This is a genomic window from Arthrobacter gandavensis (assembly GCF_039528575.1).
In the GTDB taxonomy this organism is placed as follows: Bacteria; Actinomycetota; Actinomycetes; order Actinomycetales; family Micrococcaceae; genus Arthrobacter_B; species Arthrobacter_B citreus_B.
Window position 1 is genome coordinate 112,839 of record NZ_BAAALV010000005.1, and the last position, 57,671, is coordinate 170,509.

Annotated in this window: 44 protein-coding genes and 2 tRNA genes (2 of these 46 cut by a window edge); 20 read left to right on the forward strand and 26 right to left on the reverse strand. The window is 64.7% G+C overall.

Features of this window, described 5'->3' with window-relative positions:
- A protein-coding gene (locus ABFX29_RS12790; RefSeq protein WP_152228964.1) for a queuosine precursor transporter crosses the window boundary here: on the forward strand, positions 1–373 show its 3' portion. It extends 368 nt beyond the left edge of the window; 373 of the gene's 741 nt are visible here — the last part of the coding sequence; its start codon lies beyond the left edge, outside the window; its stop codon occupies positions 371–373.
- Here the strand turns inward: ABFX29_RS12790 and tgt are convergent.
- Complete coding sequence (gene tgt / locus ABFX29_RS12795; RefSeq protein WP_152228963.1) at positions 370–1,638, reverse strand: tRNA guanosine(34) transglycosylase Tgt; 1,269 nt, start codon at positions 1,636–1,638, stop codon at positions 370–372. The two genes, ABFX29_RS12790 and tgt, sit on opposite strands and share 4 nt — an antisense overlap.
- Before the next feature lie 205 nt (positions 1,639–1,843).
- On the opposite strand from tgt, the gene ABFX29_RS12800 reads away from it, so the two are divergent.
- Positions 1,844–2,884: an FUSC family protein gene (locus ABFX29_RS12800; RefSeq protein ID WP_246167652.1), complete on the forward strand. Its 1,041-nt coding sequence runs from the start codon at positions 1,844–1,846 to the stop codon at positions 2,882–2,884.
- Here ABFX29_RS12800 and ABFX29_RS12805 read toward each other — a convergent pair.
- Complete coding sequence (locus ABFX29_RS12805) at positions 2,881–3,753, reverse strand: DUF6707 family protein (protein ID WP_152228962.1); 873 nt, start codon at positions 3,751–3,753, stop codon at positions 2,881–2,883. The two genes, ABFX29_RS12800 and ABFX29_RS12805, sit on opposite strands and share 4 nt — an antisense overlap.
- A gap of 54 nt (positions 3,754–3,807) precedes the next feature.
- Complete coding sequence (locus ABFX29_RS12810; protein WP_055239793.1) at positions 3,808–4,347, reverse strand: NUDIX hydrolase family protein; 540 nt, start codon at positions 4,345–4,347, stop codon at positions 3,808–3,810.
- Between the two features lie 116 nt (positions 4,348–4,463).
- Between ABFX29_RS12810 and ABFX29_RS12815 the strand changes: the two genes are divergently transcribed.
- Together ABFX29_RS12815 and ABFX29_RS12820 are read left to right on the forward strand one after the other, a co-directional pair.
- Positions 4,464–5,057: a YdeI/OmpD-associated family protein gene (locus ABFX29_RS12815; RefSeq protein WP_152228961.1), complete on the forward strand. Its 594-nt coding sequence runs from the start codon at positions 4,464–4,466 to the stop codon at positions 5,055–5,057.
- 9 nt (positions 5,058–5,066) lie between these two features.
- Positions 5,067–5,945, forward strand: coding sequence for a class II glutamine amidotransferase (locus tag ABFX29_RS12820; protein WP_152228960.1), 879 nt, complete (start codon positions 5,067–5,069; stop codon positions 5,943–5,945).
- Between the two features lie 11 nt (positions 5,946–5,956).
- On the opposite strand, the gene ABFX29_RS12825 is transcribed toward ABFX29_RS12820, so the two are convergent.
- Entirely contained in the window at positions 5,957–7,075 is a 1,119-nt protein-coding gene (locus tag ABFX29_RS12825; protein WP_152228959.1) for a glycoside hydrolase family 76 protein, read from the reverse strand.
- Between the two features lie 156 nt (positions 7,076–7,231).
- On the opposite strand from ABFX29_RS12825, the gene ABFX29_RS12830 reads away from it, so the two are divergent.
- Together ABFX29_RS12830 and ABFX29_RS12835 are read left to right on the forward strand one after the other, a co-directional pair.
- Complete coding sequence (locus ABFX29_RS12830) at positions 7,232–8,008, forward strand: 3-hydroxyacyl-CoA dehydrogenase (RefSeq protein WP_152228958.1); 777 nt, start codon at positions 7,232–7,234, stop codon at positions 8,006–8,008.
- A gap of 9 nt (positions 8,009–8,017) precedes the next feature.
- Positions 8,018–9,202, forward strand: coding sequence for an acyl-CoA dehydrogenase family protein (locus ABFX29_RS12835; protein WP_152229049.1), 1,185 nt, complete (start codon positions 8,018–8,020; stop codon positions 9,200–9,202).
- Positions 9,203–9,592: 390 nt separating this feature from the next.
- Here the strand turns inward: ABFX29_RS12835 and ABFX29_RS12840 are convergent, their stop codons facing one another.
- Genes ABFX29_RS12840 through ABFX29_RS12855 form a run of 4 tightly spaced genes read right to left on the reverse strand, consistent with a single transcriptional unit; the run spans position 9,593 to position 15,034 of the window.
- Complete coding sequence (locus tag ABFX29_RS12840; protein WP_152228957.1) at positions 9,593–11,416, reverse strand: IucA/IucC family protein; 1,824 nt, start codon at positions 11,414–11,416, stop codon at positions 9,593–9,595.
- Positions 11,413–11,967, reverse strand: a complete 555-nt coding sequence (locus ABFX29_RS12845) for a GNAT family N-acetyltransferase (protein WP_152228956.1) — start codon at positions 11,965–11,967, stop codon at positions 11,413–11,415. Before ABFX29_RS12845 ends, ABFX29_RS12840 begins: the two co-directional genes overlap by 4 nt.
- Positions 11,964–13,451, reverse strand: a complete 1,488-nt coding sequence (locus ABFX29_RS12850; protein WP_152228955.1) for a lysine N(6)-hydroxylase/L-ornithine N(5)-oxygenase family protein — start codon at positions 13,449–13,451, stop codon at positions 11,964–11,966. The genes ABFX29_RS12845 and ABFX29_RS12850 overlap by 4 nt, the downstream gene beginning before the upstream one ends.
- The gene (locus tag ABFX29_RS12855; protein WP_246167650.1) at positions 13,448–15,034 is read right to left on the reverse strand and encodes a pyridoxal phosphate-dependent decarboxylase family protein; all 1,587 of its coding nucleotides are present in this window, start codon (positions 15,032–15,034) and stop codon (positions 13,448–13,450) included. Before ABFX29_RS12855 ends, ABFX29_RS12850 begins: the two co-directional genes overlap by 4 nt.
- Positions 15,035–15,266: 232 nt before the next feature.
- Here ABFX29_RS12855 and ABFX29_RS12860 point away from each other — a divergent pair, with 232 nt between their 5' ends.
- Together ABFX29_RS12860 and ABFX29_RS12865 are read left to right on the forward strand one after the other, a co-directional pair.
- Positions 15,267–15,713: a hypothetical protein gene (locus tag ABFX29_RS12860; RefSeq protein ID WP_152228954.1), complete on the forward strand. Its 447-nt coding sequence runs from the start codon at positions 15,267–15,269 to the stop codon at positions 15,711–15,713.
- A 49-nt stretch (positions 15,714–15,762) separates the two neighbouring features.
- Positions 15,763–16,068 (forward strand): hypothetical protein, encoded by a 306-nt coding sequence (locus tag ABFX29_RS12865; protein WP_152228953.1) that lies wholly within the window; start codon positions 15,763–15,765, stop codon positions 16,066–16,068.
- Here ABFX29_RS12865 and ABFX29_RS12870 read toward each other — a convergent pair.
- Both ABFX29_RS12870 and ABFX29_RS12875 read right to left on the reverse strand, forming a co-directional pair.
- A complete protein-coding gene (locus ABFX29_RS12870) occupies positions 16,010–17,488 on the reverse strand; it encodes a hypothetical protein (RefSeq protein WP_152228952.1) in 1,479 nt (492 codons plus the stop codon). The two genes, ABFX29_RS12865 and ABFX29_RS12870, sit on opposite strands and share 59 nt — an antisense overlap.
- Positions 17,489–17,591: 103 nt before the next feature.
- The gene (locus ABFX29_RS12875; protein ID WP_152229047.1) at positions 17,592–18,509 is read right to left on the reverse strand and encodes an RluA family pseudouridine synthase; all 918 of its coding nucleotides are present in this window, start codon (positions 18,507–18,509) and stop codon (positions 17,592–17,594) included.
- 207 nt (positions 18,510–18,716) lie between these two features.
- On the opposite strand from ABFX29_RS12875, the gene ABFX29_RS12880 reads away from it, so the two are divergent.
- Positions 18,717–19,310 (forward strand): hypothetical protein, encoded by a 594-nt coding sequence (locus ABFX29_RS12880; RefSeq protein ID WP_152228951.1) that lies wholly within the window; start codon positions 18,717–18,719, stop codon positions 19,308–19,310.
- 431 nt (positions 19,311–19,741) lie between these two features.
- Here the strand turns inward: ABFX29_RS12880 and ABFX29_RS16655 are convergent, their stop codons facing one another.
- From ABFX29_RS16655 to ABFX29_RS12890, 3 genes are all read right to left on the reverse strand, one after another.
- A complete protein-coding gene (locus tag ABFX29_RS16655; RefSeq protein WP_152228950.1) occupies positions 19,742–21,226 on the reverse strand; it encodes an HNH endonuclease signature motif containing protein in 1,485 nt (494 codons plus the stop codon).
- 561 nt (positions 21,227–21,787) lie between these two features.
- Positions 21,788–22,594, reverse strand: a complete 807-nt coding sequence (locus ABFX29_RS12885; RefSeq protein WP_152228949.1) for a DNA-formamidopyrimidine glycosylase family protein — start codon at positions 22,592–22,594, stop codon at positions 21,788–21,790.
- A 26-nt stretch (positions 22,595–22,620) separates the two neighbouring features.
- A complete protein-coding gene (locus ABFX29_RS12890; protein ID WP_152228948.1) occupies positions 22,621–27,471 on the reverse strand; it encodes an ATP-dependent helicase in 4,851 nt (1,616 codons plus the stop codon).
- Between the two features lie 196 nt (positions 27,472–27,667).
- Here ABFX29_RS12890 and ABFX29_RS12895 point away from each other — a divergent pair, with 196 nt between their 5' ends.
- On the forward strand, positions 27,668–28,165 hold the full coding sequence (locus tag ABFX29_RS12895; RefSeq protein WP_152228947.1) for a hypothetical protein: 498 nt from the start codon (positions 27,668–27,670) through the stop codon (positions 28,163–28,165).
- Between the two features lie 86 nt (positions 28,166–28,251).
- Here ABFX29_RS12895 and putP read toward each other — a convergent pair whose 3' ends face one another.
- The 3 genes from putP to rlmH form a co-directional block, all read right to left on the reverse strand.
- On the reverse strand, positions 28,252–29,754 hold the full coding sequence (gene putP, locus ABFX29_RS12900) for a sodium/proline symporter PutP (protein ID WP_152228946.1): 1,503 nt from the start codon (positions 29,752–29,754) through the stop codon (positions 28,252–28,254).
- 193 nt (positions 29,755–29,947) lie between these two features.
- A complete protein-coding gene (locus ABFX29_RS12905) occupies positions 29,948–30,592 on the reverse strand; it encodes a DUF4232 domain-containing protein (RefSeq protein ID WP_170287791.1) in 645 nt (214 codons plus the stop codon).
- A gap of 87 nt (positions 30,593–30,679) precedes the next feature.
- Positions 30,680–31,135 carry a 23S rRNA (pseudouridine(1915)-N(3))-methyltransferase RlmH gene (gene rlmH / locus ABFX29_RS12910; RefSeq protein ID WP_152228944.1) on the reverse strand — a complete coding sequence of 152 codons (456 nt, stop codon included), beginning with the start codon at positions 31,133–31,135 and terminating at the stop codon, positions 30,680–30,682.
- A gap of 116 nt (positions 31,136–31,251) precedes the next feature.
- Here rlmH and ABFX29_RS12915 point away from each other — a divergent pair, with 116 nt between their 5' ends.
- Complete coding sequence (locus ABFX29_RS12915) at positions 31,252–32,133, forward strand: patatin-like phospholipase family protein (protein WP_152228943.1); 882 nt, start codon at positions 31,252–31,254, stop codon at positions 32,131–32,133.
- Between the two features lie 14 nt (positions 32,134–32,147).
- Here ABFX29_RS12915 and ABFX29_RS12920 read toward each other — a convergent pair whose 3' ends face one another.
- The gene (locus ABFX29_RS12920) at positions 32,148–32,423 is read right to left on the reverse strand and encodes a hypothetical protein (RefSeq protein WP_152228942.1); all 276 of its coding nucleotides are present in this window, start codon (positions 32,421–32,423) and stop codon (positions 32,148–32,150) included.
- A complete protein-coding gene (locus tag ABFX29_RS12925) occupies positions 32,420–32,767 on the reverse strand; it encodes a DUF1905 domain-containing protein (protein ID WP_152228941.1) in 348 nt (115 codons plus the stop codon). The genes ABFX29_RS12920 and ABFX29_RS12925 overlap by 4 nt, the downstream gene beginning before the upstream one ends.
- A gap of 153 nt (positions 32,768–32,920) precedes the next feature.
- Between ABFX29_RS12925 and ABFX29_RS12930 the strand changes: the two genes are divergently transcribed.
- Positions 32,921–33,937 carry a DUF808 domain-containing protein gene (locus ABFX29_RS12930; RefSeq protein ID WP_152228940.1) on the forward strand — a complete coding sequence of 339 codons (1,017 nt, stop codon included), beginning with the start codon at positions 32,921–32,923 and terminating at the stop codon, positions 33,935–33,937.
- 58 nt (positions 33,938–33,995) lie between these two features.
- Here ABFX29_RS12930 and ABFX29_RS12935 read toward each other — a convergent pair.
- From ABFX29_RS12935 to tadA, 3 genes are all read right to left on the reverse strand, one after another.
- A tRNA-Ser gene (locus ABFX29_RS12935) sits at positions 33,996–34,085 on the reverse strand.
- Positions 34,086–34,170: 85 nt separating this feature from the next.
- Positions 34,171–34,659, reverse strand: coding sequence for a pyridoxamine 5'-phosphate oxidase family protein (locus ABFX29_RS12940; protein ID WP_152228939.1), 489 nt, complete (start codon positions 34,657–34,659; stop codon positions 34,171–34,173).
- A gap of 49 nt (positions 34,660–34,708) precedes the next feature.
- The gene (tadA, locus tag ABFX29_RS12945) at positions 34,709–35,203 is read right to left on the reverse strand and encodes a tRNA adenosine(34) deaminase TadA (RefSeq protein ID WP_152228928.1); all 495 of its coding nucleotides are present in this window, start codon (positions 35,201–35,203) and stop codon (positions 34,709–34,711) included.
- Between the two features lie 79 nt (positions 35,204–35,282).
- Between tadA and upp the strand changes: the two genes are divergently transcribed.
- The 3 genes from upp (at position 35,283) to ABFX29_RS12960 (ending at position 37,967) form a co-directional block, all read left to right on the forward strand.
- Complete coding sequence (upp, locus tag ABFX29_RS12950; RefSeq protein ID WP_091608242.1) at positions 35,283–35,918, forward strand: uracil phosphoribosyltransferase; 636 nt, start codon at positions 35,283–35,285, stop codon at positions 35,916–35,918.
- Between the two features lie 511 nt (positions 35,919–36,429).
- Positions 36,430–37,284, forward strand: coding sequence for a winged helix-turn-helix domain-containing protein (locus ABFX29_RS12955; RefSeq protein WP_152228927.1), 855 nt, complete (start codon positions 36,430–36,432; stop codon positions 37,282–37,284).
- Between the two features lie 155 nt (positions 37,285–37,439).
- Complete coding sequence (locus tag ABFX29_RS12960; protein WP_152228926.1) at positions 37,440–37,967, forward strand: SixA phosphatase family protein; 528 nt, start codon at positions 37,440–37,442, stop codon at positions 37,965–37,967.
- Here the strand turns inward: ABFX29_RS12960 and ABFX29_RS12965 are convergent, their stop codons facing one another.
- Together ABFX29_RS12965 and ABFX29_RS12970 are read right to left on the reverse strand one after the other, a co-directional pair.
- Entirely contained in the window at positions 37,968–39,392 is a 1,425-nt protein-coding gene (locus tag ABFX29_RS12965; RefSeq protein ID WP_152228925.1) for a dihydrolipoyl dehydrogenase family protein, read from the reverse strand.
- Between the two features lie 120 nt (positions 39,393–39,512).
- Positions 39,513–39,588, reverse strand: a tRNA-Arg gene (locus ABFX29_RS12970).
- 304 nt (positions 39,589–39,892) lie between these two features.
- Here ABFX29_RS12970 and ABFX29_RS12975 point away from each other — a divergent pair.
- Positions 39,893–41,788 carry a phosphoenolpyruvate carboxykinase (GTP) gene (locus ABFX29_RS12975; protein ID WP_152228924.1) on the forward strand — a complete coding sequence of 632 codons (1,896 nt, stop codon included), beginning with the start codon at positions 39,893–39,895 and terminating at the stop codon, positions 41,786–41,788.
- A gap of 63 nt (positions 41,789–41,851) precedes the next feature.
- Here ABFX29_RS12975 and ABFX29_RS12980 read toward each other — a convergent pair whose 3' ends face one another.
- Entirely contained in the window at positions 41,852–42,322 is a 471-nt protein-coding gene (locus ABFX29_RS12980; protein ID WP_152228923.1) for a hypothetical protein, read from the reverse strand.
- Positions 42,323–42,326: 4 nt separating this feature from the next.
- Complete coding sequence (locus ABFX29_RS12985) at positions 42,327–43,733, reverse strand: phosphomannomutase/phosphoglucomutase (RefSeq protein WP_152228922.1); 1,407 nt, start codon at positions 43,731–43,733, stop codon at positions 42,327–42,329.
- Between the two features lie 120 nt (positions 43,734–43,853).
- Between ABFX29_RS12985 and ABFX29_RS12990 the strand changes: the two genes are divergently transcribed.
- A complete protein-coding gene (locus tag ABFX29_RS12990) occupies positions 43,854–46,019 on the forward strand; it encodes a RecQ family ATP-dependent DNA helicase (protein WP_152228921.1) in 2,166 nt (721 codons plus the stop codon).
- Between the two features lie 696 nt (positions 46,020–46,715).
- Positions 46,716–47,093, forward strand: a complete 378-nt coding sequence (locus ABFX29_RS12995) for an HU family DNA-binding protein (RefSeq protein ID WP_170287789.1) — start codon at positions 46,716–46,718, stop codon at positions 47,091–47,093.
- Between the two features lie 105 nt (positions 47,094–47,198).
- Here ABFX29_RS12995 and ABFX29_RS13000 read toward each other — a convergent pair whose 3' ends face one another.
- Positions 47,199–47,573, reverse strand: coding sequence for a hypothetical protein (locus ABFX29_RS13000; RefSeq protein WP_152228919.1), 375 nt, complete (start codon positions 47,571–47,573; stop codon positions 47,199–47,201).
- A gap of 227 nt (positions 47,574–47,800) precedes the next feature.
- Here ABFX29_RS13000 and ABFX29_RS13005 point away from each other — a divergent pair, with 227 nt between their 5' ends.
- Both ABFX29_RS13005 and ABFX29_RS13010 read left to right on the forward strand, forming a co-directional pair.
- On the forward strand, positions 47,801–50,404 hold the full coding sequence (locus ABFX29_RS13005; protein ID WP_170287788.1) for a helix-turn-helix transcriptional regulator: 2,604 nt from the start codon (positions 47,801–47,803) through the stop codon (positions 50,402–50,404).
- A gap of 270 nt (positions 50,405–50,674) precedes the next feature.
- Positions 50,675–57,671 carry the 5' portion of an SdrD B-like domain-containing protein gene (locus ABFX29_RS13010; RefSeq protein ID WP_152228917.1) on the forward strand. The gene runs 8,216 nt beyond the window's last position, so 6,997 of the gene's 15,213 nt are visible here — the first part of the coding sequence; its start codon is at positions 50,675–50,677; the stop codon falls past the right edge of the window.

Sequence of the window (57,671 nt, forward strand, 5' to 3'; positions counted from 1 at the left end):
GGCCGCCCTGGAGGCGGCGCTGGGCCCGGTCTGGCAGATCGTCGCGGCGTCGCTGCTGGGCTTCCTGGCCGGGCAGCTGCTCAACGCCATGGTGCTCACCCGGATGAAGGCACGTTTCAACGAACGTGCGCTGGTGGGCAGGCTGATGGCCTCCACCGGAGTCGGCGAGTTCGCGGACACCCTGATCTTCTGTGCCGTTGCCGCGCCGGTCATCGGGATTGCCGATGCGGGGCAGTTCGTGAACTACGTGATCTTTGGCTTTGTCTACAAGACCGCCATTGAGTTCCTGTTTGTCCCGGTGACCTCAGCGGTGATCAAGGCAATCAAGAAGCGCGAGCCGACCTACAGGGCGCGGGAGAACGCCCAGGCCTAGCTGTAGTACTTCCCCAGGACCTCGTCCTTGAACTCGAAGAAGGTGCCGTCCTCGAGGGCCAGACGGGCGTCGTCGACCAGTTTCACGGTGAAACGCTCATTGTGGATTGAGATCAGCGTGTGGCTGACCATCTCATTGGCCTTGAACAGGTGCTGGATGTAGGCACGCGAGTAATTGGCGCAGGCGTAGCAGTCGCAGCCGTCCACCAGCGGGCCGAAGTCGCGCTTGAACTTGGCGTTGGAGAGGTTCTTGCGGCCGTACGGGGTGTAGAACGCCGAGTTGCGTGCCACCCGGGTGGGGGAGACGCAGTCGAAGGTGTCCGCTCCGTTTTCAATCGCGGTGAAGATGTCATCCGGCTCGGAAATGCCCAGCAGGTGCCGCGGCTTGTCCTCGGGAAGTTCCTCGGTGCACCAGCGCACAATCGTGCCCAGGTTTTCCTTCTCCAGTGCGCCGCCGATCCCGAAGCCGTCGAACCCCATGGCACCCAGATCACGGGACGCCTTGCGGCGCAGGTCCTCATACTGGGCGCCCTGCAGGACGCCGAAGAGCGCCTGGTAGGGGCGGTGCGACCGTTCCTCGGTGAGCCGGCGGTGTTCCACCAGGCACCGTTCCGCCCAGAGCCGGGTGCGTTCAAGCGAACGCTCCTGGTAGGCGCGGGAGTTCAGCAGGGTGGTGAGCTCATCGAAGGCGAACATGATGTCCGCGCCCAGCTGGTGCTGCACCTGCATGGAGATTTCCGGGGTGAAGCGGTGCTTGTCCCCGTTCAGGTGGGACTTGAACCAGACGCCGTCGTCGTCAATGTGGGCCAGGCGTTCCTTGCCGGGAGCGACGTCGTCGTCCGCTCCGGTGGCATGCGTGGTGCCGTCGGCATTCATGTTGATGACCTTCTTGAAACCGGCACCCAGGCTCATGACCTGGAACCCGCCGGAGTCGGTGAAGGTGGGGCCGGGCCAGTTCATGAACTTTCCCAGCCCGCCGGCCTCGTCAAGGATGTCCGCGCCCGGCTGCAGGTACAGGTGGTAGGCGTTCGCCAGCACGGCCTGCGCCCCAAGCTGCGCCACGGATTCCGGCAGCACGGCCTTCACGGTGGCTTTGGTGCCGACGGCGATGAACGCCGGCGTCTGGATCTCGCCGTGCGGGGTGCTGATCACACCGGTGCGGCCCTGGAACTCACCGCCGTTCTCCTTGGCGCGGGACGCAGAGTCGGGAGTGGTTTCACGCAGGCGCTTACCGAGGGCAAAGGAAAAACCGGAGCTGGACACCATTCCATTTTGCCCTACATCCGGAGCGGGACCGCCGACGCCGGATGCGGGCCTGCCTCGGCTCAGCACCGGGCGGGTCCGGCTGGAGAGACCGGCCACATAACTGAGGCCGCCGTTCAGGCCGAGCGTATGGTGAGAAGGGCGGATTCTCCGGTCCCGTGAAGCGCTGCCGCCGCCCTTGAACGCATGAAAGGCCCCCGAAGTCCCCTTGAACCACCTGCGCGAAATGCTCACCCTTGCCCCTGCCCACAATGACCACCGCGTGGGCATCCGCTGCGGCATCGGCATAGGTGTCCCGCTCGCCGTCCTGCTGGCCATCGGCAGGATCGACCTGGCGATCTTCGTGGCCTTCGGTGCATTCACCAGCATCTACGGCCGTAATGAGCCGCACCGCCAGCGGCTGGGGCACCAGGGGCGTGCCGGCGCACTGATGTTCATTGTGATCCTGGCCGGTGCGCTGTCCTCCCGGCTGGGCCTGGATGCCTGGGGGATTGTCCTTGGCACCACGCTGGTAGCCGGGCTGGGGACGGTGGCCACCGGGTACTGGAGGCTGCGCCCTGCGGGATCCCTGTTCCACATCTTCGCGTACGCTGCCATCGCGTCCGTGCCCGCGCATCCTCCGCTGTGGCAGGGCATGCTGGCGGCCGGAACGACCATCGCGTTCGCCATCCTGCTGGGACTGGGCGGCATGCTGCCGCCCACCTACCGGACGCCCTGGGAGAAGCCGCTGCGGCCCCGCTTCAGCGCGGCGCAGCAGAAGGCGATTTGGGCCGACGGCGCAATGTACGCGGTTGCGGCGGCGGCTGCCGGCAGCATCGCCACCCTGCTGGGAATCGGCCACAATTACTGGGCAATGGTTGCCGCCACTGTTCCCCTGGTGGGCGCCACCTTCCGCCACCGCATCCACCGCGGCGTCAACCGGATGCTGGGAACGTTCGGCGGACTCGCAGTCACGGCGGTGATCCTGTTTGCCGGCCTGCAGCCCTGGCAGCTGGTCCTTGTCATTGCGCTGCTGCAGTGCGGGGCCGAGCTGTTCATTGCCCGGAACTACGCGCTGGCCCAGGTGGTCATCACACCGCTGGCGCTGCTCAGCACAGAACTCTCCCATGCCAGCAATCCGGCCACGCTGATCCAGGACCGGGCAGTTGAAACCGTCATCGGAGCCCTGGTGGGGATGGCCCTGGTGCTGCTCCTGCAGCTCCGGGCCAACCGGTCCAGTGCGCGCAGGCTCTCCGGAGCGTCCGCCTAGAGGTCCAGGTTCAGGCCGCGCACGGCGCTGAGTTCAGTGCGGATGCGCCGCTGGAGTTCGGCGTCGGAATAGCTCTGCGACCCGCCGTGGGCGCGCAGGTACAGCAGCGTGTTCAGGCGCAGGATCCGCCAGTCCCGTTCGCTGTGCTCGTCGCCGGCCTCCGCGGCGCGCTGGACTTCACGGTCGTAGAGGTTCGGCTCATTGAGCTGGCGCTGCAGCAGTTCGGCGGACAGCTTGGCCTTAAGCGGATCCGATTCGGCATTGTCTCCGGCCCGGACGGCCTGGGCAAACGCTGCCGAAGCCTCCAGGTCACCCGACTCGTGGGTAATCTGGGCGGCCAGCGCGAGCGCTCCCTGGATCCAGTTCCAGCGGCCGTAGTTGCCGTCGAAACCAAGCCCCGTAATCAGGGAACAGACAGCCAGGGCATTCTCTGCGTCCCCCAGGTCCACGTAGAGGGTGTGGGCAAGGTCGCGCACGTCCTGGAGGTTGCTTCCGGCCTTGACGTTCAGGCCCCGGCTAAGCCTGGTGACGAGTTCCTTGACCGCGCGGTCCTCCGGATGGGCGGCTTCGGCCGCGGCCAGGACGGCGGCGTAGGTCTCTTCCTCTGTGGGAATGCTGCGGACCGCTTCAGCGGCGTTCTTTTCCGGTGCCGGTGCCGCCACCCGCACGGCAGACCCGTAGGCAATCCGCAGGACCTCACCGTCCTCCAGGTCAGCGATGACCAGGGCGGGATTCCCCAGGTCGTCCTCTTCGATGCGGATGGCTGCCACAGGTGCCAGGGTCAGCTCATCCAGGACCACCTTCTGGCCCGGTACAAGCAGTTCGGCATTGACCCGGAAGGCATACTTATCCGGCACACTCATCGACATGGCTTTTCCTTAGCGCTCGAAGCTCGGCCCCAGTATATAAACGTAGGTTAGCGCCTACCGGCCCCAGCCCGCCGACGCCAGGGCCTGACGGAGCAGGTCGCCGCGCCCGCCGGAAAACTCGGAGTAGATGGCCGGGCTGAGAGCTTCCTCGGGAGTAAGCCAGGACAGTTCCAGTGCATCCTGCCGCGGATCGCATTCGCCAGTCACCGGGATCAGGTAGGCCAGCGCGACGGCGTGCTGGCGCTCGTCAGTGAGGCCGGTCTGCGACGGCGACGGGAAGTACTCAGCGACGGCGAACGGTGCCAGGCTGGGCGGCAGCTGCGGCAGTGCCATGGGCCCGAGGTCCTTCTCGAGGTGGCGCAGCAGGGCAGCGCGGATGGTTTCGCGGTACATCACGCGGCCGGAAACGAACGTCCGCACCATTTTTCCCTCAGGGGTTGCCTGCAGCAGCAGGCCCACCTCGGTGACATACCCCAGCGGGTCGCACCGCACCGGAACGGCTTCTACGTAGACCATGGGAAGGCGCTGCCGTGCTTCGTGCAGGTCCTCTTCCGAAAGCCAGCCGGGATACGGGTCAGGAGTGCGAACGTTCATAGCAGTGTTCTACCCCAAAGCCGGACACCGAGTCATTCGGCGCGCTCCGCTTCGGCCGAGGGCTGAACTGCATCCGGATCTATCAGGGCGCCCGGCGGAAGCCTACGATTGAGCGCATGGAGACCGAGCTGTCGGAGCTGCTGCTCCCGAATGCTGCGGCATGGCGGGACTGGCTGGGTGAGCATCATCTGCGCTCCGCCGGGGTCTGGCTGGTCCTTGGGAAGAAAGGCGGGAGTACCACCGCCCTGACGTATCAGGCTGCCCTGGACGAGGCCCTTTGCTTCGGCTGGATTGACGGCCAGGCAGCACGGCGTGACGAGGAAACCTATCTGCAGCGCTACACCCGGCGCGGCCCGCGGAGCGCCTGGTCGCTGCGCAATGTGGGGCATATTGCCCGGCTGGAAGCCGCCGGCCGGCTGCACCCCTCCGGGCGCGACGCCGTGGAGTCAGCCAAGTCCGACGGCCGGTGGGATGCCGCCTATGCCGGACCGGCCACGGCAGAGGTGCCGCAGGACCTGCTGGACGCGATCGCCGCCAATGCGAGCGCCCAGGCAATGTTCGACGTACTCAGTTCGCAGAACCGCTTTGCCCTGGCCTACCGGCTGGGCCAGCTCAAGACGGAAGCAGCCCGGGAGCGGAACATTGCCCGCTTCGTGGACATGCTCAGCCGCCGTGAGACCTTCTATCCGCAGAAGCGGATGCCAGAGTAGGAGTCCACCATGTGCCGGCTTTTCGGAATGCATGCAGGTCCCAAGCCCGTCCATGCCACGTTTTGGCTGCTCACCGCTCCGGACAGCCTGGCCGAGCAAAGCCGGCGGATGGCGGACGGTTTCGGGATCGGTGTGTTCGATCCCGGCGGCAAACCCGTAGTGGACAAGGCGCCCGTGGCGGCCTACGAGGACCGTGCCTACGCCTCGGCAGCCCGGACGCTGGACGGCAGTACATTCGTTGCCCATGTCCGGTACGCCAGCACCGGGGGGAACACCCTGGTGAATACGCATCCGTTCCTGCAGGATAACCGGCTGCTCGCCCACAACGGAGTGGTGGAGGACCTGGACGTGCTCGATGACCGGCTGCGGTCCCTGGAAGTTCTGGGCCTTGTCCAGGGGCAGACTGACAGCGAGCGGGTCTTCGCCCTCATCACCGGCATTGCCCGCCACAACGGCGGTGACCTGGGGGATGCCATCACCCAGGCGGTCACCTGGGTTGCTGAGAACCTGCGGCTCTACGCCGTGAACCTCGTCCTCTCCACGGAATCGGAGCTGTGGGCGGTGCGGTACCCGGACACACACCCGCTCTATGTCCTGCAGGAAAGTGCCGACGATCCGCACCGCGGCAAGAACACCGCTCGGATCAGCATGAAGAGCGATGAGATGGAACAGAACCGGACCCCCTCGGTGCTTGTCGCCACCGAGCGGATGGACGAAAATCCGAACTGGCGGATGATGGACTCCGGCGAGATCCTCCGGGTAGACCGGAACCTGAACACGGAGCGGTCCTTTCCCCTTCCGCAGCATCCCCAGCACCTGCTTACCCTCGCAGACCTGGATCCGCACACGGCGGCCTCGCAGCATCCGCTCAAGGCTGCAGGCACCTAGGACCCAGGGGTTCAGTCCGCCTGGGGATCGGCCTCCAGCCGCACGACGCGCAGGGCCGCCTCCAGGACCATCCAGGCCTGGAGCTGGGTGGAAAGCTCGGCGCCGGTGCCCGGGGGATAACCCTCATCCGCGGTGCTGCGGGGGTCGGACGGGAACACCGCCAGGTTGTTCCGGACTGCCCGGCCTTTCCAAAGCCTGTCCGCCAGCTCGGTGACCAGCACCCCTGCCGTCCGGCGTGAATCGGAGTCCAAAGTCGGGGCGGCGGCTGCTTCGGCGAGGTAGCGGCACAGGATGCCGGTGAACAGTCCGCCGTCGCCGCTGCCGTGGGTGCGCAGCAGCGGCCCGGTGCCGCCGTCGGCAACCAGGCGACGGGACGTGGCACGGATCAGCTCAGCGGCCCGCTGCAGGTTTGCCTCGCCGCCCAGCTCCAGCAATGCCCCCAGCGCCGGCCCCTGGTTGTACGTGAAGTGCGCCCGTTCAAGGACCGCGCCGGCTGCGGACTGCCGCACGCCGTCGTAATAGAGCCCGTTCCCGGGGTCGAGCAGCTCAGCATTTAACCAGTCCACCAGCTCCTGCGCGCGTTCGCGCTCGCCGGTGCGTGCGAAAAACAGGGCCGCGGGAGCCGTGGCCGGGGTGTTCTTGAAGTTCCGGGAACGGTTCCACCAGACGCCGCCGCCCAGATCCGGGGTGTGGCCCGAACGCAGTGCCCGCCCCAGTGACTCCCGCAGGCCCTGGTGGCGGGGCTTATTGCCGCGCGGCGGCCCGGGCAGGGTGTCCAGGCGCAGGGCGGCCAGCGCCAGCCACGCCATATCGTCGAAATAGGAGTTCGTAAACCGGCCGCCGTTGCGGATCCGGATGGTCCGGACCACCTGTTCGGCCAGCACAATCGGATCGGACCCGGCCACCGGCGCCCGGCTGCGCAGGCCGGTGTCCACGAGGACGTCCACGTAGTGTGCCTGCCACCAGTAATGCCAGTGCCCGACGCCGCGGGGCAGCGGCTGCGGTGCGCGGACAGCGCCCAGGTGCGTGCGCGGCAGGCCCAGGAACCTGCCGCCAAAAGCGGTTGTCACCGAGTGGGCTGCGGTGTCGGCGCGCAGCTCGGCGTGGCGGACGGTCTGTGCTGCGGGCATGCGACCCACCATAGTCCGGGCTGCCCCGCAGCGTCACCGTCTCCCGCACCCACGGAACAGGCCTTCGAAGGATGCGGTGTGCCGGCAGTCACAGTAGGCTCGTGGGACCGTACGCGCCCAGGCGCACCCCAACAGTCCTGACCCAGGAGGAACCACATGCAGCTATCCGGTGCTTCGGCCATCGTCACGGGAGCAGCTTCCGGACTCGGACGGGCTACGGCCCGCCGGCTCATCGATGCCGGAGCGGAAGTGGTGCTGGTTGACCTGCCTTCCTCCGGCGGGCTCGCCTACGCCGGTGAACTGGGGGACAACGCGCACTTTGTCCCGGAAGACGTGACGGACCCCGAGCAGATGCAGGGTGCGGTGGAAGCTGCCATGGCGGCAGCACCGCTGCGGGTAGCGGTGAACTGTGCCGGGATCGGCACGCCGGGTAAGGTCCTGGGCCGCAACGGTGTCCTGCCGCTGGAGGATTTCAACCGGGTCATCCAGGTAAACCTGGTGGGCACCTTCAACGTGACCCGGCTGGCTGCCGCGGCCATGGCGGAAACCGAGCCGGTGACGGATGACGGCGGGACCTCCGAGCGCGGCGTCATCATCAACACCGCGTCGGTAGCGGCCTTCGACGGGCAGATCGGGCAGCCGGCCTACTCGGCGTCGAAGGGTGGAGTGGCTGCCATGACCCTTCCGCTGGCACGCGAACTGGCGCGCCACCTGATCCGCGTGGTGACGATCGCCCCCGGTATTTTCGAAACCCCCATGGTGGCCGGACTGCCGCAGGACGCGCAGGACTCGCTGGCTGCGCAGATACCGCACCCATCCCGGCTGGGCCGGCCGGATGAATACGCCTCCCTGGTAGACCACATCATTGGCAATTCGATGCTGAACGGTGAAACCATCCGGCTTGACGGAGCGATTCGGATGGGGCCGAAATAGGGCGTGCCGATGCTCCCCGACGCCGACTTTTTCAATTTCGAACAGCTGCTGAGTCCCGAGGAGACAGCCAAGCTGGCTGAGCTGCGTTCCTTCCTCGCTGCCGAGGTGCTTCCGCACGCCGGCGGCTGGTGGGATGAAGCGCGGTTCCCGGTGGAACTGCTGCCCGGCCTGGCGTCGCTCGGCCTGTCCACGCCGGTGCAGCGCGGATACAGTCCGCTGTTCGCCGGCCTGGTGATTGCGGAGATGACCCGTGCCGATACCTCCATCGCGACCTTCTTTATGGTCCACCACGACCTGTTCGTGGAGGGACTCCATGCTTTCGGATCCGAGGAGCAGAAGGAGAGGCTCCTGGCTGATGCGCAGTCGCTGAAGATCACCGGAGCCTTCGCCCTCACCGAGCCTGACCACGGCTCCGACGTCGCCGGCGGGATGGCAACCATGGCGGTGCGCGAGGGTGAAGACTGGATCCTGAACGGAAGTAAACGATGGATTGGCAACGGCACGTTCTGCGACTGGATGCTGTGCTGGGCGCGGGAACCGGAGACGGGCAAGATCAGGGGCTTCCTCCTGGACGCATCATTGCCAGGGATCAAGCGCACCCGGATCGAGAACAAGACGGCGCTGCGCACCGTGCAGAATGCCGACATTGAGCTGACGGACGTCCGCGTTCGGGAAGCTGACCGGCTCGCCGGAATCGAGAGTTTCGAGGACATTAAGCACCTGCTGCGCGGTTCGCGGATCATGGTGGGCTGGCAGGCGGTGGGCCAGCAGCTGGCCGCGTTCGACGTCGCCCGCGCCTACGCCGTCGATCGCATGCAGTTCGGGCGGCCGCTGGCGTCCTTCCAGCTGGTGCAGCAGCAGCTGGTGCGGATGCAGGGCAACGTTGTGGCGTCCACCGGTATGCTGGCCCGCGTCAGCGAGCTGGAACAGGGCGGCTACGGCGCTGTGTCCGACGACGGAACGGCCCGCGGGGACATGGCCCGGGCTGCGCTGGCGAAGTCCTACGCCAGCGCCCTGATGCGTGAAACGGTCTCGCTGGGACGCAGCCTGCTGGGCGGCAACGGAATTGTCTCCGACTACCGGATGGCCAGGATCTTCGCTGACGCCGAAGCTATCTACACGTATGAGGGGACGTACGAGATCAATACGCTGATCGCGGGGCGGGAGATCACGGGGGTCTCGGCGCTGCGCTGAGCAGCAGGCCCGGGGGTCGGCGCTGCGCTGAGCGGCAGGCCCGGGGGTCGGCGCTGCGCTGAGCGGCAGGCCCGGGGGTCGGCGCTTCGCTGAGCTGGCTGGATCTCCCGGCTTTCCCCAAAATTCCCAGGGGTTGGTCTCACGGTTCTCCAGGGGGCGCTACCGCAGGTCAACAGGCACTGTTGAATTGAGTGCAAGTTTGGACTTAGGTTACTTTGGTGTGACGCACACTGCATGACATCCCTCCCTGACCTGCGTCTCGTCCTGCGGTCTCGGCAGCCGCTCGAGGCTGCCGGCACTCTAGGACGGGGGCCACGGACGGACCAGAGACAGGTGGGCTGCGTCCAGGAATCCCCCTTCCCGCGCAGCCCACCCCTCCAGGAAAAGCTTCTACCGCCGGCCGGCCAGGGGATTGAGCAGCCTGCCGGAGAACTGCAGCCCGCCTGACGGATCCGCAATGTCCAGCATCTGCTGGTTATTGCGCAGTTGCAGCCGGTTGAGGCAGGAACGGGCAAAATCGGCGGCGAAGAGATCATGGGCTGCGAAGTCTTCGGCAAGTTCTGGGCGTTCAGCCTGGTATGCGCGAACCACTTCCGCGACAGTGTCCCAAAACTCATCCTGCGTAAGCTGTCCGTCCTCGTGGAGGACGGCAGCGAGGAAGCGGAAGAAGCAGTCGATCACGTCGGTGTAGATGGAGAGCACCTGCTCCTCAGCCGGCACGTCCACGCGGATGCGTGCCACGTCCCGTGGAAGCTCCATTTTGTCCGCCATCACGATGATCTCTTCGCCGATATCCTTCATCAGCGCCCGGACCGGCACCCCGTTCCTGAGAACCAGGATCAGGTTCTCGCCGTGCGGCATGAAGGCCAGCCGGTACGCATAGAAGCAGTGCAGGACCGGTACCAGGTAGGTGTGGAGATACTCCATAAGCCAGCGGCGCGCCGGGAGACCGGAGCGCCGGATGAGCGCCGAAACGAACGGGATGCCGGCCTGGTCCCTGTGCAGCAGCGAAGCCATAGTCGCCAGTTGTTCCCCGGGCTCCAGCCGGTCCATCGGGCTTTCCCGCCACAGTGCCGCCAGCATTTTCCGGTACGGAGAACCCTTGGGGGCAGCGGCGTCGTAATACGGGTTGGTGTAGCCGATGGCAGCGGTTTCGCGAAGGATCTGGAAGCCGGTGCCCGCCAGCACTGAATCGGCGCGGACCAGCTCGTCCACCCATTCGTTGATGGCCGGAGTGGAGACCATGTATTCGGCGGAAAGACCGCGCATAAAGCCCATATTCACCACTGAGAGCGCGGTCTTGACGTAGCAGCGGGCGGGCTCGCTGCGGTTGAAGAACGTCCGGATGGACTGCTGCGCCTGATACACATCCTCGGATGGACCGAGATGCACAATGTGCCGCCGGGCAACCTCCGCGGCGAAGGTGACGCTGAGCTTGTTCTCCCACTGCCAGGGATGCACGGGCATCAGCAGGTAGTCTCCGGGGCCCAGATCCAGTGCCCGGAGCGCGGATTCGAATCCTGCCTGCACGCCGGCATCCAGCTCGGAGTGCATGAGCGTCCCGTAGTCCAGACCGGACACCGAGGTGAATCGGGCGCGGTCCTTCCGGACGGCAATCCAGTGCAGCCGGACGCCGGCACCGGTTTCAGGCGCGTAGGAAAGGTAGTCATGCAGCCCGAATCCCAGCCTTCCGTTGTTGGCCACGAAGCACGGGTGCCCTTCGGTCATGGACGCTTCGACGGCCTGGAAGTCCACTGCTGGATCAGCGCCGCCGGTTATGCCGGCCGCCAGTTTTTCCGAGGTGTGGAAGGAGCCGCTGTGCTTGTAGGCGTGGGAAGCCAGGGTGCTGGAAATTTCCTCCAGGTAGACCGGCAGCATGGCCTCGCTGATTCCCAGCGTGCGCGCGAATTCGGTGATGAAGACCAGCGCGTCCAAGGCGGTGCCGCGTCCGTTGACGGAGCGGAGGATGCTCTGGGGCAGGATGCTCCAGTGTTCCAGCTCAAGGACGTCCGCCTCGAAGGAATAGGTGGCGGCGCCGTCGTCGGATGTCAGCTGGTACCTGCCCGGGCCTGCGGGCTGGGGCTGGAGGATCCGCTCGTGCGAGAACTCGGCGAGGGCCTTGCAGACGACGTGCCGGTTGGCGGCCGCCCAGGTCTCCGGGGTGAGGTGCCCGGCGTCGAGGGTCGATGCTGCGGGGGCGACGGCGGTGCTCATGGTGTTGCTCCTTGGAAAGTCGTGGGGGTGCTGCCGGCTGTGGCAGTGAACTGCTGCCGGGTGCAGAAGGAAAGGAGGGCGGTTTTGTCGGGCAGCTCAATGCGGCTGTGGGGCTGGAAGCCCATGCGTTGGTTGAGGGCCTGGATCTTGGTGTTGCGGACATCCGGTTCAACCACCACCCGCTGCGTCTCCGGTTGGGAGAAGAGGAAAACCATCACGGACCGGAAAGCCGCTGAGGTGAACCCGTGCTGCGGTATGTCCGGCGGGCCCATGAGCAGGTGCATGCCGCGGTCACCCGGCTGGAGGGGGTACAGGCCTGCCAGCGGAGAGTGCTCCGGAGCGTAGCTTTCCATCAGGAATGCGGGAGTATCCCCAAACAGGCCCAGCCAGGCCTCGTGGTGCGGGTTCGCGTCGATTCCGGCGTACTCGCTGCGGACCTCGTCCACCGTAGCGGTGCCCATGCCCCAGAACCGTGCGTAGTCCCGGCTCGTCCAGCTGTGCAGGAGGGGTGCGTCCGATGCAGGATCGACCGGGCGGAAGTCGAAACTCATGCCACCGCTCCTTCTGCCTTCGCCGCTGATCCCGTGCGTGTGTTTGAGGGCGCGTGCGACGGCTGGCCCAGGCCAGCGAGTCCGAACTCCTGGAACGTGGTGCTGGTTTCCACCGGGTAGTACTCCCAGCCGAGGATTTCGCGCAGGATCGTCGAGTTGCGGTACGCAGCCATTCCCAGGTCCGGGGAGGTGAACCCGTGGGTGTGCAGCTCGGCATTCTGCACGAAGATTTCCGCTGTCTCCACGCCGATCCCATAGTTGCGGTCCACGTCCAGCCGGCCGCGGCTGTCCCGTCGTATGCGGTTGCTGATACCCCGCAGGAAGGCCGGCTCGCGGTAGGAATACCCGGTGGCCAGGACCACGGCGCCGGTCGCCAGCCCACCGCTGGTTCCCTGTTCCGGGTGATGCAGTTCCAGCCGGTGCTGCCCGGTGCCGCGGTCGTAGCTGCTGCCGGTGACTTCCACGCCCGTGAGCAGCCTGACCGGTAACGGCCCGGAAAGGCTGCGCGCGTACAGGGCATCGTAAATGTCATTGATCAGCGCTGCGTCGATGCCCTTGTACAGGTTTTTCTGGGACCCGATGAGCCGGTCACGGGTGCCGCCGGGAAGGGCATGGAAATAGTCGACGTAGTCCGGTGACGTCATTTCAAGGGTGAGCTTGGTGTATTCCAGCGGGAAGAACCGGCCCGAACGAGTCACCCAGTTCAGCTCGTAGCTGTCCGGTCCACTGTCCTGAAGCAGGTCCAGGAAGACTTCGGCAGCGCTCTGCCCGCTCCCGACCACGGTGATGCTCCGTTGCGCCTGGAGATTGGCTTTTGAATCCAGGTAATCGCTGTTGTGGGCTGCCGTCCGCGCCCCCGGACCCGTCAGGATTTCGGCGCACGACGGCGGGATCTCGGGCTGGGTTCCGGTGCCCAGGACCAGCCGGCGGGCGGCGTGAACCTGCGTACCGCCGTCGTGCCTTGTGCTCACCAGGTACCTGCCGCCGTCCTGCGCGGTCTCTTCATAGCGCACATCCGTGACCTCGTGGCCGAACCGGACGCTGGGCAGCTGCTCCGCCACCCAGCGGCAGTAGGCGTTGAACTCAGCACGCAGCGGGTAGAAGTCTTCGCGGATGTAGAAGCGGTACAGCCTGCCCGTGGACTTCAGGAAGTTCAGGAACGAGTACCGGGAGGTCGGGTCGGCCAGGGACACCAGGTCCGCCATGAACGGGACCTGCAGGTGCGCGGTCTCCAGCATCATTCCCGGGTGCCAATCGAAGCCGGGACGCGAGTCGAAGAACACGGCGTCCAGCTCGGCTATGGGTTCGGTGAGTGCTGCCAGGCCCAGGTTGAAGGGCCCGACGCCGATGCCGATCACGTCGTGCTCGGCCAGGCCCGCGTCGTGCTCGGCCGGGCCGGCGTTTGGTGCGGTTAGGCCCGCGTTTGGCGCGGCGAAGCCCGCGGCGGTTCCGGGCTCCGGCTGGCGCTGTGCCCGGCGGCTCATGCTGCTGCTCCCGCCGCGGTGCCGGTTCTCGGTCCGGCCGTGTCAGTTTCTGCCTGACCGGACAGCCAGCGGGCGGCATGGGAGCGGATGAGGTCAAGGATCCGTTCGATGTCCGCCAGGCCGGCCGTGGGGTTCAGCAGTGTGAACTTCAGGAAGTTCCGGCCGGCCACGGTGGTTCCGGCGATGACGGCCTCTCCCGAGGCCGCGAGGGCCGAGCGGATCCAGCGGTTCAGCGCGTCGCAGGAGCCCTCGTCCAAGCCACGCGGGCGGATGCGGAACACAACGGTGCTCAGCTGGACGCGGGCGGCAACCTCGAACCCGGGGTCCGCTTGCAGCAGCCGCCCGGTCTCCTGGGCCAGGTCCATCGCTGAATCAAGCAGCGCGCCAATTCCGTCGGCGCCCGTGACGCGCAGGGTGAGCCAGAGCTTGAGGGCGTCGAAGCGGCGGGTGGTCTGGATGCTGTGGTCAACCTGGTTGGGGATCTCCGGGTCGGCTGCGTCTTCCGGGTTGAGGTAGTCCGAGTAGTGCAGGATGTGGCGCAGTTCGCCGGCGTCGCGCACCAGGACGGCGCTTGAGGAAACGGGCTGGAAGAACGTCTTGTGGTAGTCCACGGTGACGGAATCTGCCGCACCGATTCCGGAGAGCCGGCTCCGGTATTTCAGGGAGGTCAGCAGGCCTCCGCCGTATGCGGCATCGACGTGGAGCCAGGAACCAAACTCGGAGCTGAGCGTTGCGCATTCGAGCAGCGGGTCGATGCTGCCGAAGTCCGTGGTCCCGGCGGTAGCCACAATGGCCATGGGAACTTCTCCGCGGCTGCGGGACTGAGCCAACGCGTCCCGGAGCGCCCCGGGCCGAAGCCTGCGGTCGGCGTCGCACTCAATGAGGTGGACTGCCTCCTCGCCCAGGCCCAGCAGGGCCGCGGACTTGCGGATGCTGAAATGGCTGGCTTCGGAGGCGAAGATACGCAGCCTTCCCAGCAGTTCCGGAAGGCGTTCGCTGCGGCCGGCTGCGGAGGAGGTCCGCCGGAGTCCGGCGACGGCACGGTTGCGGGCGATGAGCAGTGCCTGGAGATTTGAGCTGGTTCCACCGCTGGTAAAGACCCCGCTTGCCGCTGGTCCCAGCCCCAGCCGTCCGGCGGTCCAGCGCAGCAGATGCCGCTCGATGAGTGTGGCTCCGGCGCTCTGGTCCCAGGTGTCCATGGAAGAGTTCACCGCGCTGAGGATGGTTTCCCCGACCAGTGCCGGAATGGCTACCGGGCAGTTCAAATGCGCGGCGTAACCGGGATTATGGAAGTAAACGGCGTCCCGCAGGTAGAGCGGGTGGAGTTCCTCCAGTGCCGCGCTTGTGGTGCCCAGCGGCCGGTCCAGGTCCACGGCGTCTACGTCGGGAGCCAGGTCCCTTGGATGCTTCCCCGTGAAGGGGCGGCGGGCTGAGCTGATGGAACGGGTTACGGCTGCCATGCCCAGCAGGTTCTCGGTTCGGTATTGCTGCGTGGATGATCCGGTCAGAAGGGTGACTGCACCTGTTTGGCTTTCACCTTCGGCACCTGTGGAGCCGGGCTCCGGCTGGTTAAAAGTACTCACTGCGCCCTCTCTGGAAGGTCTCAAGACGATAACGAAGTTAGCCTGCCCTTACCTCCGCTATTACGTCAAACTTTTGTCTCTTAATTCGCGCCGATGAGGATAAAGTCTGTTTGCAGGTGCAAAATGACGCGCGATGGGCGCGCATGAAGGGCCGGTTCCGGCTTGCGCGATCGGATGTCAGTAGGCTTAGTATCGAAGGAAAGGACCGTTGAGATCGGAAGGCGAGCTGCAGATGACTGAACAGAACCCGGACCACAGCGACAACCCGGCACTGGCCGATGACCTGGCTGAGGTTGTGACGCCTGATGAGCTGAGCATCGTCTCCGGCGAAGAGCTCCTGGACGAAGACGAGCTCACGGACGCGGAAGACCTGACCTATCCGGGCGCCGCGGAGGACAACCCGGACAACTGGCAGGAGGACCCGCTGATCAACGAGGAACCCCTTGCCGGGGAACCCGGGATCGAATCAGACCAGACGCTTCGCGATGAAACGGCGGAAGAACGGTACGAAGAAGGCGCGTCGCAGATACCGCCTGAGGAACCAACCATTGGTGAAGCGGCGCGCGACGTCGACTTCGGAGACTCATCAGTGGACCCGCTCGAGGATGGCAGTGATGACCCTGCCCACGCTGGCGGCGACCCGCTCTCAGCCTTCAACCCGGACGACGAGCCGCTCTAGGGCCGCGACCGAAGATGAGGCATCCTTCCGCCGGGACTACGGTGGAAGGATGCCTTCCTTTCGCGTCCAGCTCAGCATTCTTGGCCTGCGTCCCGGGAACCCGCCCGAAGCGGTAATGGATGCCGCCGTCGAAGCACTGGAGGCCAGCCACCACGTTGAGGCCAACCAACTGGACATCGTCTCCGGCGTTCCGCGCATCACACTGCGGTTCATGGTTCCCGCCAATGAGTACGGGGTCGAGAACTCACAGGCGAGGCGCGCAGCCATGAACATGCGGCACGCGGTGGAACAGGTCGCTAAATGCGAACAGCTCCGGGTGCTTCGCCGGCAGCGCGGACGCTGGCTTCCGCTCTGAGCCACTCCCGCTGCCTCCTGCGCCGGGCGTGATCCGCCTGGTGGCGCCGGGACCCCGCCGACACCAGGATGAGGAAGGCTCCGACAAAGGCTCCTGCGGCGACGGGCATGGAGGCCTGTTCCGACAGCAGCCGGGTGAAGCCAATCCCGGTGAGGCCGACGACGACGGTCAGCGCCGCGGCGAGGTGGCCCCTGTCCGTCATAGACACCGTGGTGATCCCAATGACCGTTGCCACGAGTGCTACCAGCGCCCATGCGTCCGGCCCCCAGCCTGCGACGTCCGTCCCCAGCGCAGTAAACCAGCTGCCCAGCCCGGTGAGTAGTGCAATCGTGCAGACACCCAGCAGGACTTTGGCAGGAAGGTCGGCCGCCGCCTTCTCCGTGCGTGATTCACCCGGCCAGGTATTGGACACATGGATGGCAGTCAGGCCGATACCTGTCCCTAAGGCCGCGGACCAGAAGGCAGCTGCCGGGTTGCCGGTTTGGACAGCCCAGAGCCAGAGGGCCGCCACAACCGCAGATCCGGCGCTGATAGGGCCGCTCCAGGCCTGCCGCGAGCTGGACCGTTGGGAGGGAATCCACTGCAGGGCTGCGTACCCGGCAGCGCCCGCCAGCACTGGAATCCACGCCAGCCAAACCCACGGATACACTCCGAGCATGGATGCTGCGGGGTCCAGGACACTTCCGGATGCGTGGTTGATGTCCGGCCAGCTGCCGGCGGTGCGGGTCAAGCCATAGGACGCGCCGATAGCAGCAGCTGTGCAGACGGTGACTGCCGTGCGGCGGACTGTGCCTGCCGGTGCGTGCCCGAAGTTTTCGAGCGGTTCGTGGTCTAAGTGGTCTCCCTGGAAGTGGCCGTTCGGGTTTGGGTGCTGCGGGAGCTTCTGTGTTCCAGGCTCCTGTGTTCTACGCTCCTGTGTTTCAGGGTTCGGCTCCTGTGTTTCAGGGTTCGGCTCGTGGGGCCCGGGGTTGAGCTGTTCCGCTTCGATCCGGGCATCTTCTTCAGTTGCTCGTCCGCTAACCAGCCGCTGGACAGCCCGTGCCGGGTTGAAAGAACTCCGGAGGTGGTAAGCCCGTCCCGAGGAGCCGTTTGTGGGTGTGCCGAGAAGAATGCTGCCGAAGGAATCCGGCTGAACGTCTGGGGCAGCCCGTTCCTCAGGCCCGGCAATGACCTGCCAGAGGCTGTTTCGTTCTGCTTCCAGACGGGTGTGCACTGTGGGCGGGGTTCCGGGAGGCGGTGACGGGGCCAGCGGGGGAATGAAAGCAGCGGAGCCGGTGCTGGTTGTGCCGCGGGGGTTCTTGTCCGCCTTGCCGCTGCTGTTAGTGCGGCTGCTGTTACTGAGGCCGCTGTTGCCGTCCTTGGCTCCAGGCTTTTGCACGTCTTCGCCCGGCTCAGCAGGGCGTGCGGGATGGGGGAGCATGCCTGTTCCTTTGCCTCAGCGGTTCCTTCGGGTACCTAACCCGGATGGGGATCCACCAAAGCGTAACGGCAGGAGTGCGGCTGTGGAAGAGGAATTTTGCAGGTCAGCGGGGCATTGATGGAGCCGGAAAGGCATCAAGGGACAGTTCGCTGCGGTATTGGACGGGCTGCCTGGTCAGCGGGTCGGTGAACTGGATGGAGCGAGCCAGCAGCTGCAGCGGCTTGCTGTAGTCATCCGGGGCCTGTTCCAGCAGGACCGGATAGAAGGGGTCGTTCAGGATGCCGATTCCCAGTGACGCCATATGGACGCGAAGCTGATGGGTCTTGCCGGTATGAGGGAGCAGGCGGTAACGGCCGAGCCCACCGGCCTCTTCCACCAGTTCCACCCGTGTTTCCGCGTTGGGTTCTCCAGGGACTTCCTGCGCGAGCAGATAGGTCCGGGATTTAACCATCCGGCTGCGGACGACGGCAGGGAGCTCGAGATCCGAACGGACTGGAGCAACGGCCTCATATTCCTTCTCGATGCGCCGCTTCTCGAAGAGGACCTGGTACTTTCCGCGGGTTTCCGGGTTTGTTGAGAAGAGGAGTACACCTGCGGTCATCCGGTCCAGCCGGTGCATAGGGATGAGGTCCGGGATTCCGAGGGCGACCCGAAGGCGCACTAGGGCTGATTCGGCAACGTACATTCCGCCTGGAGTCGTGGGCAGGAAGTGCGGTTTATCGACGACGAGCAGGTTTTCGTCCTGGTGGAGGATATTGATTTCAACTGGAAGACGCTTTTCCGGGGGCAGTTCCCGGTAGTACCAAATGAACGTGTGCTCTGCGAGTGGAGTTGTCCGGTCGAGCCGGACTCCTCCGATTCCTACGACTTCCCCGCGGTCAAACCGATCGGCTATGCCTTCCGGGTTTACGTGTCCGAACCGTTCGAGGACGTATTCGAAGGCTGTGCTCCAGGGGCCCTCGTGGGGCAGCCGCAGCCGGGTGGCGTTCACTCCGTTGCGGACCGGAAGAGGGGATTGCATCACCCTTCAAGGGTACCGGCGGTCCTGAATCCCGTTTTCAGGGCCGTGCGTTAGGCCGGTGGATTATCTTTGGTCCATGATCAGGCGCGCAGATGGCCCAAACGGGGGCGTGGCTGAGGGGGTCACTCGCTTGGGCGGGGATGGAACCCGCGGGAACAAAGCCGAAGGGGAGGTGGCCATGGTGGAGGGGGCCGCGTGGTGGGATCAATGTTGAAGTGCAGGCCCCGCGGGAACAAAGCCGAAGGGGAGGTGGCCGTGGTGGAGGAAGCCAATGTTGAAGTGCAGGTCCGGCGGGGACGGGCTATGCGTCGTCATGCTGCGGGGAGTGGGGATGGAGCCAACCTTCGGCACATTGGAAGCAGGACTCGTACCGCCTCGAAGTGGGTTCTTGCCGCAGGCCTGTTCACGATAGTGGTTCCGCTGACCGGGTGCGGGAACGCCTGTACTGCAATCGGCTGGGTTGACGAGCTGGAGATTGAGGTCATCGGCCCCGGTTCCGCAGTTGTCGAACGGTTGGAAGTCTGCTTTGACGGTTCCTGTTATTCCGGTGGCGGCACTGATACTCCAGGGCAGGAGAGCCCGGTGGTGAACGTGAACGCCGTATCGGTTGTGAAGTTTGAGACTGGCTGGAAGGTCACGACATCGATGCAGATCCCCGAAACTGTTCAGCTCCGGGCATCCTCGGAGACTGGCCAGGTCCTGGCAAGCCAGGAAGCCGAACTCGATTGGAAACGCGTTGGTGGAACTGCCCGCTGTGGAGGGCCGCACGAGGCGAAGGCCACCCTCACTCTGACCCCGTAAGCCGGCAGGGAGTCCCAGGAACCCTAGGGCTGCCGGACCGATGCAAGGGCTGCCGGACCGTGAGCCCTCGAACCTGCGATACCTCGAACCCTGCGATACCTAGAACCCAGGACCCGGCGGCCCCCGCCGATGGACCGATGGGCGGACTTGTCAGCCAACCGGCCGACGACCGACAGACAGCCTCACCGGCGGACCGGCTCACGTGCCAACCGGCCAACCGGCCAACCGGCCGACCGACGGATACGGCCTCACCGGCGGACCGGCTCACGTGCCAACCGGCCAACCGGCCGACCGACGGATACGGCCTCACCGGCGGACCGGCTCACGTGCCAACCGGCCAACCGGCCAACCGGCCGACCGACAGACAGCCTCACCGGCGGACCGTCTCGTCAGCTAACGTGCCAATCGACCGACGACCGACGACCTCGCGGCTAAAACGGCGGCGGCTCGGCGTCTTCTGAAGGGGACCGGGACGAGGCGACTCGGGGGAAGGCGGCATAGTGCAGCTGGGGCGCGGTGCTGTACCTGGACCCCAGTGGAGACACCCACTCCATCTTTCCTGGGCGGGGCTGGCGTGCTTTCCATAACCCAAGAGACTTCAGCCGGTGGTGTTTGGGGCACAGGTTTTCAAGATTGCCGTGCTCGGTGGCTCCGCCACGGCTCCAAGGGACGGTGTGGTCGATTTCTGTCCGGAAAGCACTAACCCGGCACCCTGGAAATCTGCACGTTCCATCCCTGGCCTGCAGCCAGCGTTTCAACCCAGCGGGCACCTTCCGACGCCGGCCTACAGCAAGGATCTCTCCGGACGAGCTGTCTCTCACAAGTCCTGTCCAATGCAGCGCCTGGCGTGCGAGTCTGCGTGCAGCGTCCGCGCTGATTGGCCCATATCCGTTCAACTCCGCCGGTTTGTCGTTTACCCCAAGAATGGTGTCGGCATCGATGAGCACCATGATCTCCGCCCGCACTCCCGTGAGATCTTCGCAGGAAGGTGCGGGAGATTGGGCTCCGGGGGATAACGGCAGAACCGGAGACGACGGGTCGGGGAGCATCAAGGAGGTGAACACATCGGTTCGGAGCTGGTCCAGCGTCCGAACGTCCCCTGCCGAACGCGCAGCACGTGCGGAGGCTGTCAGGGAGTTGTAAATCGCCTGGCCTTTCTCAGCAGCGACTAGAGCTGAAAGCTCGGCCATGCCGTCGGGCTTAGGGTCCAGGCTCACGCGCCTCAGTTCGAGCGCCTGCCGGTGGCGCACGCTTATGGTCTCTGGCCAGCGTGACTCCCGAAGCCTGCGTGCCCTCGCTGTGAACTGTGCGCAGGTGCGTCCTTGGGCCAGCTGGATGAGTTCGAACTCGAAGCGGGGAGCGTGGTCTGCCGGCACGGACTGCACCTCTTCCATGATCCGCTGCGCGTGCCGGTAACTAATGGCTCCCTGAGAGAGTTGGGCGTGGGTGGACCGGTTGACAGTACAGAGGGTGGTCGCTTCGCTTACCAGAGCCAAGGCACTCATGTGGGGAACGTTGAGGGCAGCACCAACCTCCGCAGCCGCAGCGGACAGGGCAACTGACCCCGCCACTGGCCCAAGGCTCTGCTCAATGTCGCGGCGGAGACCAGTTTCGATCCGATGGATCACAAGCGCCTGCTGAGCTTGAGCCCAGGCGATAAGCGCAGCCAGCTGCTTCAGGACCCGAACGGTGTCTGCAGCGGACATGGCATCTGCCTGGGCCAGTTCAACACGGCCTCGGAAGCCCGGCGCCGGGAGGGATCCAGTAGCCGTCCCGACATCGGGCCGAGCGTTGGCCCGCCGCGGCGCATCGTCTGCGGTCTCGGCGACGGTGAAGGCATCCATAAACGCCAAGGACTCTGGGGCGGACGGGACGCCGGGTTCGTCCTCCGGTTTTCTGCTGCTGCCGCGTCTCATGGGACTAGCTTTCCGCTAAATGACCAGCAACGAAGTGAAAACAACTCACGTGTGGACAACCTCCGCGGCGGGCGGGCGTCTCCGGCTATGGGGAGGAACAGTCATGAGATGAGTGGAATGAGCACGGGGAAATACGCGACCCGCCCGTAGCAACGCTCTCTGTCGGGCTCAGCCCACGCCAGTCGGGCGCCGCCAAAGCTCAGCTGGGCGCGAGCCCCACACCGCGCCGGCCCACCGGGCTGCCAGCCGGGCAGCGCTGGCAGCACCGCGCCGGCCCGCCGGACGCAACCGACGGGCGGGAGACCATCCAGGGGAACGCCACCTGCACCTCGGTCAGACCGCGGTCACAGCGCCACCCAGCCACGGCGCCGGCCCTCCAGACCCCCCCACCCCGCCCGGCCCGACGACCAGCCACGGCGCCCGGCCACCCAGCCTGGCCCAGCTGAACCGGCTGGTGGGGGCCGGCAATACGGGGCACCAGCCCGCCGGGCCAGCCACCGCGCCGGCCCGCCGACCACAGCGCCCGCCGGGCCCGCCAGCACTGGCGGCATCAAATCCAGTTCAGCCCATGGGTGGCTGGCAGTGGGGACAGTAGTACAGGTCCCGCAGTTCCAGCTCGGTATCCCCGACAAGCTCGTGAACCACTTTGGTTCCGCAGCGCAGGCAGCCGCGCTTCTCCCGGTTATAGACCCAGAGGGGATCCCGTCCGGCCAAACCTGTGGTGATACGCCGGGACCGGGTCTTGTTGGCTTCGAGCAACCGCTTCGACAGAGCGACGAGCCGTTCCAGATCCGGAACCTCCCCCACAGGAGTGAGCGGATGGACACCGACGAGGAAACACAATTCACAGCGGTAGACGTTGCCGATTCCTGCCAGGTTCCGCTGGTCGAGCAGCGCCAGCCCAACTGGACGGTCCGGCACCGAGCCCAACCGGCGAAGAGCCTCCGCAGCATCCCAGTCCGGACCCAGCAGATCAGGGCCGAGGTACCCAACCGCTTCCTCTTCGCCGCTGCGGGGGAAGACACGAAGGATCCCCAGCTCGAACCCCACTGCCTGTTTCTGCGACGTCTCAAGCACGGCCCGTGCCTTGAACGCCGGACGGCGCCAGCGCTCGCCGCGGCCGTAGACATGCCACAGCCCTTCCATCTTCAAATGCGAGTGGATGCTCCAGCCTTCAGTCTCACCGGGGCCCGGAGAAACCCGGATCAGCAAGTGTTTTCCCCGGGAAACCACCTCTTCAACCGTTCGTCCGCTGAGATCGGCAGTGGCAAACCGGGGCACCCGGAAATCGGTCCGCGTCAGTTCAGCGCCGGCCAGCGCAGCGTGAAGTCCGCGGGCAGCACGCCAGACGGTATCCCCCTCAGGCACTGCACACCTCCGGCCCGGCACAAACCTCAAACACGGTAGCGCAGCCCCTTCGGCGTCGAATAGAACCCGGCAGCCAGCAGAGCCGTGGCCACCGGAGTGTCCAGCACGTCGACACCGTTGGCCTTCTCCACCGCCATCTTCTCGGCGGCACCACGGCGGATAATTCCCACCAGTGCGGCCCCGGCAAGCAGCAGGATCTCGGGGTCGTCCGTGTAGGTCAGCAGGGTCTTGCCGCCGCGCTCCACGTACAGCACCAACTCCCCGTCGACCATCACCACCAAAGCCCCCGCTTTGCGGCCGGGGCGGTGGCCGCCGTCGGACGCCGGCCAGGGCAGGGCCGCACCGTACGGGTTCGCCGGATCCGTTGCGGCAAGCGCCACCGCCTCGGGAGCGGGAACGGCGAGTTGGTTCTCCCGTGAGAACGAGCGCAGCCGGTCAACGGTCGCTGGAACCGCGAACTGGGCCGCACCCAGCTGCTCAATGAAGTAACCGCGGCGGCAGCGGCCCATCTCCTCCAGACGGGCCAGCACTTTGTACAGCAGGCCAAACCCGCCGGGAACACCCTCGCTGGCCACGGACCCACGCGTCACCACACCGTAGCGGTCCATCAGCAGCTCAGCCGTGGCGTGGGCGTGGACAGTGGTGTCAGTTTCCACCGCAGGCAGCAGGCTCCAGCGCCCGGCGACCAGCGGCTGCGGACCACGAGCCGGAAGATCCTGCCCACCGGCAAGCCTCAGCGAAGAACTGCTCAGCGAACCGCGTCCCATCCGCCCCAGCCGGGCGGTGCGTGCCCGGGGCGTCGAGGCACGCTGCTTGTGGGCGGTCTTTCCGCCGGAGAGCAGGGACCGCACCGGCGTGAAGGTGTCATTGGTGATCCTGCCCGCCCACACGAGCTCCCACAGGGCAGTGATGATCTCCGAATCGGGAAGGAGCGCGCTCCCGTCCTGGAGCGGTGCACTGTTCACTGCCTCGGCGAGCTGCCGGAAAAAGTACGCACCGGAACCGGACAGCAGGTCCAGCAGGCGGGACTGCAGCTCCGACGGTACAAAGTCCGGGTCGGGGTTTAGGGTCAGCGCTGCATTCTCCGCAAGATGCAGCGAAATCCAGCCGTCATTCCCCGGCAGCGACCCGGTGCCGGACCAGATAACTTCACCGGTCGCGGTGAGCTCGTCCAGCATGGCCGGCGCATAGTCCCGCACCCGCGTTCCGAGGATCAGCGGCTCCCAGGCGGATGCCGGGATTGGCACGCCGGAGAGCTGGTCGATCACCGTAGCGACGCCGTCGAGCCCCCGCAGCGAGGACCCCACGTTCTGCCACACCGGCAGGAAACGTGCATAGGTGGGCGGATCCACGGGCTCGACGTCGGAGCGCAGCGCCGCCAGGGACCGGCGCCGCAGGCGACGCAGCACCTCCGCGTCGCACCACTCCGAGCCGGCCGGAACGCCGGGCATCGTGATGACTGCCGCAGGGGACTCATCCACGCCCGACGCCGCATCCAGCACCTGCGCCTCCGTGGGGCGGAACTCGCCCTCGGCAACCCGGCCCTCACCTGCCAGCCGCTGCAGGGTGGTGGTGACGACGGCGACGCCGAGTCCCAGCCGGGCGGCCGCCTCCGCTGCCGTGAAGGGACCGTGGGTGCGGGCATAGCGTCCCACCAGGTCGCCAAGCGGATCGGGGACCGGTTCGATGAACGCCAGCGGCACACCCATGGGCAGCGGAACGCCAAGGGCATCACGCAGCCGAGCAGCGTCCTCGATCGCGGCATAACGCTGGGTTCCGGCGATTCCGGCCTGCAGGGCACGGTTTGCCCGCACCAGTTCACGCAGCAGCTGCTCGGCGTCGGCTTCCGTCGCGTGCTCGGCGGTATCGGAACCCGGCTCGGTGCCGGTCGGAGGGGTAACCGGCTCCAGCCGGGCAGCAACCTCCGCGGCAGTCAGCGGCCCCAGCAGGCGCAGCAGGTCAGCGACCCCTTCCAGCCCGCGGGCCCGCCGATCCGGTGCCAGGCGCTGAAGCTCGGCTTCGGTCTGCGCGATGATCCTGGCGTCCAGCAGCTCGCGCAGCTCGGCCCGGCCCAGCAGCTCATTCAGCAGCGTCGGGTCCAGGGACAGGGCAGCCGCGCGGCGCTCTGCCAGCGGGGAATCGCCCTCGTAGAGGAACGCTCCCACGTAGCCAAAAAGCAGTGACCGGGCGAACGGAGACGGCTGCGGCGTGGTGGTTTCCACGAGGCGGATCTCGCGGCGCTCGACGGCGGCGGCAAGGTCCTTGAGTGCCGGAAGATCGTAGACGTCCTGCAGGCATTCCCGCACTGTTTCCAGCACGATGGGGAACGTGGGGAACTTGCGGGCCACGTCCAGCAGCTGGGCGGAGCGCTGGCGCTGCTGCCAGAGAGGGGTGCGCTTGGCAGGGTTTTGCCGCGGCAGCAGCAGGGCCCGGGCCGCGCACTCACGGAACCGGGAGGCGAACAGCGCCGAACCGCCCACCTCAGCGGTGACGATCGTCTCGAGTTCGTCCGGTTCGAACAGGAACAGCTCCGCTCCGGGCGGTTCGTCTTCCATCAGCGGCACCCGCAGCACAATGCCGTCGTCGGACGCCATCGCGGAGCCGTCCAGGCCGTAGCGCTGCTGCAGCCGGGCACCGACCGCCAGCGCCCACGGAGCGTGGACCGGCATGCCGAATGGGCTGTGCAGGACTACCCGCCAGTCGCCCAGTTCATCGTGGAACCGTTCGATCACCAGGGTTCTGTCGCTGGGCACCACCTCGGTGGCCTGCTGCTGCTCGCGCAGGTATGCCATCAGGTTCCCCGACGCCCACTCATCCAGCCCGACGGCGGCGAGCCGCTCCCGCGCTTCCGTCTCGCCCGTGCCTGACATTTCGCGGACGAACTTGCCCAGTGCGCGGCCCAATTCAACCGGACGGCCCTGGGAATCACCGCGCCAGAAGGGGAGCTTTCCCGGCTGCCCGAAGGCGGGGGAGACCAGGACCCGGTCGTGGGTGATGTCCTCGATCCGCCAGCTGGTGGCACCGAGCGCGAAAATGTCCCCCACCCGGGATTCGTAGACCATCTCCTCGTCGAGTTCCCCGACCCGGCGGCTGTTCTTGCCCTCTGAATCACCCACCAGGTACACCCCGAACAGGCCGCGGTCCGGAATGGTGCCGCCGGAGGTCACGGCAAGGCGCTGCGCACCGGGGCGTCCGGTAATCGTGTTCTCGTTCCGGTCCCAGATGATGCGCGGCCGCAGCTCCGCGAACTCATCGGACGGGTAGCGGCCGGAGAGCAGGTCCAGGGTGGCTTCAAAAGCGGAGCGCGGCAGCCCGGCGAACGGCGCGGAGCTGCGCACGACGTCGAACCACTCCTCCACATCGATGCTCCCCAGTGCGGCAGCTGCCACGGTCTGCTGGGCCAGGATGTCCAGCGGATTGGCCGGGATAAAGAGCGGTTCAATTTGCCCGGCGAGCATCCGTTCCACCGTGACGGCGGAGTTCAGCAGGTCGCCGCGGTGCTTGGGGAACATGACGCCCTGGGAAATTTCACCGACCTGGTGCCCGGCACGGCCCACGCGCTGCAGTCCGCTGGCCACGGACGGCGGCGATTCCACCTGGACCACCAGGTCCACGGCGCCCATGTCGATGCCCAGCTCAAGGGAACTGGTCGCCACGACGCACCGAAGCCGCCCGGACTTCAGGTCATCCTCGATCATGGCCCGCTGGTCCTTGGACACTGAACCATGGTGGGCGCGCGCCAGGACGGGAGCGTCGTCGTCGACGGCGATGTCCTCCTGACGTGCGCGGATTGAGACTCCCGCCTGAGCCATCAGCTGCGCCGGGGCGCGGCCGGCGGGAACGGCCGGGACCGGGGCGCCGTCCGTCCCGGTGGCAGCCTGTGCCGCTTCGAGCCGGTAGGCGTGGATTTCGTTGAGCCGGGCAGTGAGCCGCTCGGCGAGGCGCCGGGAGTTGGCAAAGACAATGGTGGAGCGGTTGGCCTCGATCAGATCCGCGATCTTCTCCTCCACATGCGGCCAGATGCTGGCCTGCGGAGCGAACCCGCCCTCCACAGTGTCCTCAGCCGGGGCCTGTCCCAGGTCCGTCATGTCCTCCACCGGGACGGTGACGGTCAGGTTCCAGTTCTTCCGCGACTGGGGAGAGACAATCCGCACTGGCGCGTTGCCGCCCAGGAACCGGGCCACCGTCTCCTGCGGTTCAACCGTGGCGGAAAGTCCGATGCGCTGCACGGGCTTGTCCAGCATGGCGTCCAGCCGGGCAAGCGAAACCGCCAGATGGGCTCCGCGCTTGGTGCCGGCCACGGCGTGGACTTCATCCACAATCACGGTGTCCACCTCGGACAGGGTTTCCCGGGCCTGCGAGGTGAGCATAAGGAACAGGGATTCCGGAGTGGTGATCAGGATGTCCGGCGGCCTGGTCAGCAGGGCACGGCGTTCATTCTGCGGAGTGTCACCGGAGCGCACCCCCACCGTAGTGGACGGCGCCGGCAGGCCCAGGCGTTTGGCCGTCTGCGTGATGCCGATCAGCGGAGCGCGCAGGTTCCGCTCCACATCCACGCCCAATGCCTTCAGCGGGGAGATGTAGAGGACTTTCGTCTTGCGCTTTGGCACCCGCGAACGCCCGCGTCCGGAGGCAGCCGCGGGTTCAGGATCCTGCCTGGAAGAGTTGGCGGCGTCGGCAATAAAGCGGTCCAGGGACCAAAGGAAAGCGGCCAGGGTCTTGCCCGACCCGGTGGGAGCGATGACCAGGGCATTCGAACCCTCCGAGACGGCGTCCCAGGCGCCTATCTGGGCAGGTGTCGGCTCGGTGAATGCCCCCGTGAACCAGTCCCGGGTGGCGGGGGTGAACTTCTGGAGCACCGAGCCTGCCGACGTCATGCACCCATTGTTCACCACCGCACTGACAATCCGGGGCACTCATCCGGCCGTTCGGCTCCAGGCTAAATGCCGCAGCCCGGCGCACCCCAGCTCGGGCTCACCCCTAACGATTTCCACGTATCTTGGGAAGGCGTGCACGAACTGCCGCACTTATCTGCAGCCCGTCCGCATAGGCGGCGCTGGAAACCGGGGGAATATGGACGGCGGGACGCTTCGCTCAGTCGAGATTTCCAGCCCTGCCATTGCGCGGCTGGTCCGGGAACAGCGCAGGCTGGCAGCGACCCAGATGCTCATGCTCACGTCCTGGGGGCTCCTCCTGCCTCTGCTCCTGGTGCTGCCCTTCGAAGCCCTGCTGCCCGCGCAGGCCGCCAACGCAGTCGGATACCTTTTGGCGGGCTGCCTTGTTCTGGGATTCGTACTCTGGATTCCGGAGAACTTCTTCCGCAAACGCCTGGAGAAAGCCCGGCACCGGGCCTTCCCGGAAGTGGAAGCTGCCCTGGCCGCGCTGCGGGCCGGCTGGGAGCTGGAGTGGTACGCGCCGTACGCAGGCATCGGGCGGGAACGCCTCGTGACCCGCGGCAGCTGGAAGCAGCGGTATGAATGGCGGGTAATTTACCGGGGCAGGACGATGGTCCTCACGGAGATTCCGCCCGAGCAGCACGAAGAGGATGACGACGAAGACGCATCGACATGACAGTTAGGGCTGGTTAGAGCGTTCTAAGCAGCCCTAACTGTCATTTCGCTTGGTGGGGACGGCTGTTTGGAGGGGACGGCGCTGGGTCAGCGGGCCGGAACGGCTTCCGGCTCTTTGGCGCCGCGGCGCGCCAGATCCCGTGCCTCATCGAAGTCCGAATCAAGGCCGGCCGGAGCACGGGTCAGCAGGCTGACGACGACGGCGAGGACCAGGTTGACGGCGAAGCCCGGGATGATCTCGTACAGGGTGGAGGAGAGTTCCGAGCTGCCCCATGCGAACGCGGTGACGGCACCGGCGGCCATGCCGGTCAGGGCGCCGGCCGTGGTGAGGCGGCGCCAGAACAGGCACAGCAGGATGGTGGGACCGAAGGCAGCTCCAAAGCCGGCCCACGCAAAGCCCACCAGGTCCAGGATCGAGTTGCTGCGGTCCAGGGCCAGGAGGATGGAGACCACGGAGACCACCAGCACCGCGCCGCGGCCAAGCATCACCAGCATGCGCTGGGACGCGTCCTTCTTGACCACGATCTTGTACAGGTCCTCCACCAGGGCGGAGGACGTGACGATCAGCTGGGAGGAAATGGTGCTCATAATGGCGGCCAGCACTGCCGCGAGGACAAACCCGGCAACCAGCGGGTGGAACAGGGCCTGCGCCATGCTCAGGAACACGGCCTCGGGATCGCTGAGGGTCAGGTCATTCTGCTGGAAATAAGCCGCGCCGACCAGGGCCGTGAACACGGCACCAAGAACGCTCAGCAGCATCCAGCCCACGCCGATGCGGCGGCCGGCAACGGCGTCGGCGGGGGAGCGCAGGGCCATAAAGCGGACGATGATGTGTGGCTGCCCAAAGTAGCCCAGGCCCCAGGCGAGTGCCGAGATCACGGCCAGCGCCGTCGTACCGGCAACCGGGTTGAGCATGCTCGGGTCGATCTCGCGCAGCGACTCAGCCATGCCGGACGGCCCGCCCACCAGGAAGATGCCAACAACCGGAACGGCCACCAGCGCGATGAGCATCATCATGCCCTGCACAACGTCCGTGTAGCTGGCACCCAGGAACCCGCCAAAGAGGGTGTACGCAATAGTCACGCCGCCAACGATGAGCATGCCGGTGGTGTAGCTGGAACCGAACGAGCTCTCAAAGAACACTCCTCCGGCCACCATGCCGGAGGAAACGTAGAAGGTGAAGAAGACCAGGATGATGACACCGGAAACCACGCGGAGCAGGCGGGTGCGGTCCTTGAGCCGGTTCTCGAAGAAGCTCGGCACGGTGATCGAGTTGTTGGCCACGAGGGTGTAGGTGCGGAGCCTTGGGGCGACGAACTTCCAGTTCAGCCACGCACCGACGGTCAGTCCGACGGCGATCCAGGCCTCGGTGAGGCCGGAGAGGTAGATTGCGCCGGGCAGGCCCATCAGCAGCCACCCGGACATATCCGAGGCACCTGCGCTAAGTGCTGCGACACCTGGCTTGAGCCCCCGCCCGGCCAGCATGTAGTCATCCAGGTTGGAGGTGCGGCGGTACGCCCACCACCCGATTCCCAGCATGGCGGCCATGTAAATGGCCAGGGCAATCAGCTTGTACGTTTCGTCAGTCATGCAGCCGTTCCGGTCAGTTCCGTATCACGTTGGTCAGGTTCCAGATGGCCTGCGGGCACGGAAAGAAACGGTGGCGCAGGCCACAAGTGACCATTAGTATGCCAAGGCGTTTACCCGGCCGCGAATTTGCATATCGGCCGCAAAACAGCATTCCTGCGTGGCGGCATGCCCGGAAACAAGCGGGTTTATGAGGCTAGCGGGCCTGGAACCGGTCGATGCCCAGCAGCATGATTTCCTCGCTGCTGCAGCCGTTGCCGGGTCGGGCTACATCCAGCCAGGCTGTGTCTTCCGGCGGGTAGATCCGCAGTCCGGCCACCGGGGTGAGCCCGCAGGAATCACCGTAGTTCTCCGGCCTTGTCTCACGCAGCACGGCCCCTGCGGATTGTCCCGGTTCAAGGGTGATGACGCTCTCCGGTGTGCCGGTGGAACGTTCCGCTGCGGCACCCACCTGCTTGCCGGCGGCATCGATGTAGCTGACACCGGCGTAGCCCGCCGTCGAACAGGGCTGCCCGGAGGTATTCGTGAGCACCAGGGTGCGGTAGGCGCTGCCGGCAGCACCGCCGCCTGCCGTGTCTTCCACTGCCGCGGAGAGCTTGTCTGCCGTGCACAGTGCCACGCCGTCGGCAGGTCCCGGAGCCGGAGCCTGCGGTGCGGACGTTGCGCTGGCTGAGCTGCTTGCCGGTGCGCTCGCCGTCGTGCTGGCCTTGCTGCTTGCGGAAGGCGTCGGTGAGGCTGTCTCCTCTGCGTTGTTGCTGCCGGCGCAGCCCGTCAGCAACAGGCCGGCCGTGAGCAGCCCGGCAAAAACGAGGGAGGGGGAAGCTGAAACCTTGGTTCTCATGGGTTCACCCTGAACCTGCGGCGTGACGTGGTCAAACCGCATCGCGGGGCCGTCCGAAAGCACACCGAATTGTTACGGAGGGGAACCTTATTCGTGGTGGTACGGACGCCCCGCAGAGATTTCCTGGGCGCGGTAGACCTGCTCCGCCAGGATGAGCCGCACCAGCTGGTGGGGGAAGACGAGCGGAGACAGGGACCAGACGAAGTCCGCGCGGTCATGCACGCTTTGATCCACCCCGTAGGCACCGCCGATGATCAGCGTGACGTTGCGCGAATTATCCAGCGGCTTCTGCAGTGTTTTGGCGAGCTGGGGAGAGGTGATGGCCTTTCCGCGCTCATCGAGCAGGATCACGTAGTCGCTGCCGAGCTTGGCCAGCAGCCGCTCCGATTCCTCCCTGCGTGCGGCGTCGTTCTCCCGGGCGGAGTGCGGAATTGAAACCCAGGACAGGTCAAAGGGCTTCTTCAGCCGCTTTTCGTAGCGGCGGATCCCGTCAACCACCCAGTCCTCGTGCTTGCGGCCAACCATCAGAACGCGTAATGCCATGACTCTATTGAATACCGGTGGCAGCCAGGGCAGAAACACACTGCGCGGCTGCCTCTGAACGGTCCGCAGGTCTAGACTCCCGGGCAGTGGAGCCGTCAACGAATGGAGAGCGCAGCATGAGTCAAACACGGGCTGTTGTACTCGGCGGCGGGGGAGTGGCGGGGATCGAGTGGGAGATGGGAGTGCTGGCGGCGCTGCTGGAGGAGGGCATAGACCTCAATGCGGCAGACCTCGTGGTGGGGACTTCTGCAGGTTCCATGGTGGGAGCCGCGCTCCGCGCGGGACTCCTTCCCCAGGTCCTGGCGGCACAGCTCGACGACGCGGAGCAGGCACTGGCTGCGCAGGGAACGGATGTGCCGTACCAGGACCCCAGTGGCTTCAGCAGCGAGGCGTTCATCGAGCTCACAGCCACTGCGGGGCGCGGCGACGGCGATGAGAAGGCGGCACGGGCGCGGGTAGGCCAGCTGGCGCGCACAACTCCGGCAGTGATGACCGAGGGGGAATGGGTTTCCAGCATCCGTTCGCTGCTGCCGCAGCCCGAGTGGCCGGACAAGCCGTTTGGGATTGCGGTGGTGGATGCACAGGACGGGGCGTTCACCGTCCTGGACGCAACGTCCGACGTCGAACTGGCCCGGGCGGTCGCGGCCAGCTGTGCGGTGCCCACGGTGTGGCCTCCGGTCACGATCCTGGGCCGGCCCTATATGGACGGCGGAATGCGCTCAGCCACCAATGCAGACGTCGCCGAGGGGTACGGGAAGGTGCTGGTGCTGGCCTGCGGCCCGGAAGCGCCGGTAAGCCCGTTCGGACCCAGCCTTCCGCAGGCCCTGGCCAAGCTGCAGCAGCACAGCTCCACGTTCGTGGTGGAGGCTGATGAAGCCGCCCTGCGTGATTTCGGCGCGAATCCGCTGCTGCGCTCCACCCGGATCCCGGCGTCGGCGGCCGGACGGCGCCAGGGCACGGAAGCGGCCGCGGCCCTGCGGGACTTCTGGACTGCCTGAGGCCCGCCGGGTCACTACGGCGGGGGGAGTTTCGTGGACTTGGGCCGCCCGTCGGCCTTGCCGCCCTCGATTCCGCCGAGGCCGGTCACATCGCCAATGAAGCGGCGGCCGGAGACCTCGTTCCAGCGGTTGGCCGAGACTTCCTTGCGTACAAGCCACTTTCCGTCGTCGGGGCATTCCATGACCAGAAGTACTCCGCCGGGCGCCACCTGGTAGGCGTAGCGTGTGCCATCCTCTTCGTCGTCGTGCTCCTCCACCGGGCCGTCCGCCCGCAGAATCCGTACGCTCATCTGTCCTCCTTCATTACCTGCACTGCCGGTCCCGGGCCGCTCGCAGTCCGGCCCTCGCGGGGTGCCACGGTGAGCGCGACCGCCACGGCAGCGCCGTCGCCAATGTTCTCTTTCCTGCGGACGTCCTTCCGCAGCGGCAGCGCATACGAACCGCTGCGGGGAAGCAGCGAGGTCTCCCATTCCGTGGCTCCGATCCGTGCCAGGACGGGAATGGCACCCCATCCGTAGGTAGCTTCGGCGGCTTGCGCCCGGACATAGTCGGCAGCGTCCACCGGCAGGAGGACCCAGTAGAACGGTGCCGGGCCGCGCCATTCAAACACCTCTGCCGTGAACGATGTGTCCATGCGGAGAAACCTACGGCCCAGAGGCTGGCGCGGCAACGGAAACGGCACCGCAATGCCGGTCCCGCGGACCTATAATCCCGGTATGGCATTTCCGCGCCTGAAGGGCGCCTCCTTTGAATACCTGTCCGTCCCCACCCGGCACGGCGGCGGGCAGTGAGCGGCGGACTCGTCGCCCTGCTGGACGACGTCGCTGCCCTGGCCCGCATAGCGGCCGCCTCGGTGGATGACATCGCAGCAGGCGCCGCGAAGGCGGGAGCGAAGGCCGCCGGCGTCGTTATTGACGACGCCGCGGTGACACCGCAGTACGTTTCAGGTGCGGACCCCTCGCGTGAACTGCCGATGATCAAAAAGATCTTCTGGGGTTCGCTGCGCAACAAGCTGCTCATCATCCTGCCTGCACTGCTGCTGATCAGTGCCTTCATCCCCGGCGTCATTCCGTTCATCCTGATGCTTGGCGGCACCTACCTCTGTTACGAGGGTGCCGAGAAGGTGTGGCACAAGTTCTTCGGCCACCATGAGGCGAAGAAGGAACCGGCAGTTGAACGGGGGCCCGACGCCGAGTCCAAGGTGGTCAAGGGTGCTGTCACCACTGACTTCATCCTGTCCTGCGAGATCATGGTCATCGCCATGAACGAGGTGGCCGACTCTTCGATCTGGGTCCGCGCCGTAATCCTGGTGGTCGTCGCGATCGCGATTACGGTGCTCGTCTACGGTGCCGTGGCGCTGATCGTGAAGATGGACGACATCGGGCTGCACCTGGCCGGCAAGGACTCGGCTGGTTCCAAGCGGGTCGGCGGACTGCTGGTCAAGGGCATGCCGTCAGTGCTGGCAGCAATCACTTTTGTGGGAACCATCGCCATGCTCTGGGTAGGCGGGCACATCATGCTGGTGGGTGCTTCGGACCTGGGCTGGCACGCACCCTATGACCTGGTGCATGTCCTGGAGCATCCCGTGGCCGAGCTGGCTGTTGTGGGAGGCTTCCTCGGCTGGCTCGTGAACACCCTTTGCTCGGCGGTTGCCGGACTGGCCTGGGGCCTGGTGGTCATGGGCGTCCTGTTCCTGGTGAAGAAGGTGCTGCCGTTCGGCAAGAAGAACGGGTCGGAACCGGGTGATACCCGGGCCGCGCTCGCCGGGCACCGGCCGAAGAAGACGGATACCGAGGCGGGCTAGCGTTAAGGGAAAAGACCCCGGTTCCCTTGATTTACAGGGGAAACGGGGTCTTTCTCAATGGCGGTGACGGTGGGATTTGAACCCACGTTGGCTTTTACACCAAACAACATTTCGAGTGTTGCACCTTCGGCCGCTCGGACACGTCACCAACGGAACAACCTTACCGGGTGTTTGGCCCCAGCCCCAAAACGCCCCGGACCCGCCGCATTCGGGGCCCGGGGCGCACGTGCAGACTAGAGATCGACGACGTCGTTCTTGCCGACATTCGGGGTATCGCCCGTCACGGCACTCTTGCCGATCTTGAAGAAGGTGGCGATCTTGGGCTCGTCCGACACCCAGTACTCGGCAGTGTCGCTGTTGACCTTGATCAGGGCGATCGATGGATCTTCCCGGCCCTGCTCAAACCAGGCTGACGCCGAAGCGTTCCAGAGTTCCTGGATCTTCTCCTGGTCGTGGCTGATCTCGGCGCGTCCACTGACCGAGAGGTAGCCCTCCTTGTCCTCTACGGCCACGTTCACATGCGGATTGGCACGGATTTCGTCAGCCTTGGGGGAGGGGTCCTGGGTGAAGAACCAGAGGTTGCCCTCCGAATCGGTTTCCTGCAGTGCCAGCGGCCGGCTCACCAGGTTGCCTTGGAGGTCGACGGTTGTCAGGTTGCCGATCTTCGCGTGTTCAAGAATCTTGACTACGCGGTCTACGCCTTCTTGGTGCTCCGATGTCATGCCTGCTCCTCGCTGGTGGGTTCGCGGGGGGNAATAAAAGCAAGCCTACTTATGGTTGTGTGCCCTGTGAACCGCGCAGCGTACGCCGTGAGCCGAAAAACTCCCGCAGCAGCCCGGCGCACTCTTCTTCCCGAATGCCGGGGAACACCTCGACCCAGTGGTTGAGCCGCGGCTCCCGGAGGATCTCAAACACCGACCCGGACGCGCCGGCCTTTTCGTCCCAGGCGCCGAACACCACCCGCGGAATGCGGGCGAGCACGATCGCCCCCGCACACATGGCGCAGGGTTCGAGGGTGACGACCAGGGTGCACCCTTCCAGCCGCCACTCACCCAGTGCTGCGGCGGCCTCGCGGATGGCCACGACCTCGGCATGGGCGGTGGGATCTCCGGTCGCCTCCCGTTCGTTCCGGCCGGTTCCGAGGATGGTTCCGTCAGGACCTACGACGACGGCGCCAATGGGGACGTCGGCGGTGTCCAGGGCGGCGCGCGCCTGCTCCAGGGCAAGGCCCATCCAGGCCTCTTGTGCGACTGTGGGCGATTCCATATGGCCATGGTCCCCTATTCACGTACGAGGCCTGCAAATCCGAGGGGGTGCGGAGATGCCTCGATGGTAGTTTGGAACCATGCGCGTACTAGTAGTGGATCATCCCCTCGTAGCCCACAAACTGACGGTACTCCGGGACAAGGACACCCCTTCCCCCGTCTTCCGGCTCCTGACTGAAGAACTCGTGACCCTGCTGGCGTACGAAGCCACCCGCAATGTCCGGGTTGAGCCCGTCAATATCGAAACCCCCGTCACCTCGACCATCGGCACCGGGCTAGTGAAGCCCACGCCGCTGGTGGTTCCCATCCTGCGCGCCGGGCTGGGCATGCTCGAAGGTATGACGCGGCTGGTTCCCACTGCCGAGGTGGGTTTCCTGGGCATGGCCCGCAACGAGGAGACCCTGGAAGCCATCACATACGCCGAGCGCCTGCCGGATGACCTGACCGGCCGCCAGGTCTTTGTCCTGGATCCGATGCTTGCCACCGGCGGCACCCTGCGCGAAGCCATCAAGTTCCTCTTCAACCGCGGTGCGGCGGAGATCGTGTGCATCTGCCTCCTGGGAGCTCCGGAAGGCCTCAGTGTGCTGGAGGAGGAGCTGGCTGACGCCAATGTCACCATTGTCCTGGCCTCCATTGATGAGCGGCTCGATGAAAAGGCCTATATCGTGCCTGGCTTGGGAGATGCTGGAGACCGCCTCTACGGGGTTGTCCACTAGCCTCGAACGGGGCCAAAACCCCACGCTAAGTCTCACTATGTGGACTATTTAGGTAACGCTTGACTTCCGGCGGTTCGTAAGCCTGCTTACGAGCCGCCTTCGTCGTTAACCACGCAAAGCAGAAAAAGTCCTTGTAAATCCGGGATTTATTCCGATTGGGGAATACCAAGCGGGTCATTGAGACTGCGCATAATATGGTGAGTTCAATCACAATCGGACCGTCAGGGTCCACGATGTGAGACATCAGCACCATTGTTACTTGTGCGTAGGGCTTTGTTACATGCAATAATCCGTAACGTGAACATCCACACGACAGCATGTGTCGCAGATCTTCTTTCGGGCAGCAATGCCGGCGGGAAGAGCTGCTGTCGTCGAATGCAGGCCTAGGAAAACCACCCCCCATCCCAGGCAACACACCAGTCCATCCGATGGGCGCAAACCCGCGCCACTCCCTTGGGCACACTCCCTGCATAGTGCCGTGCAGACGGCAATTCACCACTGAGGTCCCAAAATGTCAGTAGCATCCGGGTACGTCCACATCTCCCTCCGCAATGCCCAGAGCCGGGCAGCAGGAATGCCTGCACGTCCGGCCGGGTTCCCCCGCCAGTTCGGGGCGCCCGCCGCGGGACAGCAGTTCCCCGGCCAGGTGGTTCCCACCGGGATCCGATCCCCGCGCTCCCCCCTTAACGAGGGAATGCCCCTAACCTCTCCCACTCCGGTGGTCGCCGCGTCTGGAACTCCCGGACCCCAGGCGGTCGGCAGCGACACAGTTGCCCGCGGCTTCGTGATCTACGTCGGCCTCGATGAAGACACAGCGGCTGCCAGCGGGACAACACTGACCAAACTCGCGCAGGAAATCCGCGCCCATGTACAGACGCTGGTCCCGGGTGCACAAAGCCACGCGGCCGTTGCGCTGGCGCCGTCGGGTGCGTCCGGATCGGACATCGACGTCGTCCGCCAGGCGCTGGGCGACCCTACAGTCAACCGGGCCCCGCGCCAGGAGGCCTCCTCCCCGTCGTCCGTCCAGCAGAGCGCTCCGCGGCCGTCCGGCGTCCTGATTGACCTGTCGCGCCGCGAGGTGCACCTCGACGGTGAGACCCTGAACCTCACGTTCAAGGAATTCGAACTGCTGAACTATCTCGTGGAGAACGCTTCCCGGACCGTGGGCCGCGAAGAACTGCTCTCCGGGCTGTGGCGCAATGCCGAGGAAGTGCCCAACGAGCGGACCATCGACGTCCACATCCGCCGCCTGCGTTCCAAGCTTGGCCGGCTGGCCAATACCGTACGCACTGTCCGCGGCCAGGGCTACCGCTTCTACGAACACCCTGAAGTTGTTGTCTGGGCAGCGCCGGAGTACAGCATCTAGCTGCTGCTCCACCGCATCCAGATAGCAGAAAGTGCTGGTTTGAGCTCTCAGGCCAGCACTTTCTGCTATCCCGGCAGAATGTTGCGCGGGTTGGCCTGCTGTTCCGGGAGCAGGGCCGGCGGGATGGGCAACCTGCGCGCCGATAGACTTGGCCCATGAGCGGCCACCACCTGAAAAAACTGATGCTGCTGCGGCATGCCAAAGCAGACTGGCCGCGTGAGGTCACCTCGGACCATGAAAGGCCGCTCTCCGGACGCGGCCACCGCGACGCCCCGCAGGCCGGGATCTGGATGCGGGAGAACGATGCCGTTCCGGACTTCATCCTCTGCTCCTCCGCACTGCGGACCAGGCAGACCTGCACCTGGGTCTGTGATGAGCTGGGGGAGAAGGCTCCCACGGCCAAGCTGGAGGACAGGCTGTATGACGCCTCGGCATCCGCGATCCTCAGCGTCATCAACCACGTTCCCGAGACCGTCACCAGCCTGCTGGTCATCGCGCATATGCCGGGTGTGCAGGAGGTCGCCATGCGGCTGGCCTCCGTGACCTCGGACGAGGAAGCTGTCATGGAAATGGCCACGCACTACCCGACCTCCGGGCTGACCGTCATGCAGGTGGAGGTGCCGTGGGCGGAGCTGGACGGACGTGACGCCCGCATCACCGATTTCGTGGTTCCACGGGGCTAGCTACAGCCCGTACTTCTCCAACAGGCGCAGCCAGACCTCGCTGATGGTCGGGTACGCCGGAACGGCATGCCACAGCCGGTCCAGGGGCACTTCGCCGGTGACTGCGATCGTGGCAGCGTGCAGCAGTTCTGCGACCCCCGGTCCGGCGAAGGTGAACCCCACGGGGACACCGCGGTCCTCGTCCACCACCATCTGGGCCCACCCGCTGTACCCGTCGGCGAACAGGGCGGAGCCTGCCACGCTCAACGGCAGGGACGTTTCGCTCACCCGGATGCCCTGAGCGGCCGCGTCCTTGGGGCTGAGGCCAACCATGGCGACTTCGGGATCCGTGAACACGACCTGGGGAACCGCCGTACGGTCTGCGGTCGCAGCGAACCGGCTGTAGGGCGGCGGTTCACCAAAGCCAATCTCGTCCCGGGCACGCGCTGCTATCGCGGAGCCGGCGGCACGCGCCTCGTACTTGCCCTGATGGGTCAGCAGGACCTTCCCTGCCGCGTCGCCCACGGCGTACAGCCAGGTGCCGGCGCCGGCAACCAGTCCGGAGTCATCCGTCCGGAGCGCGGCAGGATCCAGTCCGAATTGTTCCAGCCCCAGTCCCTCCAGTGCGGGGCGTCGCCCAGTCGAGACGAGCAGCCGGTCACCGGTAAGGCGCCCGCCTCCGGGCAACTCCATGACAATAGCGCCGGACGTGTCCGCAAAGATCCGCTCCGGAGAGGTATTGCCGTAAATGTCGACGCCGTCAGCCTCCAAGGCCTCCACAACCAGCTTGGCAGCCGGGGACGGAACTGAATCCAGGACGCCGTGCCGGGCCACAACTGACACTTTAGAGCCAAGCCGGGCATATGCCTGGGCAAGTTCAGTGCCGGCAACACCGGCGCCCAGGACAAGGAGCCGCCCGGGTACCTCATCGGAGGATGTAGCTTCCCGGGTGCCCCAGTACTGCACGTCCGCCAGTCCTTCCACCGGCGGTTCAATGGGAACCGAGCCGGTGGCGAGCACGACGGCGTGGCGCGCCGTGATGCTCACCCGGGTTCCGGCGTCGTCCGTTATTTCCACGGTGCGTTCCGCGGTCAGGCGCGCCCGGCCGCGGACCAGCCCAATGCCGGTGTCCTTGACCCACTGCACCTGGGAAGCATCGTCCCAGTCGGAGGTGAAGGAATCGCGGCGCCGCAGGACGGCAGGGACGTCCAGGCTGCCCGAGACTGCTTCGCGCGTGCCGTCAACCGCCCGGGCCTCCGCCAGCACGGTGCCGGGGCGAAGCAGCGCCTTGGACGGCATGCAGGCCCAGTAGGAGCACTCTCCGCCCACCAGTGCCGACTCCACGATGATCGACTCCAGTCCGGCGCCGACCACCCGGCCGGCGGCATTCTCCCCCGCAGCCCCGGCGCCGAGGACAACTACATCTGTTTCCAGGGATTCAGTCATGACGCCGAGCTTTTCAGCCCCAGCGGCGGCGGGCAAGTGGGCCGCAGCTGCGATGCCTGCTCCCGGACAGCAAAAAACCCCGCCGGACCGGGCTTTACCTGGTCAGGCGGGGTTCTTCAGTGGTGCGCGCGAAGGGATTCGAACCCCCAACCTTCTGATCCGTAGTCAGATGCTCTATCCGTTGAGCTACGCACGCATTCTGGAATATTCTGGAAGTTGCGGGGTTTCCCCTGCTTCTTTCAAGTTCTTCCGTGGCTGTTTGGCCGTAGATAACTATAGCGGGGTTCCTGGGAGAACGCCAATCGAGTTCCGTTACGGCGAAAAACTAGACCGGTCTATATGACCTTCGTCACACAACAGGGTGTCAAAAGCCAAACTACCCCTGAAATCTAGGCAAACTTGGAGTCGCACGCCACATAGGTAACATCTTTCCGCCGTTGAAGCCCCGGAGGTTGGAAATAGCATCAAAAAACACCAGTGACCCAACGAAGGGAAGAGTCATGGGCGATGACGCGCGTCAGCTAGTTCTCGATGAGAGCGGCAACGCTGCTCCTAGCCAGTTGCAGGACAGCAAGATCCGGGGGGCCTCCAATGAGGCGCCCACCACCCACAGTGCCCTGCTTGCCTGGGTCCAGGAAGTGGCCGAGCTGACGCAGCCCGCCGAAGTGTATTGGGTCGACGGCTCCGAGGCGGAGAACAAGGCGCTCACCGATGAACTGGTCGAGGCCGGGACCCTGATCCGCCTGAACCCTGAAACCTTCCCCAACTCCTTCGCGGCGTTTTCCGACCCCAAGGACGTAGCCCGTGTGGAGGAGCAGACCTTCATCTGCTCCGAGAAGGAAGAAGACGCCGGCTTCACCAACAACTGGATGGACCCGGCGCAGATGCGCACCAAGCTGAACGGGCTCTTCGCCGGTTCAATGCGCGGACGCACCATGTACGTGATTCCGTTCGTGATGGGCCACCTCGATGCCGAGGATCCGAAGTTCGGCGTCGAAATCACCGACAGCGCCTACGTTGTGGCGTCCATGCGCATCATGGCGCGCATCGGCACCGACGTGCTGCGGAAGATGGAGGAGCTGGATGCTTTCTTCGTCCCCGCCCTCCACTCCGTCGGCGCACCGCTGGAAGAGGGCCAGGAAGACGTTTCCTGGCCCTGCAACGAGGAGAAGTGGATTGTCCACTTCCCCGAAGACCGCTCCATCTACTCCTACGGCTCCGGCTACGGAGGCAACGCACTGCTTGGCAAGAAGTGCTACGCCCTGCGCATCGCATCGGTCATGGCCCGGGACGAGGGCTGGCTGGCCGAGCACATGCTCATCCTGAAGCTCACCAGCCCGGAAAAGAAGGACTACTACGTCTCGGCTGCGTTCCCCTCGGCCTGCGGCAAGACCAACCTGGCGCTTCTCGATCCCACGGTCGAAGGCTGGAAGGTCGAGACCCTCGGCGACGACATCACCTGGCTGCGCTTCGGCCGCGACGGGGAACTCCGTGCCACCAACCCGGAGGCAGGCCTCTTCGGCGTCGCCCCGGGCACCGGCTGGAGCACCAACCCCAACGCGATGCGTGCCATTGCCAAGGGCAACTCCATCTTCACCAACGTGGCACTGACCGACGACGGCGGTGTCTGGTGGGAAGGCATGACCGACGAGACGCCGGCGCACCTGACGGACTGGCGCGGAAACGACTGGACTCCGGAAGCTGGCACTCCGGCGGCGCACCCGAACTCCCGTTTCTGCACTCCGATCGACCAGATCGACATGCTGGCCGAGGAATACCATTCCCCGAACGGCGTGCCCGTCTCCGCGATCCTCTTCGGCGGCCGCCGCAAGACCACTGTTCCCCTGGTCACCCAGGCACGGGACTGGACCAGCGGCATCTTCATGGGCTCAACGCTTTCCTCGGAAACCACGGCCGCCGCTGCCGGCGCCGTCGGCGTGGTCCGCCGCGATCCGATGGCCATGCTGCCGTTCATCGGTTACGACGCAGGTGACTACCTCAAGCACTGGATCACCCTCAGCGGCACCGCGAACCAGGAGAAGCTGCCGCAGATCTTCCTGGTGAACTGGTTCCGCCGCACGGCCGACGGTGGTTTCGCCTGGCCCGGCTTCGGCGAGAACTCGCGTGTGCTCAAGTGGGTCATCGAGCGCCTCGAAGGAAAGGCCGACGCCGTCGAAACCCCGATCGGCTTTGTGCCCACCGGGAACTCGATCGACCTCAAGGGCCTGGACATGACCCCGGCCGACGTCGAAGCCGCAGTGCGCGTGGACCCGGCCGAGTGGGAGACCGAGCTGGCCGGCATCGACGAATGGTACGCCCGCTTCGGTGATTCCCTGCCCGAAGAGCTCTCGGCCAAGCTGGCCGAACTCAAGGAGCGCTTCGCGGCCGCGAAGTAAAGCCAAAAAAGCAGGGCCCCGCACTCAAAGTGCGGGGCCCTGCTTTTATGGTTCCTGCCAGGTCTAGGACTCAGCCGGCGCTTCGGTGTCCTCCGCCCAGACGAGCGGCTCGCCGGACTCCCAGATGGGGTCGCTGAAGGTCCAGGTCCCGTCCTGTTCGGAGTAGGTCTGGATCGCGGAGATGCACACACCTTCGGAGTGTTCGGCCACTACATGAATGGCGTCGGTGCCCTCGTCCGGGAGGGTGATGTCCGAGAACACGGCAACTGCGCGGTTCTGGTCCTTCTGGTCGCGCAGGACGGTGTAGAGGTCATCGATCATGGCCTCGGCGTCCAGGTCCTCATCGCTCTCCTCGGGGGAGACTGCAACCATCCGCAGCTCGCCGTCGGACTGCACCACCAGGGCGGCGGGGAGGAAGGCGCCCTGCGCCTCCAGCTGTTCCTGCGTGACACCGAGGGCGGTGCCCAGCAGCGAGTTCAGGTCATCCTGTACCTGGGCGGAAGGTTCCCCGCCGGTCAGTTCAACATCAGCCATGAGCTCATTTCCTAACTAGTTCAAGAACACGGTCGCGGACCATTTCCATAGTGGAGAGGTCCTCTGCCTCGGCGTTCAGCCGGAGGAAGGGTTCGGTATTGGACGCGCGGAGGTTGAACCACCACTGTCCGTCATCTGAGGTGAAAGTCAATCCGTCCAGCTCGTCCACGGTGACGCCGGGACGGTCGTACTCGTTCCGGACGCGGTCCACGGCAGCCTGGACGTCGTCGAGCTTGGAATTGATCTCGCCCGAGGAGAAGTACGGCTCGTATTCGCGGGCCAGATCCGAAAGCGGGAGTTCCTGCTCGCCCAGGGCAGCCAGCACATGCATGGCGGCCAGCATGCCGGTATCCGCGTTGTAGAAGTCGCGGAAATAGTAGTGCGCGGAGTGCTCGCCGCCGAAGACAGCTCCTTCGGAGGCCATGAGTGCCTTGATGAAGGAGTGGCCCACCCGGGTGCGGACTGCGCGGCCGCCGGAGGCCTCTACCAGTTCCGGAACGGCGCGGGAGGTGATCAGGTTGTGGATGATCACCGGGACTTCCTCGCCGGCAGCCTTGGCGCGGGCAATTTCGCGCCGGGCCACCAGGGCCGTGATCGCCGAGGGGCTCACCGGGGCGCCGAGTTCGTCAATGACAAAGCAGCGGTCAGCATCGCCGTCGAACGCCAGGCCCAGGTCTGCACCGTGCTCGACCACGGCAGCCTGCAGGTCCCGCAGGTTCTCCGGTTCCAGCGGATTCGCCGGGTGGTTGGGGAAGGAGCCGTCCAGTTCGAAGTAGAGCGGGATGATGTCCAGCGGCAGCCCGGGGAGGATTGAATCGCCCAGCACTGCCGGTGTGGTCAGGCCAGCCATGCCGTTGCCTGCGTCCACCACGACCTTCAGCGGACGGATGCCGCGCAGGTCCACCAGGTCGCGCAGGTACGCGGAGTAATCGCCGAGGACGTCCCGCACGCTGATCTGGCCCGGGTTCTCCACTGAAATGATCACGCCGTCGTTCAGGTAGCGCTCTGCGGCTTCCTGGATTTCCTTCAGGCCGGTCTCGGAAGAGATCGGGATAGCTCCGGCCTTGGCCATCTTGATGCCGTTGTACTGGGCCGGATTATGGCTGGCGGTAAACGTCACGCCCGCCGCGTTCAACGAGCCGCAGGCGTAGTACAGCTCATCGGTGGAGATAAGGTCCAGCAGCAGGACGTAGGCTCCGCGCGCCGTGGCGCCGGAGGCAAAGTCCTTGATGAACTCGGGGGAGGACTGGCGCATGTCCCCGCCAACCAAGACGGTCTCCCCGGCCAGGCCAAGCACGTCGACGAAGGCAGCGCCGACGGCCTTCACGATTTCCGGGGTGATGGTCTCGCCGACAACACCACGGACGTCGTAGGCCTTGAAGGACGCAGAAAGATCGAATGCAGTAGTCACGCCTTGCAGTCTATAGGGGGCGCGCTGCGGGTCGGGGCATGCCGGCCGCCGGGAGGTGTTTTCCACAATCTGTTTCGGCGGGGTCCGATCCTGTCCGTGGCGGCTGGAATAGTGGAGGGTATGGAACCGGTATCCGCCCAGCACCCCACAGCTCCTCCCGCTTCGCGGGAACCCGACGACGCCGCTGCCCTGCGCACGGAGGCAACAGCCCTGCTGCGCGCGCTGGTGGGCAGGGAGGACGCCGAGTTCCACGAGGGACAGTACGAGGCAATTGAGGCCCTGGTCAGGGGAGGAAGGCGTGCACTGGTGGTCCAGCGCACGGGCTGGGGCAAGTCCGCGGTCTACTTCGTGGCCAGCCTGCTGCTGCGCGCCCGGGGAGCCGGGCCCACCCTGATCGTCTCCCCGCTGCTCGCCCTGATGCGGGACCAGGTTGCCGCCGCCGCCCGGGCAGGGGTCCGCGCGGCAGCCATCAACTCGGCCAACCAGCTTGAATGGCAGGACATCTCCGCCCGCCTGGAAGCGGACACCGTGGATGTGCTCCTCGTCTCCCCGGAACGGCTGAACAACCCCGGTTTCCGCGAGAACCACCTGCCCGAACTGGTCCGCCGCTCCGGACTGCTGGTGATCGACGAGGCCCACTGCATCTCCGACTGGGGCCACGACTTCCGGCCGGACTACCGCCGCATCCGGCACCTGATTGAACAGCTCCCGCACTCCGTACCGGTGCTGGCAACCACCGCCACTGCGAACTCCCGGGTGGTGAAGGACGTGGAGGAGCAGCTGGCTGCAGGCGGGGAAGAAGTCTTCACCATCCGCGGCGCCTTGGCCCGGGACTCGCTCCGCCTCGGCGTACTGCGGCTGCCCAGTCCGCGCAGCAGGCTCGCGTGGCTGCTGACCCACCTCGACGAGCTTCCCGGCAGCGGCATCATCTATGCCCTCACGGTCTCTGCCGCGGAGGACACCGCGCGCCTGCTGCAGAAGGCGGGTCATCCCGTCCTCGCCTACACCGGCCGCACCGATCCGGCAGACCGGGAAGCAGCGGAAGCTGCGCTGAAGAACAACGAGGTGAAGGCGCTGGTCGCCACCAGTGCCCTGGGCATGGGGTTCGACAAGCCGGACCTCGGTTTTGTGGTTCACCTGGGTGCCCCGTCGTCTCCCGTTGCCTACTACCAGCAGGTTGGCCGCGCCGGCCGCGGTACGCCGAATGCCGATGTGCTGCTGCTGCCCGGTGCTGAGGACCGGGACATCTGGGAGTACTTCGCCACGTCCTCCATGCCGTCGGAAGGCCCGGCGAATGCGGTGCTGCGCGAGCTTGCGGACGGATCGGTGCTCTCCACCGGTGCCCTCGAAACCCTCGTGAACCTGAAGCGTTCCCCGCTGGAACTGCTGCTAAAGGTGCTCGCCGTGGACGGCGCCGTCGAGCGCGTCACCGGCGGCTGGCGGGGGACAGGGCGCCCGTGGACCTACGACCGGGAACGCTACGAGCGGATCGCCGCAGCCCGGGTAAGGGAACAGCAGGCCATGCTGGATTACGAGAACACAAGCGGCTGCCGGATGGAGTTCCTGTCCCGGCAACTGGATGATCCGGCAGCGGCGCCCTGTGGGCGGTGCGACAACTGTGCCGGGCGGTGGTATTCGGACGAGGTCGCCAGCGAAGCCGCAGACAGTGCCGGGCAGGCCCTGTCCCGGGTGGGCGTGGACATTGATCCGCGCGGCATGTACCCGAGCGGAATGGACCGGCTGGGGGTGCCGGTGAAGGGGAAGATTAAACCGGACGCCGCTGTCTCCACCGGACGTGCGCTCGCCCGCCTGACGGATTTGGGCTGGGGCGGACGGCTGCGGGAAATCTTTGGTCCCGGGGCCGAGGATGCCCCGGTGGACCAGGCGCTGCTGAACGGCTGCGTGCAGGTGCTGGCGCAGTGGGGTTGGGCGCAGCGGCCCGTGGCGATCGTGTCCGTACCCAGCCGGTCCCGTCCGCAGCTGGTGGGGTCCCTCGCCCAGGGGCTCTCGGAGCTTGGCCGCATCCCGTACCTGGGTGCCCTGCAGCTGCCGCACGGCGGACCGTCCGGCGGACCCGGCGGCAACAGCGCGTTCCGGCTCGCTTCGGTCTGGGAACAGTTCGCCGTGCCGGCCGAGGGAGCAGCCTGGTTCGCCGCGAATCCCGGGCCGGTGCTGCTGGTGGATGACTTCGCGGACAGCCGCTGGACCCTCACCGAAGCAGGCCGCACCCTGCGCCTTGCCGGCGTGGAATCCGTGCTCCCGTTCGTGCTGGCACTGAAGGCCTAAGCGAGTGGCGGCCTAAAACACCAGGTCGGGGCCCTGCAGCACGCCAGTGACTGCAGGGCCCCAACCTGTTTCCCGCAGGTTCGTTGATGCGCATGAGGTTTCCGCTGCAGGAAAATGCGCCCGCGGCGCCTGCAGGAACGGGGGCCGTAAACCGTCTGGCGAATTCGAGTGCCAAAGCCGTAGCTGAGGCCGAAAGCGCACAACGCCCCTCCGTTGTTGAGGGCGGCGCGAGGAAAGTTGTGCTGGGCGGAAGAGGTTCAGGATGGCATTATTTTACGAATCTGGAGAGTGACCGGGGGGTCGGGCTACACAAAATATGCTCATAAATGAGTAATGCTATAAAGTTGCACTAGAAAAATCAGCCAGCTGCAGGTGGTCCGACCAAGGCAAAACCGGCAGTGGACGGCCGAGCTGATGAAACCTGCCACAGATATTGCCGACCGGGCACTGATGGGACGATGCTCGGCGCCCAGACCGCAGCGAGTCGACCTCTGACGGAGAGGCGAACGATTCGCACCAGGTACTTCGAGGAACCGGCGGATGGTGGTTTGCAGAGTGGCTGGGCCCGGACTTCGTGAAGCGCCCAGCTCATAAATGAGCTGGCAGAGCGCCGCACCATGGCCTGCAGCGTGTGAGGTTCTATCGTATGAGGTTGGAGTATTTCCCTGCTGCGACGACTTTTTTGGAGCAAACGTAATGGTCAAGAATGGTGATGGTGGTGGTCGCGTGAATAAGAGGGAGTACGTCGTTCGTGTTGCCCGTCGCGCAGGCGTGCCGGTTCGAGTGGCGACGGATGTGTATGAGGCTGCTATCGAAGAAATCCTCGACATTGTCGAGAACGGTGACCGGCTCACGCTTACGGGGTTCGGTAAGTTCTACCCGCAGAAGCACAAGGGGCACCGTGTGCAGCGAATCAACGACGAGGGCAAGCTCGAGGGTACCGAGAATCCCGAGACAGTTGATGACTATGCGGTGTTGAAATTTTCGGCGACTCGAGCGGTCAACCGCAAGATCGGCGCGAACCCCCACCGGGAACCGGAATCTGGAACTGACGATAACGAAGACGCTTCATAGAAGCTGGGAAAGACAGAAGCCCCGAGGGATACACTCTCGGGGCTTCTGCTTTTTGGGGGGAACGACCAGCCGTTGTTGGGGGATTCCTCCGGCTGGTCGAGGTGTTCAGCAGCTGCAGCGCTGAACAGGGTTACCGGGATCGATCGCGCGTTGCAGCACGATCATCGATTCTCCGGTGTCTGGAATGATCCTGAACCACGAGCAGCACTCGGATGCGAGAAGCGCTGTGCAACTCCATCCGGCTACGATTCGTTCGATTTCTAGACCGTCTTCGATGTCACTGACATCGTCGATGAGAACCGTGCCGTCCACGCTGGTGACCGGACCGCAGTCAAGAGAGTCGTCGTCGAGATAGGCGTCGAGGGATATGGCGGAGGCCGAGGGGTACTTATTGAGGACAGCCCTGGCGATATGAAGTGCGTCCTCGCAGTACGTTGAGTGCCCACGAGCGAGCTTTGGGTACTCGGGGGAAACAATCAAGTCACTCTGATTTCCGGACACTGTACTCCCTTTGAGGTGGCCGAGGCCGCGCAGTTCGCGTTTCTGAAAGTGTGAACGCGCTTCCAGTCTTGGTCATGCCCGTGATCGTTAGTTGTGGATTTCCCTCATTGCAGTACAAATTCGGCCTGAATGCAGTAGTTGTCCGTGTCCGGAGCAGTTGTCGTCTCGCCGGTATCCTGAGTTACGAGAGTGACGAGGAGCCCTCAGTGGGCGCCTCTGCGAAGGAGAGTTTTTTGGTTCGGGTGGATAGCCTGCAGGTTACGCTGGCGAAATTGTCTGCCGGCATCAACGTCGAGGTGGTCGGGACCAAAAGAAGCGGCAGGAGCACCTTCTTAGCGAAGCTCGATGCGGATCTTACTGCGGCGGGTTTCAACACCGTCTTCATACGTGGCATCTCGGCCCTTAGCGCACAACCGCTAGCCGCGCTCCAGGTCTCCTCGCTCCCGATAGGTCGGGTACCCCGGACCGGAACAGTGACCCTGGCGGTTGTCGCCGAGCAGCTCGCGGAGCTTGTTGGCGGGAAGTCGGTGATTCTTATCGACGACTGGGATGACCTTGATGACCTGACGCGCGGCGTGGTTCAGGCCGTACGGCACAGGTCTGGTGTGCCAGTGGCAATTTCCAAGCGAATGGACCGTCACGCCGGTGCGGAGCCAGAGATCTCACCCTCCTTCGAGATCGAGTTGGGCCCGGTTCGTTTCGCTGAGCTGGAGGCCGCGCTTGAGGAAAAACTTGGCGGACCTGTGGTGTCGTCGCTGGTCAATGAGGTCTTTGTTCAGTCCGGCGGCCACATCGGCATTGCCATGTCTCTTGTGGACAGCGCGGTGAAAGGGCTGCATAGCAGGGAGGGGAGGCGCGCGTGGAGCGGCACGGGCGACCTCTACAACCCTTCACTTCGGGGTTCATTCGCTGCCTTGCTAGCGGGTCTAACCCCCATCGCCCGAGGCATGCTGGGGTTGTTCTCGCTGGCGGATCGTGTCCCTCTTCGTGTTGCACGTGAGGTTGCGGACTGGGAGGTGATCGAGGAGCTGGAAGCTCGAGGTTTCATCAAGATATTCGGCAGGACAGAGCCAGTCATAGTCGTTCATCCGCCTGTCCTGTCCACCTTTCTGCGGGACGAAATGTCAGAGTCGCGCAGGGTGCGTCTTGGGGAGTGGGTGGCTGCACAAGACGGGTTCGAGGCTGCTTCTTCCGGGACGTTGGAGATCACTCCGATGTGGGACCAGGTCTCAACCTTCGCGAGTGTGGCCGACGGTCACACACGATCCCAAAAGGTTGAGGCCCAACGTATCTGGGAGGCAGACCCTTCGCCGCTCAATGCGGCGAGATACATCGGTATCCTGCTCTGGGACAGCACCGGTGAGCCTGATTATGACGAGGTGATAAGGCGCACGCCGGAGCCCGATAGAGCCTCAATTTCATTGAGCGGAGCCGGTTACCTGATCGCACGGGCGAGCTGGCTGGCCTATCGGGTTGGTGACCTGGATGCAGCGATCGGACTCCTTCGCGAAGTGGCGGGTCAGAAGAACGAGGGCGGTCGCATGGCTCTGGCGAAGATTGTGCAGCTGCAGGCGATGCTCGGGACGATTCCAGACGGCTATGAGCGGCTATTGGTTTCGTCCGAGGGGTCACCCGCGGTGGTTAACGACATGCTTGCGCTGGCCCGCGCAATGGTTTGCGTAGTGCGAGGGAGTACATCCGAGGCCAGGAAAAACCTGGCGGACATCTCAATCGCACCGGCGGGGCTGATACCGCTTCAGATGGAGTTTTTAGAAAAGCTGCTCGACCTTTACGAGGGTCATATCCAGGAGGTGGCGGGGTTTGCGCGGACGAAGTTCCTGCAGGCGGTGGAGGGCCTCGACATACCGATCATGCGGGCCTACGGCTGGCTGGCGTGTATGGCGCTGCTGTATCTCGATGACTGGGACGGTCTGGAAGAGATACTGAGCCCTGCTCTTGGTGTCGGTAATACTGCGCTGCCCGGAGTGTTCCAGCTGGGGATTTTGAATACCGCGGTTCTCGTGGCGCTAGTACGGGATGATGCCTGCTTGGCGCGCCGTTATATCGCCGAGATGGACCAGATGAAGGTGACCGACGGTGGCCTTCTCCATCAACAGCGGGATCTTGGTCGCGCCAGGCTTCTGGTGCATGAAGGGTCGGTCAGTGAGAGCGCACGGTTGCTCCGTTCCGCTGGTGACCGGCTTTGGGCGAGAGGTGCCCGCGTGGCTGCGGTGCAGTGTTATCTCTTCTCTCAGGAGGTGTCGTTTCATCCGGAGCTGCTGGGGCAGGATCGTGAGAGGTTCTCCCAGGTCGATGGTCATCTGTTGGCCGTAGATACGGGGCACTTCACAGCGATGGTGGACAGGGATGTAAACAAGCTGGTTCAACTGGCTGACGAGCTTGAGGCGATGGGGCTCCCTGGATGGACGATGTCGACGCTCGAGAATGTGCTGGACTTCCAACCGGCAGCAGAAGATGACGCTGCGGCTGCGGCGCTCGAGCTCCGTGTCCGAGATTTGAAGCGGCGGGTTCCGGCCGTGTTCCAGCTGCGCTCCCACCGCCGTTTTCTGGGTGTGCGCGTGAGCGACCGTGAGTGGGATTTCATCCGTGAGGTTGTTACGGGTGCGAGTAACAGGGAGATCGCTGACCGGCTGTCTGTTTCGGTGCGAACCGTGGAGAGCTCTGTGGCGCGTATCGCCAAGAAGCTCGAGGTGCGCGGCAGGAGAGGCATTGTTGCCTGGTACGAGGCTCAGCAGGGAGCCGCGGTCTCGCCGGCGAGGCTTCAGGGCACTGCGTCAGCCCGGGCATAACCCTTACCAACATTTGATGCACCGCCGAGGTCTTCGTCCCCGCAGGTGACCGTGGCGATGCCTGCTGAGGCCGCTGCCGTGACGTTCTTGGGTTGACGGTACGCATATACGCCTCCGGCTGGTCATTGGTCCAATTGGCGCCGCAAGTTTACGGTGGGGTTCCCCATTTTTTACTCATAAATCAGCATTTTCTGGCCTGAGGGCGATAGATTTGAGTCATCAAGTTATTTGGGCGCATTTCGTCGTGCACCGATTATGGGAAGGCCATTCGTGAAGCTCACACGGATCCTCACTGGAATAATGGCGGGATTGCTCGCCATGACCATTGCAGCGACAGACGTGGTCACCACAAGTGACCTGGCGGCTGCAAACACAGGGGGATCCCCCTCGATAACCCTCAACGGAACCGTGGTGGAGGGCAGCCCTGGCCTCCTCACCTCCAAGTCGGTCATCATGACGTCCGCGCAGGAAGCGCGGTTGAACTACCGACTCGTACCCAGTTACTCGACGGGTGCCACAAGCAAGGTAACCGTGACTCTGTTCATGCCCTCCCTGGAGCAGGACGGCAGCGGCGGTTGGAAGATCGTGGATCGCGATGCAGCGCCCACGGCTATGGGTCTCCAAGGCCGCGTCAGCGCCGGCGGTGGCTGGGCTACTCCCAATGGCACTGTCTCGCAGGGCGGCAAGATCGTTCTTGAGTACATCGGTGATCTTGAAGCCGGTGTAAACCCTGCGTTTGACCTGTTCCTCAGCACCTACAACGACGGCACTGACGGTCCGTTCGGCGGTGTCCCTGAGGGAACCGCGTTCGACGTGCACGGTTACGTCACCTACGAGCAGTACAACGGCGAAGGCGAGGGTTGGGAGACCCTTGGCCGCGACGACGTTGATTCCCACGTCCAGGTCATCGCTACTGACCTTCAGTGGGAGCCGCAGTTCACCGCGTTTGCGGCGAACGGCGGATCGACCTCTGTGCCGATGTGGGATCGCTTCCAGTACTTCGACTACATCTACAAGCTGCAGAACACCTCTACGAACCCTGCCTCGAACATTGAGGCGTACTCGGTCAACTTCGACATCGACACGACCGACAACATCAACGGCATCATCCCCGCCGATATCAACCGCTGGTCGTACAACCCCGGTGGAGAACCCACCTTCAACGATGACGCTGACTACACCGAAGGCCAGTTCATTGGTGTCCCCGGTAAGGGCGGTGTGCTCATCTACGACATCACCGACATCTACAGCCACACCTGGGACGGCGCGACCGGTCTCGGTGACCCGCTGCCCTACATCTACACCGGTGCCGGCATGATCACCCTCGACCGCCAGAACGGTGAGAACCGCCAGCAGGTCAAGCCGGGCACCGAGCGCATCTACATGGTTTCGCTTCCCATGAGCCGCCAGGGATTCCCCAACATCCCGACCAACTTCTACGTTGACGCGATCACCAACATCGTCCTGGGTGAGAGCAGCAACTGGACCAAGACCAAGACCGCTGTGCGGGAGGTGCTGAACCCCTCCTATGGGTTCGACTTCACCCACAAGCCGGAGAAGGCTGAAGCCGTCTACGGGACGGACACCTACACCGAGCTTGCCGGCTTCAGGAACACCAGCAACGCTCCGGTGTGGAACCCCTCGATCGAGTACACCTCGGCCGAGAACTTTGACGTTAACGAGGTCGTGTACCTCTTTGACGAGGCAGATGCCGAGCGGTTCGAGAACGCTACGCTGCGCTACCAGTACAGCTACGAGAACGACCGGAAAGAACCCGTCAGCATCACTCGCGAGCTCAAGGTCAACGCTGTCGCTGACCCCGAGAACCCGGGCAAGATGAAGGCCGTCTTTGACGTCTCTGAGCTGCAGGGAAAGAACTGGGACAAGAAGTTCCACTTCGAGGACTTCGCCGGTCGCATCAACCCCGGCCAGGGCGTCCCCTTCGCGATTCAGGTGCACGGCACGGCAATGGAGGTCAAGACGATGACCTTCCCGGCGGTGACGACCTACCTTGAGAAGTACGCGAACAACGAGGACTACACGCAGGAAACCACCTACGCGGAGGTTCCCCACACGGTCAAGCGTGACGCTTCGTTCCGCGTCATCCTCCCCACCGAGGTCATCCCGAGCACCAGTGTCACCATCAACGGCAACGGCAGCACCAACAGCACCTACCCGCAGACGGTGGCATGGGACAACGAAGCCACCCTTGGCTTCAACTTCGGCACGAACAACAACGAGGCCGAGACTTCCGAGACCACCATTACGGTGAACACCACCACTCTGGAAGCCATCAAGGACGCCAAGCTCGTCATCAAGCCCGAACTCTTCTCGAGCGCAGAAGACGTGCGTATCAAGATCGTTACCCTGGACGGCACGGAGATCCCGGTCGACCTGGAGGGCAAGGATCTCACGCAGGCGATTGAGGTTGCCCTCCCCGAAGGTTTCGCCAGGATCGTCGTTGAGACGGGTGAGTTCAACACCAACGGTGCACGGAACTTCATTGACGTGGTCGGCAAGGTATCTGCAGGCCTGAAGACCTCGCACACCGTTTCCGTGAAGACGGAGACCTACCAGCCGGAACCGTTCAACAAGACCAACACATCTGCTTCGACAGGTCACATCCGCATCCAGCTTCCTGCTGACCTGAACCCGAGCACGTCGATCGTCGGTATCTACGGTGACCGCCGCACGAACGACCCCACGTACATTCCGTACGAGGTTCCCGTGAGCGCTGAGTACCGTCTCAGCACCGGCGGCGTGAACGCACCTGAGTTCACCTACACGATCACCGAGGCAGAACCCTCGAAGATGCCCGCTGAGCCTACGGACTCCAGCGGCATCCTGATCGACAACAAGCTCAAGCTGAGCGAGGAGTTCCTGGCAGCCGGCACCAGCATCGTCATCACGTTCGTGGACGATGAGGGCAACGAGCAGAAGTTCACCACTCCTGCGGTGGACTACAAGGACATCACCCTCGACAACATCGCGAAGATCGTGATCTCGGGTAAGAACCTGAACATCGGCGCGGCTATCCCCGTTGTGACGATCGACTACGACTCCGAGCTGGACATGGGTGCGAGCCAGCGGCTGCTGGCCAAGTTCGAGGGCACCCCGCAGGACCCGTACGTGGCGAGCAAGACGGTTTCCGCGACGCACCGCATCGAGGTTGCAGAGACCCGCACCACGGTTGAGATCGAAGGCGTGAACCAGGTCACCCAGTCCGCAGGCGCAGGCAGCACCTACGACCAGTGGGTCGACCGCCAGCGCTCGTGTGGCTACTACAACTGCACGATGACCGACTACACGCTGGATCAGGGTTACAAGACCCTGGGTGGCTTCGCTGCCTCGATGTACCGTCCCGGCGGTCTCACCAACAACAATGACCAGACGACGGTCATTGACGTGAACCTGCCTCACGAGCAGTTCGACACCTACTACGTCAAGATCCGCGAAGACCTGAAGCCCTACATCCAGGACGTGCAGATCTTCCGCATGGTGGATGGCGAAGAGCAGCTGTGGAAGACCGTTCCCGCTTCGGACTGGGTGGAGAACACCACTGAGGGAGCCAAGTACTGGCGCATCAACACTGCCGACCCGAAGAATGACGGCGCCGCACTGTTCGAAACCAAGGCTTCGACTGAAGAGGCGAACCACCCTTACTACAAGGATCCGTTCGCGGACAATGTGGTTCCTGACCAGCCGGTCAGCCGTGTCTCTGTGTCGCTGAAGTTCGAGCGCAAGGACCTGGCTTCCGTCCCGGAGCTCTCGGGTACCACCAGCCGCGTGATCGAGTACATGGGCCGCTTCTTCGAGACCTCGGAAGAGGGCAAGAAGGCAACCACCGCCAAGGTGGAAGACACTTTCGGCAAGAAGTACCCGATCAAGCGCGGCCACATCCCAACCCCGGTGTACTCGCTGGTGCACTACCCGTTCGCACAGGCCGAGACCGGTGCGCAGGATGCAGTTTCGCTGCAGCGCAAGGTGGTCACGATGGGCACCGAGGGCAACTACCTCGCAAGCGTATGGAACGTGGCGAACCAGTACTACGGCGGCTGGCACTGGCCGCACGGCGCAGACATCAACGTCCCGGTCCACACTGAATCGGACGAGTGGATGATGAGCTACTACAACCAGGGTCTGGCCACGTTCCACGACAAGCTGGCGTACAAGTTCACCTACCCGGCGACCCCTGACAAGGACGCTGACTTCAACCTGGATCCGACGCACATCACGTTCGAGAACACCAGCACCCTGAAGTACCTCACCGGACTAATGATCAACACCGCGGGTGACACCAAGGTGAACATCGAGCTGGACGAGGCGGAGCGTGCTGAGTTCATCGCACACGGTTCGTTCGTGGTGAAATACAACAGCGAAAAACCTGTTGGCTTCCACAAGGTCAGCGCCGGCCTCTACGAGGTCTCACTCGGCGAGGGCGTGTACCCGACCCACTTCGAAGCAACCTTCGAGGAGATCGACGGCTTCGGTGACAACACCACTGAACTGCAGGGTGTCCAGAAGGACACGTTGGGCGCGAACCTGAATGAGATCGACGTGCGCGTCGGCGGCATCGTCAACGGCAACAAGGACCTGACCGGTAAGACCGAGCTGTTCCGTGAGCCAAACGACAGTGAGCGCAAGCTCGTGAGCACCAGTACCGGTGTTCTCGCCGGTTACACGCCGAAGCTCGGCGCAGCCATGGACCTCGAGTTCGACAAGCTCTCGCTGTATGACTACGGCACCGACGGCATCACCCCTAACACCTCGACCCTGTACGCAGGTATGACGAATAACTCGGAAGCTGACATCACGGCGTTCACCATGGACGTGAACTTGGACAGCGCCTACCGTGCACAGGAGATCCGCATCCCCGCGGCCATCTTCAAGGGCGGCGACTGGGAGGCCAAGAAGGTCACTGTCAGCCAGCCCGGCGGCGACGTTGTTCTCGATCTCGCCGTGTTCAAGCTCGACGGCACCGATTACGTCCTCGACGTGGACGCACTGTTCGACGCTGGCATCCTGGCGGCGACCACGCTCAACGTGGGCGCCGGCGGGGAGTCCAAGCTCGACGTTCGACGCATCACCAAGGTGAGTGTTGACTTCGCGGCCGCCAAGCCCGGTGTCCGTATGTGGGGCTCGCTCGCCCAGGATCTTGAGGCTGAGAAGGTTCTGCCCAAACGCATGATCGACGGCGACTACATCACCATTACCGGTGACTGGGTTGACGAGGCGATCGACGGCTGGACGGGTGAGCGCAAGGATTGGGACTCCAAGCCCGCAGGTCGCGGCGACGGCGAACGTGTCACCGCCGGGACGCACCGCACCGGTTCGTTCTCGGTTCACGGTACGGGTTTCGTTACCCCGCAGGGCCTGTGGGCGAATGCTGCCAACAGCGGCAACGCCGGTAACCACCCTGACCTCAGCAAGGGTTCGATCAGCAACGCCCCCACGGTCCACCACCGCACGGTGGACATGCAGTTCCGCGGCGCACAGCTGAACGAGGACCTCACCCTGGCAAAGGGTGGTTTCCCCTACGACGCTGACACCAAGGAGCAGGTCGCAACTACGGACATGGTTGTACAGGACACCGCCAAGGTGCTCTACGAGATCCGCAACTCGGCTGCAGCCGATGCTGAGAACCGCAATGCGATGTTCGATCCCTCGGCGCACTTCACCGCGCCCCAGGGCATGAAGATCACCGGTATCGAGGTTGTCACCAAGGACTCGGCACAGGGTCTGCATGACGCGATTGCCGCACTGGGCCGCACCAGCTACGACCTCAAGGACAGCAACTTCACCTTCCTGGACACCAACGACCAGGAGAAATCCCGTTCAGTTCAGTTCAACCTGACTCTGCCCAAGCAAGAGTCGGTGTGGGTGTTCGTTGAGTACGAGGCGATCAACGACTACAGCGATGACCTCGCGGCAACACAGAACAAGTCGGTCACCATCCGCGCCTACGCCACCCCTGGCATGCAGCACCACCTGGAGAACTTCAACCACTCCGCTGTCTCCGGCAACGGTGTGAGCGAGTCCTCCGGAAGCGAGGCTGACTACAACCAGGACGGTTTTGGCGAGCACAGCGTTGGTCTGGCTGCGACGTACACGTACGCGAACCCGACCGCCATCGACATCGAAACGAACTTCAGCGCGGAGAGCCTTTCGGGGACTCCGATGACGATCACCGTCGACAAGATGAGCAACCAGATCCGTCACCACAACACCCACATGGTTGTTGACGTTACCTTCGATACCCGTGCCCGCGGGTTCGAGCTCACTGAACTGCCGAAGCCGGCCCACGCGGATGGCTTCCCCGCACCCAAGCTGACGGTTCTCGTCGGCGGCGAGTACGTGGAGTTCGATGCTGACAAGCACGAGCTGAAGGACATCAACAGCATCCGCATTGATTACGGCATCGTGCCCGGTTACGTCGGCGACGACAAGGACCGTAAGGACTTCACCGTTCCGTCGTTCGAGATCGTCGGCACCGGTTGGTGGCAGAACTCCGGCGGGGGGTCCACCAAGAGCTCGACCATCACTTCGAGTGCGGAGATCGGCCTGACGCACCACGACGGCGCTACTGACGGAAACCCCGCAGTGGCACTGTACGAGGCTGCTGAGACTGACTCAGCCGTCATCTGGAAGGGTCTGCCCCAGGTTGAGTTCAACCTGCAGTCGTTCGACACGAAGCCGGAAGCCGGCGCACCGTACGACAACACCAAGGCGGGTAAGGTCAACTACCTCGCCGGTGATGATGTGTTCCTGAAGCTGACCGCGCGTAACGAGAACACCCCCGCCTCGACCAACACCGGTCTCGGCAAGGCTCCCGTTATTGACCCGGTCATCTACGACAAGGTGCCCGAGTACATCATCAACTCGCTCGACAAGTTCGTCACTGATGGTGAGCTCGATGTGGCTGCAGCTGTGGCTGCCGGCAAGCTCGTGATCAAGCATTACGACATCGACGGCAACGAGATCGCTGACTACGATCTCCCGAGCGTCACTGTGAAGTCGATCTCGGGTAAGGACGTGGGCGGAAACCAGAAGTTCACCGACATTCCGCTTGCGGGTGGTGTCCAGGTGGACCGCTCCGGCAAGATCTCGGCAACCGAGCCCACCAACCAGGGCGCAAACCCCGCCGCTGACGTGAAGTTCCAGCTGTTCACCTACGAGTTCGCCCGCGATCTCGGCCGCGGTGAGCGCATCGAGGTCATGTACGACGCGAAGATCCGCGAGGAGAAGCTGCCGTTCGCGACCTACGAAG

Coding starts and splice junctions, on each gene's coding strand:
- ABFX29_RS12865 (WP_152228953.1), top strand. CDS start 15,763: ATGCCTTCCTTTCGCGTCCAGCTCAGCATTCTTGGCCTGCGTCCCGGG.
- ABFX29_RS12825 (WP_152228959.1), bottom strand. CDS start 7,075: ATGCCCGCAGCACAGACCGTCCGCCACGCCGAGCTGCGCGCCGACACC.
- ABFX29_RS12835 (WP_152229049.1), top strand. CDS start 8,018: ATGCTCCCCGACGCCGACTTTTTCAATTTCGAACAGCTGCTGAGTCCC.
- ABFX29_RS12940 (WP_152228939.1), bottom strand. CDS start 34,659: ATGACATCGGAGCACCAAGAAGGCGTAGACCGCGTAGTCAAGATTCTT.
- ABFX29_RS12980 (WP_152228923.1), bottom strand. CDS start 42,322: ATGGCTGATGTTGAACTGACCGGCGGGGAACCTTCCGCCCAGGTACAG.
- ABFX29_RS12890 (WP_152228948.1), bottom strand. CDS start 27,471: ATGACGTCGGCAGGCTCGGTGCTCCAGAAGTTCACCCCCGCCACCCGG.
- putP (WP_152228946.1), bottom strand. CDS start 29,754: ATGACTGACGAAACGTACAAGCTGATTGCCCTGGCCATTTACATGGCC.
- upp (WP_091608242.1), top strand. CDS start 35,283: ATGCGCGTACTAGTAGTGGATCATCCCCTCGTAGCCCACAAACTGACG.
- ABFX29_RS12960 (WP_152228926.1), top strand. CDS start 37,440: ATGAGCGGCCACCACCTGAAAAAACTGATGCTGCTGCGGCATGCCAAA.
- tgt (WP_152228963.1), bottom strand. CDS start 1,638: ATGGTGTCCAGCTCCGGTTTTTCCTTTGCCCTCGGTAAGCGCCTGCGT.
- ABFX29_RS12805 (WP_152228962.1), bottom strand. CDS start 3,753: ATGTCGATGAGTGTGCCGGATAAGTATGCCTTCCGGGTCAATGCCGAA.
- ABFX29_RS12850 (WP_152228955.1), bottom strand. CDS start 13,451: ATGAGCCGCCGGGCACAGCGCCAGCCGGAGCCCGGAACCGCCGCGGGC.
- ABFX29_RS12810 (WP_055239793.1), bottom strand. CDS start 4,347: ATGAACGTTCGCACTCCTGACCCGTATCCCGGCTGGCTTTCGGAAGAG.
- ABFX29_RS12905 (WP_170287791.1), bottom strand. CDS start 30,592: ATGAGAACCAAGGTTTCAGCTTCCCCCTCCCTCGTTTTTGCCGGGCTG.
- ABFX29_RS12975 (WP_152228924.1), top strand. CDS start 39,893: ATGGGCGATGACGCGCGTCAGCTAGTTCTCGATGAGAGCGGCAACGCT.
- ABFX29_RS12955 (WP_152228927.1), top strand. CDS start 36,430: ATGTCAGTAGCATCCGGGTACGTCCACATCTCCCTCCGCAATGCCCAG.
- ABFX29_RS12820 (WP_152228960.1), top strand. CDS start 5,067: ATGTGCCGGCTTTTCGGAATGCATGCAGGTCCCAAGCCCGTCCATGCC.
- ABFX29_RS12895 (WP_152228947.1), top strand. CDS start 27,668: ATGGACGGCGGGACGCTTCGCTCAGTCGAGATTTCCAGCCCTGCCATT.
- tadA (WP_152228928.1), bottom strand. CDS start 35,203: ATGGAATCGCCCACAGTCGCACAAGAGGCCTGGATGGGCCTTGCCCTG.
- ABFX29_RS12840 (WP_152228957.1), bottom strand. CDS start 11,416: ATGAGCACCGCCGTCGCCCCCGCAGCATCGACCCTCGACGCCGGGCAC.
- ABFX29_RS12925 (WP_152228941.1), bottom strand. CDS start 32,767: ATGGACACATCGTTCACGGCAGAGGTGTTTGAATGGCGCGGCCCGGCA.
- rlmH (WP_152228944.1), bottom strand. CDS start 31,135: ATGGCATTACGCGTTCTGATGGTTGGCCGCAAGCACGAGGACTGGGTG.
- ABFX29_RS12870 (WP_152228952.1), bottom strand. CDS start 17,488: ATGCTCCCCCATCCCGCACGCCCTGCTGAGCCGGGCGAAGACGTGCAA.
- ABFX29_RS12815 (WP_152228961.1), top strand. CDS start 4,464: ATGGAGACCGAGCTGTCGGAGCTGCTGCTCCCGAATGCTGCGGCATGG.
- ABFX29_RS12875 (WP_152229047.1), bottom strand. CDS start 18,509: ATGCAATCCCCTCTTCCGGTCCGCAACGGAGTGAACGCCACCCGGCTG.
- ABFX29_RS12995 (WP_170287789.1), top strand. CDS start 46,716: ATGGTCAAGAATGGTGATGGTGGTGGTCGCGTGAATAAGAGGGAGTAC.
- ABFX29_RS12990 (WP_152228921.1), top strand. CDS start 43,854: ATGGAACCGGTATCCGCCCAGCACCCCACAGCTCCTCCCGCTTCGCGG.
- ABFX29_RS16655 (WP_152228950.1), bottom strand. CDS start 21,226: ATGAGACGCGGCAGCAGCAGAAAACCGGAGGACGAACCCGGCGTCCCG.
- ABFX29_RS12915 (WP_152228943.1), top strand. CDS start 31,252: ATGAGTCAAACACGGGCTGTTGTACTCGGCGGCGGGGGAGTGGCGGGG.
- ABFX29_RS12880 (WP_152228951.1), top strand. CDS start 18,717: ATGTTGAAGTGCAGGCCCCGCGGGAACAAAGCCGAAGGGGAGGTGGCC.
- ABFX29_RS12830 (WP_152228958.1), top strand. CDS start 7,232: ATGCAGCTATCCGGTGCTTCGGCCATCGTCACGGGAGCAGCTTCCGGA.
- ABFX29_RS12860 (WP_152228954.1), top strand. CDS start 15,267: ATGACTGAACAGAACCCGGACCACAGCGACAACCCGGCACTGGCCGAT.
- ABFX29_RS12845 (WP_152228956.1), bottom strand. CDS start 11,967: ATGAGTTTCGACTTCCGCCCGGTCGATCCTGCATCGGACGCACCCCTC.
- ABFX29_RS12965 (WP_152228925.1), bottom strand. CDS start 39,392: ATGACTGAATCCCTGGAAACAGATGTAGTTGTCCTCGGCGCCGGGGCT.
- ABFX29_RS12920 (WP_152228942.1), bottom strand. CDS start 32,423: ATGAGCGTACGGATTCTGCGGGCGGACGGCCCGGTGGAGGAGCACGAC.